Below are 57,671 nucleotides of genomic sequence, written 5' to 3'. Positions count from 1 at the left end.
TGATATAGACTTTACTTTGTCGAGCATTAAAAACTTACGAATTAATACCGTTAATGGTGAGGCCGAAGTGCATATTAAAGAGCTGTTAAAGGGCGCAGATGTTCGTTTTGAATCGGTAAGTGGCGATGGTGAATTTTACTTTGCGGCAGATGTATCGGCTAAGTTTGAAATTGAAGCGCATGCGAATGGCAAAATAATTAATAAAGTGACTAGCGATAAAGTCAGTAAAGCTAAATATGGCCCAGCCAGTAGTTTAAAATTTAGTATTAATGGCGGTAATGCTAACGTTGAAATGAATACAATTAGCGGGCGACTCGAACTACATACTAAATAACATTCGCTACTGGCTATGATTACAAAAAGCAGGAAAAGATTTCCTGCTTTTCTATTTGCACAGCCCCTGCAAGTAGATAGAATAGGCACCATTGTATTTTAGTACTGTGAAGTCATGGCCAAACGAGATAAGCAAGTCGATACCCTTAAAGTTCCTCCCCATTCAATAGAAGCAGAACAATCTGTTTTAGGTGGCTTAATGCTTGATAACCAAGCATTTGACCGCGTAGCAGAGCTTGTTGTATCACAGGATTTTTATACCCGCACGCATAAGCTTATTTTTGAAGCGATGACAACGCTTGCTGAAATTGGCGATCCGATCGATTTAATTACTATTTCAGAGAGCCTAGAAAAAAATAATAAATTAGCAGGAATTGGTGGTTTTGCTTATTTAGCTGAAATAGCCAAAAACACCCCAAGTGCTGCTAATATTGACGCTTACGCAAGTATTGTGCGCGAACGTGCTGTGGTACGTGAAATGATTGGTGTAGCAAATGAAATTGCCGAAGCAGGTTTTAATACCGAAGGGCGCACCAGCCACGATTTGCTCGACTTTGCTGAGAGCAAAGTATTTAAAATTGCTGAGCAACGTACAAAAAACAATGAAGGCCCGCAAAGCATTCATAGCATACTTGAAAAAACAGTTGATAAAATAGAAGAGCTTTATCAATCACCGCAAGACGGTGTAACAGGTGTGAGTACCGGCTATGCCGACCTTGATAAAATGACCACAGGTTTGCAACCATCTGACTTAATTATAGTTGCGGCACGTCCATCTATGGGTAAAACCACTTTTGCGATGAACCTTGCAGAACATGCTGCAATGACCCAAGACAAGCCGGTATTAATTTACTCACTAGAGATGCCCTCAGAACAAATTATGATGAGGATGTTGGCGTCTCTTGGGCGTATTAACCAAACTAAAGTGCGTACTGGTCAGTTAGATGATGACGATTGGGCACGACTTTCATCAACCATGGGGTTGTTGATGGAAAAAGGCAAAATGTACGTTGATGATGCCTCGGGCTTAACACCTACTGATGTACGCTCTCGTGCACGACGTATTGCCCGCGATCATGGTGGTATTAGTATGATCATGGTCGATTACTTGCAATTAATGCGAGTACCTAGCCTTGCTGATAACCGAACGCTTGAAATTGCCGAAATTTCACGTTCACTTAAAGCATTAGCAAAAGAGCTAAAATGTCCGGTTGTTGCGCTTTCGCAGCTTAACCGTACGCTTGAGCAACGTGCCGATAAACGTCCAATTAACTCAGATTTACGTGAGTCTGGCTCTATTGAGCAAGATGCCGATTTAATCATGTTTATTTATCGTGATGAAGTGTACAACGAAGACAGTACCGATAAAGGTATTGCCGAAATAATCATAGGTAAGCAACGTAACGGTCCTATTGGTAAAGTACGTTTAACCTTCCAAGGTCAATTTTCTCGCTTTGATAATTATGCGGGGCCAGCAGTAGATGACGATTATTAATGCGCCTAGCGATAGCCGAAATTAACTTAACAGCACTTGCGCATAATCTTGCGCAAGTTAAGAGCTTTGCGCCTAATAGCAAAGTAATGGCAGTGCTAAAAGCCAATGCCTACGGGCATGGCTTAGTAACCATAGCGCAGCACTTAAACGATGCCGATGCATTTGCTGTGGCACGTATAGATGAAGCGCTGGCACTGCGTGCTGGCGGTTTAACTAAGCCAATTGTATTGTTAGAAGGCTTTTTTGATGAAGCCGACTTACCCATTTTATTAGCTAATAATTTTCAAACCATTATTCATGACGAAAACCAATTAGCGGCACTGGAAAATGCGCAGCTTGAGGCTCCTATAAACTGCTGGTTAAAAATAAATACCGGCATGCATCGATTAGGTATTGCACCAGATCAATTTGATGAGTTTTATAATCGCTTACAAAAAACAGCCAATGCGAATAATACGGTTAATTTAATGACCCATTTTTCGTGCGCGGATGATGTTGATAGCAGTAAAACAATGCAACAAATAGCATTGTTTAATCGCTTGGCAGAAAACGTTGAGCAGGCACATTGTTTATCAAATTCTGCCGGTATTTTAGCTTGGCCAAGTGGCCACGGTGATTGGGTACGCCCAGGGTTAATGCTTTATGGTGTATCGCCTATGGCAAATACCACAGGTAAAACGTATCAATTAGAGCCGGTTATGCGCTTAACCACAAAAGTAATTGCAGTGCGTAATGTAGCTGCCCATGAAGCGGTGGGTTACAGCGGGCGTTGGCAAAGTGATAAGCCGACCCAGTTAGCGGTTGTTGCTATGGGGTATGGTGATGGTTATCCGCGCCATGCGAGGGCGGGCACTCCGGTAATAATAAATAAGCAGCGTTATGGTATTGTAGGTAGCGTAGCTATGGATATGATCACCTTAGATATAGGCAATAATACACATAATATTAAAGTAGGCGACGAGGTAACTATGTGGGGGCCTGAGCTACCAGTAGAAGAAATAGCCCAGTGCGCCGATACTATACCTTACGAGTTATTGTGTAATATTACACCAAGGGTAAGCTATCAGTATCAGCGTTAAACTGCTGGTACTATTACTCTTTTATAAAGTAAATATCGCTAAAGCCCATACGGGCAAACTCTTGATCGCGAAAATTACGCACCGACGCTGAGCCTTTCGAAGTCATTTCGATTTGCTGTACCATAGATAAATAATTAGTAAGATCGATACCCTCAGCGGCGGCAATTGCCTGATACATGTCGTGGTATTTATCTTTAGCGAAATTAATTTCGCGCGGTTGGTTTTTAAATGTATAGGTTATTCTGCGTGCCATATTAAGCTCATTTCGATTGCGAATTAGGGTGATTTTACACTGTATTGAATCACCATTGAATGATTTTTTTAAAATGAAATAATAAAGAGATAAAAATGAAATTAACAGTAGAGATCAGCAAATACCCACTTCATCAAGACTATATCCCGTTTATAAAAGGCTTTATAGATCGCTTAAACGAGTACGATAATTTAAAAGTAATTACTAATACCTTATCAACGCAAATTTTTGGTGATTACGATTTAGTAATGCAAGTGTTAAGTACCGAAATTAAACGCTCGTATGAAGAGTTTGGTAAAGCTATTTTTGTATGTAAATTTCTATCTGGCGATTTGTCTCCACAATAACGGCTAATATGCATATTAGTAGTAACACGGAACCACACAATATGGATTTTTTAACACAAACCTTAAGCGGTTTTACAGCAATGTCGCATTGGGAGTATATTGCAGTGGGGCTGTCTATGGCTTATTTATTATTAGCAATAAAAGAGAGTTTATGGTGTTGGCCAGCCGCATTTTTTAGCACCCTTATTTATACTATTATGTATTGGAATGGCGCGTTATTAATGGAGTCGTTACTGCATTTTTATTATATGTATATGGCGGTGTTTGGTTGGCTAGTATGGCGTAAAGGCAAAACTAACAACGATAGTTTAAGTATTACCTCATGGTCAATGAATCGTCATATAATATTGATAATAGTGACCAGCATAGTTGCTCTTGCCATTGGTTACTTTATGAAAAATTACACCCATGCAGACTTTGCTTACCTTGATAGCTTTACAACCTGTTTTGCGGTAGTTACTACTTATTTAGTGGCAAAAAAAGTACTCGAAAATTGGCTGTATTGGATTGTAATAGATGCCGCGTCTATGTATTTATATTACGAAAAAGGCTACTACCCAACGCTCGCGCTCTTTATTTTTTACACCATAGTGGCTGCGTGGGGTTTTAAAACTTGGTACGAAGAGTACGAGCAAAAACAAGCTAAACCTATAGCGCAACTCTAGTATATGACAGTTAATAATCATTTTAATAAAAGTCAGTTAGTTAAAATATGCAGTGCGTTTATAGAGCCCAAAAGCATTGTTACATATGAACAACTGTTAAATGGTTTGAGCAACGATAATTTTTTAATACGTACACAGCAGCAAGCTTATTTATTAAAGCGTTATAAAGATCATTGGCCAAGTAATGCTTTGGTAGCTCAGCATGTTTTTAGTAATTACAACGTGTGCCCAGCGCCTATCTGGCTTGATGAGACAAATAAGTATGCTGCTTTTGACTATATTGAAGGGGAAACTGCCAGTTTTATTTCCTCTTCTTTAGTGAATAAGCTTGCGGTAGTGCACAACTACAGTGCGACAACAGAAGCTATGAATATTGCACAAGAGCTATTGTTTTATCAGCAATCTGAAATTTATAAACAATATCAACCGCACATTGAAATTGCATTAAATACAGTTGCAAACATGCCACTAAATGCCGGCTTTTGTCATAACGACTTAGTTAGAGAAAATATTATAGTAAATACAGCTGATATGTATTTAATTGATTTTGAATACGCTAAAAGCAACGATGTGTATTTTGACTTAGCAGCGTTGGCTGTTAGCTTTAAACTGAATGAAAAGCAGCAAACTGAGCTACTATATAACTATCAAAAACAGTACGATAAAAATCAAAAACCAGAAGGTGAGCAATTTTACTTTTCGATAAGTAAGCTCAATTGTTATAAATTATTTTTTTTAATGTTAAGTTTAGGCTGGTATGAGCAACGCGCTATAAACAGTAAAGAAGCTGAATTACGCGCGCAACTTAATGAGCTAATTGTAAGCGACTATTAAAGCCCACCAAAGCGCTCTGCTAGTAGTTTATATTTAGTAACCTCATCAGTATCAAACTGTGGGTCGCCGTTAGTGTCTTCAGATTTGCTCATTAATAAGCTTTCGCGGGCAAGGCGCTTAACACGCTCTGTTTTTACCCCTAAAAACTCAGCAACTTGCTCAGTAGACATTAAATTCATAGTTACTTCCTAAATAGAATTAAAGTGTATAGCTATAATACTAATTTAAATGTAACTGAAACGTTACTGTTATTTTTTTTAATATCAATAAATAATGACTTTTTAGTATGGCGTGAAATCTTTTATTTAAAAGTGTTTAAATAATGGTCATGTAAACGAATGACGCTAGCAATTACCCGTAGATGTCTTTATCATTACGCATGCCAAAGCATTGATATCGCGAGTTGATGTGGCGGCAACAAATGTGCTCTCGTGGTGAAATGGATATCACGTGGCCCTCCGGAGGCTGAGTTGTAGGTTCGATCCCTACCGAGAGCGCCATTTGCATTCCTCTAATACACTTGCTAACTTTTAGTATTATCCTTTTAAAAATATTCATTATGACTTATCTACCAATTAAATGTGGCGACTACGATCAGCTTGAGCTTTATTGTATGCGTGCAAATAAAGTGGCTATAACATTAGATACCCAAATTTTAGTGGGGGTTGCTAAAACCTTAGAGAGCATTAAAGGCGAAGGCGAGTTTTTAGTGCTGCAAGAGCCAATAAATAAAATAGTAAAAATACGGCTAGATAAAATTAAAACGATCACACTTGCATAGTTTTATAGCTATTTATCACTACTAAAAACTTTAAAAGTAGACATTTAAGGTTGAAAAATGCTATTTAGGGTATATATTCCTTAATTTTAGAAAAATCACATTTTTATGCTAATTACCTTGCCTATATCAGAGCTTATCCCCGGTATGTATGTTGATAGTGTTGTTAAGCAGCGTGAGAGCATAGACAGCATAAAAATTAAAACCAGTGGCTTGGTGAGAAATCCCTCTATTGTTAAGCGCCTAATTGTAGAAGGAGTACTTGAGCTTTTAATTGATTTCGAAAAAAGTGATGTGAGTGTACCTAGTAAATACAGGGATAAAGAAAAGTCACAAAGTAAATCGGAAGTGGCTAATGAGGTAAAGCCAGAAAAAGAGAAGTTAGCGATAACAGTTCAGCAAGAGTTTATTAAAGTAAATGTAGTTTATGAGCAACATAACCGTAAACTGCAAGCTATATATAGTGATTTAACATCGGGTTTAACACTAAATATAAACACACTAAAGGAAATAGTTGACGATATAGTTAGTTCAGTATTTCGCAATCAGCATGCATTGACCATCCTTACTCGCATTCAGGATAAACACAGTTACAATTGGCGACATATGATTAACTGTGCTATTTTTTCTGCCGTTTTCACTAAATATTTAGGATATAAGCAATCGATAGTGCAAGAGTTCGCTATGGGGGCTTTACTACATGATTTAGGCCAAGCAAAGTTACCGCAAGGGATTTTTTCAAAAAACACCACTGTATCTGGAAGTGAAACCATTGTAATTAAAAAGCATGTTGCACAAAGTTTAGGCCTAATTAAAGGAGAAAAAGGAATAACGTCATTAATGATGGACATGATAGTAAACCATCACGAACGGTTAGATGGTTCTGGCTACCCACGTGGTATAAGTGCTGATAAGCTAAGTCGTCCCGCTCGTATAATGGCAATTGTAGATGTATACGACGCGATAACAGCAGATAGGCCTCATCAAGATGGTGACGAGCCAATAAACGCGCTGCGTTATTTACTTGCTAATAAGCAGCTGTTTGATGCTGAATTAGTACAGCTATTTATTAAGTGCTTGGGAGTGCACCCGGTAGGCACTATTGTTAAACTGACCAATGAACGCCTAGCATTAGTACTAGAAGGAAATAACCTTAATCCAATTAAACCTAAGGTTAAGTTATTTTATAATGCGAAACATGGCCATCATGTTACGCCAAAAGATATTGATTTGAGTGAAGCTAGTCAAAAACTTAAAATTATTGCCAGCGTTAAGCCCCTTGATTATCAGATTAACTTGTCTCGTTTATTAAAAGAGCACTTACTTTTATAGCGTTAGTACATTTGCGTTTTTGGCTTTGTTTAGCCGAAATAAACGCACCTAAAAAGCAACTTGCCATTAATGTTAACCATAATAAAGTACCAAGCTCTACATGCAGCGCTAAACAGCAAAATGTTAGCGAGATTAATGCACAAGTAATAGCCGCCAACCAAAAGTGATTAACTGGATTGTCACACTGCCCAGCACGAGTACACGCACAATAGTTTGCTTTATAAAAACAAAATACACTTGCGCCACAAAAAATAAGCCCAGTCAAAATAAGTAAAATGCTCACCGTTTTCTCTCATCATCGTTTTATAGAGAGTGTAGATTGCAGCGCATTTCAAGTCAATCCAAATGAGAATCAATTACAATTAGAGCTTATGCTCTAATAGCACACTTCTAGTCCGATGAGTTTTAATAAGTTGTTAAATGGTCGTTAAAAAACGTGTTTTTTACTGTTTTTTGACGTGTTTGTAGAGTTTTTTATAAAAAATTAATGTAGTGTGATCAGGTTTGAAATCCTAATAACAACACACATAGCTACCCAAACAATAAGTTTGGTTAAGGAAACAACAATGAAATTTACTAAAACTCTAATCGCAGCGTCGCTGGTACTTGTTTCAGCAGATAGTTTTGCTGCAGCATTTCAGTTATCTGAGCAAAATGCCTCAGGACTCGGTCGTGCCTATGCAGGTGAAGCTTCAATCGCAGACGATGCGTCTGTAGTAGCTCGTAACCCAGCATTAATGACGTTGTTTAACGAGAAGCAACTTAGTGTTGCAGCTATGGCTGTCATTCCTGATGTGAGCCTTAAAGGCACAGGTAATGCTTACGGTTTGGATAACAGCGTACTAGATGATGACAGCATTGCACCAAGCGCGATTATTCCAGCAGGTTATTTCACTATGCCAGTAAACGATAAAGTATCGGTTGGTTTTGGTGCATTTTCTAACTTTGGCCTTGCCACTGAGTTTAACGATGATTACGCAGCTGGCCAAATTGCTGGTGAAACTGAAATTGTTACTGTAAACATGAACGCAAGTGTTGCTTATAAAGTATCTGAGCAGTTCAGTTTTGGTATTGGTTTAAATGCAATTTATGCAGAAGCGAAGATTATTCGTAAGTTTGGCGTAGTACCTCCTGTAGACCCTGCTATTGCATCTATTCCTGCAAGTGCTGATGCTGTTCACCTTGAAGGTGATGACATGGGTTACGGCTTAAACGTTGGTTTAATGTACCAATTAGATGAAAATAGCCGCTTTGGTTTTAATTACCGTACAGAAACAGATATTACTTTTGAAGGTGAGTACTCGAATGAACTACCTTCATTTATTCGTGGTGGGTTAAACGGTCAAGTTGAATTACCTGGCTCAGTTGAGATTACATTACCTGCAATTGCTGAATTTTCTGGTTCTCACCAGCTAGATGAAAAACTAGGCTTACACTACAGTGTACTATGGACCGGTTGGAGCAGCTTTGACTCATTAGAAGCGCAAGTTACTGCGCCTACAGGCGATAAGTTCAGTGCCTTCGAAAAAACAGAAGATTTCTCTGATGCAATGCGCTACTCAATTGGTACTGATTACCAGTACAGCGAAAACTTAATGCTTCGCGCTGGTTTTGCGTTTGATGAATCACCAGTATCACAACAGCATTTATCAGTTTCTATCCCTGATACAGACCGTTTCTGGTTCTCGTTCGGTGGTAACTACGCGATTGATCAAAACTCAAATGTTGATTTGGGTGTGAGTGTATTACGTGGTAAAACGCAAAAGTTCACTGAAAAAGTAGAAAGCGAAACGCTACCTCAGCAATGGTCTTTTGAATCAAAAGGTCATGCCGTACTTATTGGTGCTCAGTATAACTACACGTTCTAATTCTGCCTAGAGCCTAGACATAAAAAAGCCGCTTACTTCAAATGAAGTAAGCGGCTTTTTATACTTATAAATTAACTGTTTACGAATAGCATAAGCCATCCGTAACGGTTTAATTATAAGCTTTCTATTTTAACTTTTTGCTCTAGTAGCTTAGTTTTAGCATCGGTAAATTCAGCTAGCTTAGCATTTTCTTTAGCGAGTACCGCTTCAGGTGCATTGTTTACAAACTTTTCGTTAGCGAGTTTATTTTGCACTTGTGCTAGGCCTTTTTCGGCTTTTTCGAGTTGTTTATTAATACGTGAAAGCTCGGCTTCTACGTCAATTAAACCCGCCATTGGGATCATAATTTCAAGATTACCAACATAAGACGCTGCACACGCAGGCGCATCATCTTTATTTTCGAGCATGGTGAACTCTTCAATTTTTGCAAGTGATGCTAAAAATGAGTTGTTCTCCTCAATGCGGCGCACGTCGTCGCTCGAAGCATTTGCAAGTAATACGCTAAGCGGCTTGCTTGGGCTAATGTCCATTTCACCACGGATATTACGAATTGCTAAAATGAATTGCTTCACCCACTCTAAATCGTCCATTGCTTGTGTATCAACATTGGCTTGATTATAAACAGGGAAGCCCTGAACCATAATACTGGTACCCGCTGTTTCAAGGCCAGCAAGTGGAGCAACACGTTGCCAAATCGTTTCAGTGATGTAAGGCATCATTGGGTGCATTAAGCGTAATAAGCTTTCAAGTACGGTAATAAGGGTATGACGTGTACCGCGCTGCTGTGCTTCATTGCCTTTAAATAATACCGGCTTAGTCAGCTCTAAGTACCAATCACAGAACTGGTTCCAGGTGAATTCGTACAGCGTGTTCGCCGCTAAATCAAAACGGTAGTTATCAAGATGCTCGGTGTAGGTTTTAACCGTTGCTTCATATTGGCCTAATATCCAACGATCGGCTAACGACAACTCTTTTTGTGCATCGGTTGCAAAACCACAGTCTTGCTCTTCTGTGTTCATTAATACGTAACGACTCGCGTTCCATAGTTTGTTACAGAAGTTACGGTAGCCTTCAAGGCGGTTCATGTCCCAGTTAATATCGCGACCGGTAGAGGCCATTGCTGCAAGCGTAAAGCGAAGGGCATCGGTGCCGTGTGCTTCAATGCCGCCAGCGAATACTTTGCGGGTATCTTTTTCGATTTTAGCCGCTAATTTTGGCTGCATCATGTTACCAGTACGCTTTTGTACTAACTCTTCAAGTTCAATGCCGTCAATCATGTCCAGTGGGTCAAGTACGTTACCTTTTGACTTAGACATTTTATCACCGTTGTCGTCACGTATTAAACCAGTTACATACACGGTTTTAAACGGCACTTGTGGTTTACCATTTTCGTCTTTTATAAAGTGCAGCGTCATCATGATCATACGCGCAACCCAGAAGAAAATAATATCAAAACCAGTTACCAGCACGTCAGACGGGTGGAAGGTTTTTAAATCATCAGTGTTTGCAGGCCAACCTTGAGTTGAGAACGTCCAAAGCGCTGATGAGAACCAGGTATCAAGTACGTCTTCGTCTTGGCTTAGTGTTACGCTGTCTGCAATGTTATTTTCGCGGCGTACTTCAGCTTCATCGCGACCAACAAATACGTTGCCTTCGCTGTCGTACCAAGCTGGAATGCGGTGGCCCCACCAAAGCTGGCGTGAAATACACCAATCTTGTACGTCGTTCATCCACGAAAAGTACATGTTTTCGTATTGTTTAGGTACAAATTGAATGTCGCCGTTTTTAACCGCTTCTTTAGCCGGCTCTGCAAGAGGTGCAACACGTACATACCATTGGTCGGTAAGCAGTGGCTCAATTACCACACCCGAGCGGTCGCCGTAAGGAACGGTTAAACCATGATCTTCAATTTTTTCAAGTAAGCCGAGTTCTTCAAATTCAGCTACAATCGCTTTACGCGCAGCAAAACGGTCAAGCCCGTGTAGGCGCTCAGGAATTGGTGCATCAAACTCAAGTTCTTTGCCATCAAAGCTGTAGGTTTCGCCTTGAGTAAGAATAGCGGCGTCTTTATCGAAAATGTTGATCATCGGCATTTTGTGACGCTTGCCTACTTCGTTATCGTTAAAGTCGTGCGCTGGGGTTATTTTTACACAGCCCGTGCCTTTATCTTTATCGGCATGTTCATCGGCTACAATTTTAATCCGGCGATTAACAATGGGTAATAAAATCTCTTTACCAATTAAATCTATGTAGCGTTCGTCATCAGGGTTTACTGCAACGCCCGAGTCGCCCAACATAGTTTCTGGGCGGGTTGTTGCTACTACTATGTAGTCTTTACCATCTTGAGTTTTAACACCGTCGGCTAGTGGGTAACGTAAGTTCCACATGTGGCCTTGCTTGTCTTTGTTTTCAACTTCAAGATCAGAAATAGCTGTGTGTAATTTAGGATCCCAGTTTACTAGGCGTTTGCCACGGTAAATTAGGTTTTCTTTGTGAAGGCGTACAAACACTTCTTTAACGGCTTCAGATAGGCCATCGTCCATGGTAAAGCGTTCACGATCCCAATCAACCGATGCGCCAAGACGACGAAGTTGTTTAGTGATTGTGCCGCCAGATTCTTTTTTCCATTCCCAGATTTTATTAATAAAATCTTCGCGACCTAAATCGTGGCGTGTTTTGCCTTCCTCAGCATGCAGCTTACGCTCAACCAACATTTGCGTTGCAATACCTGCGTGGTCAGTACCTACTTGCCATAATGTGTTGTTACCTTGCATACGTTTAAAGCGCGTTAAGGTATCCATTATGGTGTCTTGGAAAGCGTGGCCCATGTGTAAGCTACCAGTGACATTTGGCGGCGGGATCATAATTGAATACGGGACGCCTTGGCCAGATGGTTTAAAGTAGCCTTTTTCTTCCCAGCCTTGGTATAGAGACTGTTCAATATCTTGCGGATTGTAGGTTTTATCCATTACACAGAACCTTAAATAAGTACTTAAATTAGTTGGTTAGCTATTTTACTAAAAGTGTTTTTAGTTATTAATATCTTGCGTGGTGATGTTGGCACCGAGTTGGCGTAGCTTTTTAAAACGCTCGCGAGCTGCTTGTTTAGCAACGGCTTCTACGGGTACAAAATCAAAAACTTGGTTAAAGCGGCGAATAAAATCCGGTAAGTTATTAGCCAAGTTAATTAAAACTTTACGATTGCCAACAGGGGGCGTAGTACCAATTTCTACCGGTGCGCCGCCTTTTGGGCCTTCACCTTGTAGGTTATGAGGTACAAAACTGTCGGGATCAAATGCCCAAAGTGTTTCATCAATGGCAAAGGCGGTATTTTCGTTATCTACACAAATAAATACACGTTGGCCAAGCCGATACTGATCTGCGGCAATTTGAGCCGCCAAAGCAAAATGATCATCAGGCTTAGCCAGCGACTCATCTTGTTGCTTTAGAACGAAAAATTGGGCGTTCATGTTCATTGTATCGGGGTTTCCCATGACATTGAATGTGTAGCTAGTTAATACACATAAATTAAGAGGCTGATTTTGCCATATAACGGGTTTTGCTTCAATTAATACCCAAATAAATAAGGCGCCAAACGGCGCCTTAATAAGTAGCTAAGCGGTATGCTTAATCTTGAGCGGCTTCATTTACGCCGGCTCTGTTTAATAAATATTGAGTAAGCATAGGAACAGGACGGCCTGTTGCGCCTTTTTTAGCGCCACTGCGCCATGCCGTGCCTGCAATATCTAAATGTGCCCAGTTGTACTTTTTAGTAAACTTAGATAAAAAACACGCTGCGGTAATAGTACCAGCTGCACGGCCCCCTAAGTTAGTAAAGTCGGCAAATGGGCTCTCTAGTTGATCTTGATAGTCGTCCCATAGCGGTAGTTGCCATGCACGGTCGCCACTTTGCTCCGATGCTTTTAACAACTCATGCGCAAGCGGATTATGGTTAGAGAGTAAACCGGTTGCATGTGCGCCTAGTGCTACAATACAAGCACCTGTTAATGTGGCTACATCAATAACGGTTTCTGGCTCAAAACGCTCTACATAGGTTAGTGCATCACATAATACTAAGCGCCCTTCGGCATCAGTATTTAATACTTCAACGGTTTGTCCCGACATAGTGGTTAAAATGTCACCTGGGCGATATGCATTTGGCCCCGGCATATTTTCGCAGCCGGCTAAAATACCAATCACGTTAATAGGTAACTGCATTTGTGCCAGTGCACGCATTGCACCAATAACACCTGCAGCACCGCCCATGTCGTATTTCATTTCGTCCATGCCTTCGCCAGGTTTTAATGAAATACCGCCCGAATCGAAGGTTAAGCCTTTACCAACTAATACGATAGGAGCTTGCTCATCTGCGCCGCCTTTGTAGTTAATTACCGACATAACCGATTCGTTCACACTACCGCGACCAACAGCTAAGTAAGAGTTCATACCTAGCTCAGCCATTTGCTCTTCGCCGATTAGATCAACAGTAATGTTGTCAAAATTAGTTGCTAGCTGTTGTGCTTGCTCGCCTAAATACGCAGGGTTACAAATATTAGGTGGCATATTTGCTACGTCTTTACATAGCTTACTACCGGCAGCAATAGCTAAACCATGCTCAATAGCGCTTTCGCCTATAGTTAGCTCGCGACGCGTTGGAACATTAAACACCATTTTACGCAGTGGACGACGTGGGTCTACTGTTTTACTTTTTAGTTGATTAAAGGTGTATAAACAATCTTGGGTGGTTTCTACTGCTTGGCGCACTTTCCAGTAGGTATCGCGACCTTTAACGTGTTGCTCTGTTAAAAAGCATACCGCTTCCATAGAGCCGGTGTCGTTTAAGGTATTAATTGTTTTAGAAATAATTTGTTTATATTGCTTATCGTCAAGCTCGCGCTCTTTACCACACCCTACAAGCAATATGCGCTCGCTTAAGATGTTTGGTACATGATGCAATAATAAAACTTGGCCCGGCTTTCCTTCTAGGTCACCTCGGCGAAGTAAATTTGAGATATAACCATCACTGATTTTATCGAGTTGTTCACCAATGGGGGATAACCGACGAGGCTCGTATACACCAACTACAATACATGCGCTACGTTGTTTTTCTGGGCTACCACTTTTTACGTTAAATTCCATTGTCACTCCTGATTTTGAGTCATCTTTAGAAGCTAAGCAGAAACTAAAAATATTTTTAGTCTTATATACCTAAATTATTTAGGTGTAGCTCTAATCTTAGCTGATTTTGCCCGACTCTTACTGTGTAATTGAACTTTATCTGCTTAAGGGTCACTAATGCAACATTATATCGTGTTGTTAGGTAGGATAATTAATTTTCATGGCTTATAATATTAGATCTATGCTCGGCAAGGCTGAGTAAAATCATGACTAACTATAAACGTTCACTATTGCAGTGACACACCATGTTTAACAGGGGCGACTATTGCTTATTTTTCGTTATTTGACTGCTGAGGTTTTAAAATCGCAGGTCGCCGTATTTTTAACTTTGATGACCATTTTTTTGTCGCAAAAGTTAGTTAGTATTTTAGGCGATGCCTCTGAGGGCAGTATTCCTGCTAAATTGGTGCTATCGATGATTGCACTTAAATTGCCGCAGTTAGCCTCGTTAATTTTACCGTTGAGTATATTTTTAGGCATAATTTTGGCCTACAGCCGTATCTACGCCGATAGCGAAATGACCGTGCTTAAAGCCTGTGGTGTAAGTGAATGGTATGTGGTTAGAGTGACGCTTATATCAAGTGTGGGGTTGGCTATTTTAGCCGCTGCGCTCACTATGCATGTTGCCCCTTGGGCAAGCGAGCAAGAGTACCAATTAAAAGAGCAAGCTAAAGCCGATGCGGGATTATCTGCATTAAGGGCAGGTCGCTTTCAGCAAACCGGTAACGAAAAAGCCGTGGTGTTTATTCATAACATTGAAAACGGTGGAAAAGAGCTTAATAAAGTATTTGTAGCGCAACTCCCCGATAGCGAAAAAGACAACCTTGCACGCCTAGTTTATGCAGAGCAAGGAGTTGTAATTGAAGCGCAAAATGGCGAGCAACAACTCGTTCTTAGCGACGGAAAACGCTATGAAACTGATGGCTTAACGCCTGCGCTCAATTTAACCGAGTTTGACGGTTATAGTGTACAAATACGAGAGCAAGAAATAGAGCACCAACGCCGTAAATTAGAAGCAATTCCTACTAATCAATTGTTGGCACTTAATACTCCAGAGGCAACCGCGCAGTGGCAATGGCGTATTGCTATACCGCTTTCTATTCCACTGCTGACACTATTAGCAGTACCGTTAAGTGTGGTTAACCCACGCCAAGGTAAATTTGCTAAGTTAGTGCCGGCAATTAGCTTGTACTTAGGTTATTTTATTTTACTAAACGCTGCTAAATTTGCTGTTGAAGATGGCAAAATACCTCCCTCTATTGGCCTTTGGTGGATTCACTTAAGTGCCTTATTTATTGGCGGACTATTAATAATTAAAGGGCGACCACTTGGCGCTTGGCTTAAAGCGGTAATTACTAAGCGGGAGTTAGGCGCATGATGAAAACCCTTGATTGGTATTTAGGTCGCAGCATTTTACAAACCACCGGCTTTGCATTATTGGTACTGGTAGGCATTAGCACCTTAATTAAATTTATCGACCAGTTAAAGTCAGTTGGCCGTGGTAGTTACGACTTAATGACCGCGATGCTCTACACGCTTTACACAATACCGGGCGATTTAGTGGTGTTTTTTCCGATGGCCGCGCTCATTGGTGGCTTAACGGGGTTAGGAGCGCTTGCCTCAAACAGCGAGCTGGTGGTAATGCACGCTGCAGGTATGTCGCGCTTACAAATTATAAGCTCGGTAATGAAAACCGCCGTATTTATGGCGCTATGTATGATGGCATTAGGCGAGTGGGGAGTACCCGAGGCGCAATTACAAGCTAAAGAAATGCGTAACCAGGCAATTCATGGTGGCGATGTTTTTAATGCGCAAAAAGGCGTATGGGCAAAAGACGGCAATAACTTTATAAATATAGAAGATGTAGATCAAAATGGTAAATTAAATGGTGTACATATGTACCACTTTGATCAGTCGCTATCGCTTACACAAATAACGAAGGCAAAAGATGCGCTAAGTCGCGAAAACGGCTGGTTACTGCGCGGCGTCAATAAAGTAAAAATAAGTGATGAGCTTATTACCACAGAGCAAGTGCCTGAGGAGTTTTACCCATCACAACTTACTGCTGAAAAGCTGGGTGTGGTATCGGTTAAACCTGAGTCGCTGTCGTTTACTGGGTTATGGTCTTACTTAGACTATTTAGAGCAAAACGATCAAGATACCAGCACCTATGAACTCGCGCTTTGGCGCAAACTTATGCAGCCAATATCTATCGCTGTAATGTTGCTAGTTGCACTGTCGTTTATATTTGGCCCGTTGCGTACCGTCACTATGGGGGCACGTATTATAATGGGCGTAGTTACGGGTATAGTGTTTCATCTAACTAACGAAATATTTGGTCCTGTGGTTATGGTGTATCAAATACCTGCGTTTGTTGGCGCTGTAGTGCCTAGCATTATATTCACCGGTTTTGCTGCTTACTTAATGAATAAACGCGCATAAAACTAGTTATAAAAAGGTAGTTACAAAAATACCTTGAAACAAAAAAGCGTGGCTACTTTATAAAAGTGCCACGCTTTTTTGTGCTTATAAATTACAGTGTATTACTTTTAATTAATCAAGCTCACGGTAAATACGCTTGTTTTCTTCTTTGGTGAGTGCAATAACTTCGGTTTTAGAAAGGTAATCTTGCAAAGCTTTTTTATTTTTAAAATCAACCAATACCACTAAATTACCTAAACCAAGTAATGCACTAACACTGCGAATTATTGCTTGCGGCCAGCTAATAAGTTGCCCATCTAGAGTTTGTACTTTTAAGCGCCATGCGCGCATGCCAATGGTTTGCCCGCTTTTAGTCCAAAAATAAGCAAAAAAGAATACGTTTACTCCAACAAACAACGCGCTTCTAATACCAGAGAGTAACGTAGAGTCTTGTATTAAAGCAGCAGGATCGTCAGTTTTAACTATCATATCTAAAGACGTTAGTAGCTGAATGACTGCAAAGTAGAGTATGGCAGTAAGCATAGATAAAGAAATTACGACCAAGGCATCATAAATTAACGACGCCAAACGACGCCAAAAGCCAGCTCGTGGAAATTCATTCAACATAAATATACTCTCACTATTAATATGCGCGCTAGTTTAGCAAATAGACTGGTAAATACTACCTCTTCAGTAAGGCATTAAAGCGCTGCGCAGAGTTAAATGTTAATGGTTGCTTAATTGTTAAGCGGTTGATTGTACTTATGTCATAAAACGCTTGCCGCTACCTTTATTGATTGTATAATGCTTAGCATAGAGACGAAGGCAGTTTTATAAACCTAAGCTCTAAAGTGGTTTTTCTTTATCTTCTGGTATTTAGAAGGTTAAAGAAAAATTATGCCAGCGTGATGAAATTGGTATACATGGGGGATTCAAAATCCCCTGCCGAAAGGCGTGCCGGTTCGAGTCCGGCCGCTGGTACCACTTTTTATAGCCCCGATCAAATTGGTCGGGGTTTTTTTATGCCTACAGAAAAGTGCAAACGGACACAACCCGCCGTACTCGAGCGGCACGCGGGAGTGCCGCTGTTATAAGTTAAGGTCCGGCCGCTCAAATTTAAAATAAAAAAAGGCAAGCTATAAGGCTTGCCAAAGAGTGTAACTAATTAATCTGGTTTTGTATTAAATGCTTAGCCCTTAAGCTATTAACTTTTCAGCTAGATTTAATTCCATGATAGCTTTTAATAAGCGGTATAAGTTAATTGATGCGTCAATTTCTTCTTTACGGTTAGTTAAGCTTTCTATATTTAAGCCCAGCGGCACATTTAGGTGCGCACAGCTTTTAAGTATTAAGTCGAGATTTTCGCGGCAAATACGTACCGATTCGCTTAATGTATTCTCTGCATCAAGCATGCGCCATTTTGTAGCTTCTGGCACTGAGATCCCCAACCATTGCATAAACTCTAAGGTTTTTTCGCCGCCGCACGGAGTAAAAGTTAAAATAAGTCGCTTAGGCTCAAGCCCTTGTGCTTTACAACTACGTGCATAGCTAGTAATTAACTCTATTGTTGCTTGTGCGTCGTAAACCGCTTGCGAAATAAAGAACTTACAGCCTTGAGCGGTTTTTTCTATTAGTCGCTCGTGTTCATTACGTTTATTAGAATGACGCTCTGCAATAGTAACGCCGCCTAAAAAGAAGTCATCAGATTGCTCTGCCAGCGTTTTATACGCATCTGGTAGGCTTAGTTTTATATCGCCTATCGATGATGGGCTACCTACTAAAACAATATTTTTTAAATCGTAGTCGTTTTTAGTTTCACTTAGCCAATCTTTAAACTCGTTCGCACTGCGTTGCGCCACACTTTTATAGGTAATTACATCAAGGTGCGATAAGCCACGTAATAGGTTGCTGTATTCACGTGGATCGACAGTTTGCCTAAATGGAAACGGACGCGCTTGATTAGTACGGCTGCTTTCGTCTTGAATGTCGTAAATTATTACGCCGTCGTATTCAATTTCGTGTAGGCGACCCAATAGCTTTTCTGCAATGGTTTTTAGTTGCGCTTTATCGGTACCAATTTTTGGCGGCGTAGTACCAATAAGGTATACGCCTTGATTGCTATCTTCTATTTTCTCTTGAAGTGATAAAGCCATAATCCTCATTCCAGCTTAGTTTGTTACGATGGAATTAATATAGCAGCCATTTAGATGGCTAGATAGCTTTATTTAATGAAAGTTTTTCAATCGTAGTGAGGTTTATTCATACAAGCTCGTTACCAATTAGTAAATTTGATACAGTTGTTTACATAATAACAACGCTTTAGGCTCTTATTATTGGCGGCTTTGCGGCATAATCAGATGGTACTTTTTATTAAACTAGCTCAACGTTTAGCGATTAAAATTGATTGCTATAAAAGGAAAAACAATGAAATTTAAATTTTTAGCAACCAGTTTAGCGGTATCGCTGGCACTGTCGGGTTGCGCTATTGAACAAAATCAAACGAGCCAAGCAGTAACACAACAACAAACAAACACTACGGGCGAGGGCGTTTTTTCACAAGACTACTTACTAGAAGAGCTTGAAAATGGCTTGCGCGTTATGGTGGTTAAAACCGATTACCCTGATGTAGTCTCGTTGCAAATTCCTGTATCGGTAGGATCACGTAATGAAACGCAAGCGGGTAAAACGGGCTTTGCGCATTTTTTTGAACACATGATGTTTAAAGGCTCTGAAAAATTTCCTGAGGCTGTGTATTCAAGTATTTTAAAAAATTCTGGCGTTGATAACCGCGCTTACACCACCAACGATTACACTAACTATCATTTAAACTTTTCAAAGCAGCATCTTGATAAAGTACTTGAACTTGAAGCTGATATTTTTCAAAACTTAACCTATACCGAAGAGCAATTTAGAACCGAAGCGCAAACGGTAAAAGGCGAGTACTTAAAAAATAATGCCAGCCCAGTGCGTAAATTACTTAGCGCAGTACGCGAAGAGGCCTTTGAGCAACACACTTATAAACACACCACTATGGGCTTTTTTAAAGACATAGAAGCCATGCCTGATCAAATGGCTTATGGTAAAGAATTTTTTGCCAAATTTTATAAGCCCGAATATGTATCACTTGTAATTGTGGGTGATGTAGACCCAAAAGCCACTATGGCTATGGTTAAAAAACACTGGGGTGCGTGGAAAAAGGGTGACTATGTTGCCGACATTAAAGCAGAGCCAACACAGCAAGCGCCAAAGTATAGTCATCAACAAAACCCAGGCTTACCAGGGCATTGGTTATTAGTATCGTATAAAGGCACTGCGTGGGAGCCGGCTAAAAAAGACAGAGCTGCGCTTGATTTACTCTCGCAGCTTTATTTTTCAAACAACTCAGATTTATACCAAGAGCTAGTGGTAGATAAACAAATTGCCAGCCAAATGTTTAGCTATAACCCAGAAACCAAAGATCCGGGTTTACTGCATGTATTTGTAAAAGTAGAAAAAGCAGACGATTTAGCCAAAGTACGCGATGCAATCAATCGTACCTACGCTCAAGCGCGAACTGAGTTAGTAGATAGCCAAAAACTCAGCGACTTAAAATCTAACCTTAAATACAGCTTTATAAATGGTTTAGATTCGTCGCAAGCAATTGCTGCAACCCTTGCAAGCTATATGCATTTTGAGCGTGACCCTAGGGTAATAAACCAGCTATATAAAACCTCAGATGAAATAACAGCTGAAGATATTAAAGCAATTGCTAACAAGTATTTTGTTGATAATGCACGCACTACCGTGACTATGTCGGCACTTGATAAAGCGCCAAATTTTGAGCAAGAGGTTGATTTAAACGCACTGGTTGCAAAACTGGAGCAAGCACCTCAGGCTGCTGCATTTAAAGTGCTAGATAAAACTAACAGCTCGCCATTAATCGACGTTAACTTTTTATTCAATACCGGGGCTGCTGCTGACCCGCAAGGTAAAAAAGGCCTTGGCGCATTAACTGCAGCTATGCTGGCGCAAGGTGGCTCACAATCAACAAGCTATAAAGATATTAAACAAGCACTTTATCCGCTGGCAGGTAGCTTTGGTTATCAAATAGATAAAGAAATGCTGTCGTTTCAAGGGCGTATTCATAAAGATAACGCTGCTAAGTGGTATGCATTAGTGAGCGATCAGTTACTTAATCCCGGTTTTAGAGAAGATGACTTTAAGCGCCTTAAAAAAGAGCTAATTGACGGTATTAAATCGGGCTTAAAAGCATCTAACGATGAAGAACTAGGTAAAGAAGTACTCTACAGCGCGCTTTACAAAGGCCATCCTTATGAAAGCTACAACTATGGTGATATTTCAGATTTAGAAGCACTTACGCTTGATGATGTTAAAACGTTTTATAACACAGAGCTTACGCAATCTAAGCTAACACTTGGCTTAATTGGTGCAGTACCGGAAAAGCTAAAAGCCACTATGTTAGCTGATTTAGCAGGCCTGCCTAAAGGCGAGCAAAGCCGTTTAAGTATTCCTGATGCGCCTGAGCTTAAAGGCCATCATGCTACTATTGTTGAAAAGAGTGCGCAGTCGACAGCGGTATCGTTTGGTTTTCCAATTGATACAATAAGAAGTAGTGAGGACTGGACTGCACTGTGGTTAGTGCGTTCTTACTTTGGTGAGCACCGTAGTTCTAACAGCTTTTTATATGAGCGTATTCGTGAAACCCGTGGCATGAACTACGGCGATTACGCGTACATTGAATACTTTCCGCGTGGTATGTTTCAAACTAAGCCTGATGCAAACCTAGGGCGCTCTGAGCAAATATTTCAAGTGTGGTTACGCCCACTTCGCTCTAATAACGATGCGCATTTTGCGACTCGTACCGCCTTGTTTGAGCTTGATAAGCTAATTAAAAATGGCATGAGTGAAGACGACTTTGAAGCCACACGTAACTTTTTAATTAACTTTGTGCCGCAAATGGTGGCAAGTCAAAACCGCCAATTAGGTTATGCACTTGATAGCGAGTTTTACAACACCGACAGCTTTGTAAGTTACGTAACTAACAAACTTAAAACGCTAACAGTAAAGGATGTAAACCGCGTTATTAAAGATAATCTACAAACCGATAATATCCATTATGTATTTATTACCGGTGACGGCGCTGATATGCAAAAGCGTTTAGCGCCTGAGCAAACATCGCCAATGGTTTATAATACCGATAAACCAGCAGAGCTTGTTGCAGAAGATAAAGTGATTGCCGATTACAAATTAGCTATTCCGGCAAAAAATATTGCAGTAATAGCAGTAGATAAAGTATTTAAGTAAGTTTAAACTTAAAAAAACTAAATGCTCCAACTGTTTTAAATAGTTGGGGCATTTTTGTTTTATAAAAATAGTTATATCTAATAACCACAACAAATAACTAAGGGATTAACACCTTAGTGACTAAATCCGTTAAACTTAGCAAAAGGCTCTTTTTGATCAACAAAGGCAGTAATATGCGACATGAAATTTGGCAACAGCTTCGCAGCGAAGCAAATGAAGTAGTAAAACGCGAACCTCTTTTAGCGAGCCATGTTTATTCGTGTATTTTGAACCATGAATGTTTAGGGGCGGCGCTGAGTTTTATTGTTGCTAATAAATTGGCAGATGCGGTGGTGTCGGCATTTACTATTCGTGAGCTATTTGATCAGTCGTTTGTAAGGTGTGAGCGTATGCTAACGCACGTTGCTCACGATATTAAAGCGGTAAAAGATCGTGACCCTGCAGCCGAAACTTACCTTACGGTAATATTAAATTTAAAAGGTTTCCATGCTATTCAGGCGCATCGTTTAGCTAATTGTTTGTGGACGCAAAACCGTAAAGAGTTGGCGCGCTTTATTCAAAGCCGTAGCTCAGAAGTATTTGGCGTTGATATTCATCCTGCTTGTAAAGTGGGTAAAGGAATAATGTTTGACCATGCAACCGGTATTGTTATTGGTGAAACGGCGGTAATTGAAGATAACGTATCAATACTGCAATCGGTTACTTTAGGTGGCACGGGCAATGAGCAAGGCGATCGTCACCCTAAAATTAGAGCCGGGGTACTTATTGGTGCTGGGGCTAAAATATTAGGCAATATTGAAGTGGGTGCGGGCGCGCGTATTGGCGCAGGCTCTGTTGTGCTAAGTAATGTACCGCCACACACTACAGCGGTAGGTGTACCGGCAAAAATTATTGGTCGCCCAGATTGCGAATGCCCTGCAAAAAGTATGAACCAAAACTTTTTAGCTAAACCTGAGCCTGAAAATGAATCGCATACTAGCTCTATGCTATAAAGTAATGAGCAATTTAAAATGCTAAACAAAAGTAACTTACTTGGCCTGTGCTGTTTTATTTTAGGCGTAGGATTAACCAGTGGTTACTTTTTGTTTTTACATTCTATGCCTATTCAAGCGCAACAAAGCCAGCCGTTTCCTTATAAAAGTATTGTTATAAAGCAAGCTAACGATGAGTCACTCAATAGTACTGACGAGCATGTTAACCCTGCCGATGGTAACTCCCAGGCTGAGAGTATTGCGCCATATACGCATAAAATTGCCACGCTTACCAATGAGCTTGAGCTTAAAACCAAACAACTAAAACGCGTTGAACAAGCGTTAAAATTAGCGCAACTAGATCAGCTTGATTTTGCTAAGCAGTTAGAAGAGAAGTTTATAGCTGAGGATGAAAATAGCCAGTGGAGCTACGAAGTAGAAACCGCGCTAACTGATTTTTTAATTACCAGTGATTTAAGTAATACCGCGCAACTAACTAGTTTAGAGTGCAAACAAACACTTTGTAAGTTTAGCCTAGTTGCCGATAAAACTAATCAGCAAGGACATGTGCAGTGGCGCGAGCTGAACGATAAATTAGCGCTAATGCCATGGTGGCAGCAATTTAAGCTCACTTCGTCAAATTCAACCGATGAACAGATAGATTTTATAGTGAGTACTAAAGAGTAAGACGCTGCTAACTTAGTACTTGCGAGTGTAGCGTGCCGTCAACCAGTTCAGTAATTAAAGTATCTCCGACTTTTACATCCGCTACCGATTTAACCACCTTTTGCTTATCTGTTTTTGTAATACTATAGCCTCGCGCTAATACATTAAGTGGACTTACTGAATCTAGGCGACTTGCCTGCAGTGCTAAGCTGTTATTAGCTTGCTGTAATTGCTGCTGTATTGCTTGGTTAAGCCGAGTTTGTAATTGCGCGAGTTGATGACTTGCTTGAGTGAGCTTTTTGTCGGGTGATTGGCGCATTAATCTAGGCGTTAAATTATTAAGGGTACGCTCTTGTTGATATAAACGATTACGCATAGCTTGTTGTAGCGCAATGCTTAGTTCATCCAAGCGCTGCGCTTTTTGATTTAACTGATTACGCGGATGGCATAAATTTAACCTGTGCTGTAGTTGTAATGCTTGAGCACGCTTTTCGCTCATATCGTGTTTAAACGCATTAGCAAGACGATTAACTAGCTGAGTTACTTTATTATGTAACTCTTGCGTATTAGGACTTACCAGCTCGGCTGCCGCAGAAGGCGTAGCTGCACGTACGTCGGCTACATAGTCGCTAATAGTGGTATCGATTTCGTGGCCTACCGCGCTCACAATAGGCAGTTGGCTATTAAATATAGCGCGTGCAAGTTGCTCATGGTTAAAACACCATAAATCTTCTAAAGAGCCGCCACCACGCCCCAAAATAAGCACGTCTACTTCGCTGCGAATATTAGCCAACTCTATTTGTTTAATTAACTGCAGATGTGCGTCTTTACCTTGCACCATAGCAGGGTAAATAATAACTTCTAACTGCGGTGCGCGGCGTTTTAGTACGGTTAAAATATCTTTTATGGCCGCGCCAGTTGCAGAGGTTATTACCCCGATACGGTTAATGTTTTGCGGTAGAGGTTTTTTATAAACCGAGCTAAATAGCCCCTCAGCGGCTAAACGCATTTTTAGGGCGTCAAACTCTTGCTTAAGTTGTCCTTCGCCAGCAGGTTCCATATGTTCAACAATAAGTTGATAGTCGCCGCGTGGTTCATAAAGTGAAACGCGCGCTTTTACCGTTACCTGCGCACCGTTAATGGGTCGGTAACTTTGGTTACGATTATTGCCGCGCCACATGGCTGCTTTTATTTGTGCTTTATCGTCTTTTAACGAAAAATACCAATGCCCAGATGCCGGAGTAATAAAGTTCGAAATTTCGCCAGTTAGTACCAGCGAGGCAAAGCCTTGCTCGAGTAGGGCGCGTATTTCTCTATTAAGGCGTGACACGGTGTAAACCGTTTGCAAAGGCTTCGAAAACATAAAAAACTACCAAAAACTATTTATAACCCTAGTTTATCATAAATATTTACAAAATATGATTTACTAGTGCTAGCAACGCTGTTAAAATTTGGCCGCAATTCCTTATCTTAGATCCACCATGTGAGAAGTTGCCAAAATGCTTAGAATCGCTAAAGAAGCTCTTACCTTTGATGACGTACTTTTAGTACCTGGTCATTCTACTGTTTTGCCACATACGGCAAATATTTCAACTCGCTTAACGCGTGGAATCAAACTTAACTTGCCGCTTGTTTCAGCATCTATGGATACTGTTACCGAAGCTCGTTTAGCTATTGCCCTTGCGCAAGAAGGTGGTCTTGGTTTTATTCATAAAAACATGACTATTGCAGAACAAGCGAAAAACGTTCGTAAAGTTAAAACCTATGAAGCGGGTATTGTTACTTATCCTATTACAGTAACTGCCGATTTAACCATTGCAGATGCACTTGAGCTGTCGCAAGAAAAAGGTTTTTCGGGCTTTCCAGTAACCGATAGCGATAACAATCTTGTTGGTATTGTAACAGGGCGTGATATGCGCTTTGAAACTAAGCTTGAACAGCCTGTTTCTACTGTTATGACTAAAAAAGACAAGCTAGTTACTGTAAACGAAGGTGCTGCGCGCGAAGAGATTTTAGGCTTAATGCACGAACACCGCATTGAAAAAATTCTTGTGGTTGATGATGCGTTTAAACTAAAGGGCATGATCACCGTAAAAGATTACCAAAAAGCACAAGAAAAACCAGATGCCTGTAAAGACGACCAAGGTCGTTTGCGTGTAGGTGCTGCTGTGAGTGTTGGCGCAGGTACTGATGAGCGTATTGCTGCATTAGTAGAAGCAGGTATTGACGTATTACTTATCGATACTTCGCACGGCCATTCTCAAGGTGTTATTGACCGCGTTGCGAAAACCCGCAAAGAATACCCAGACTTACAAATTATTGCTGGTAACGTAGCAACAGCAGAAGGCGCTGTTGCGCTTGCAGACGCTGGAGCCGATGCGGTTAAAGTAGGAATAGGCCCAGGTTCTATTTGTACTACGCGTATTGTTACGGGTTGTGGTGTGCCACAAATTACGGCTATTTCAGATGCTGTTGATGGCTTAAAAGGCCGCGATATTCCGGTAATTGCCGATGGCGGTATTCGTTTTTCTGGCGATATTGTAAAAGCACTTGTTGCTGGTGCATCGTGTGTAATGGTGGGCTCTTTGCTTGCTGGTACTGAAGAAGCACCTGGCGAAGTAGAGCTTTACCAAGGCCGTTACTACAAATCATACCGTGGTATGGGCTCGTTAGGCGCGATGGATCAAAAAGAAGGTTCATCAGATCGTTACTTCCAAAAGTCAAACGAAGCCGACAAGTTAGTACCAGAAGGTATTGAAGGTCGCGTAGCGTACAAAGGTCCTATTGCAACTATTATCCATCAGCAAGTGGGCGGCCTGCGCAGCGCAATGGGCTTAACTGGTTGTGCCACTATTGAAGAGCTAAACACCAAACCACAGTTTGTACGTGTTACTTCAGCTGGTATGGGTGAGTCGCATGTACATGACGTGCAAATCACTAAAGAAGCACCTAACTACCGTTTAGGCTAATCAGCCGTAATTACATCAATTTATGGGCTAGTTTTACTAGCCCTTTTTAAATAGCTACTCACTATATCAGTAGCATTATTTAGCATCTGACTTTACGAGATACTCCATGAGCAAAGACATTCACGATTCACGAATTCTCATTTTAGACTTTGGTTCACAATACACTCAATTAATTGCCCGTCGTGTGCGCGAAATTGGTGTTTACTGTGAACTGTGGGCATGGGATGTGACCGAAGAGCAAATTCGCGAGTTCAACCCACAAGGTATTATTCTCTCTGGTGGCCCAGAGTCGACAACACTTGAAAACAGCCCACGCGCTCCTGAATATGTATTTAATGCTGGTGTGCCAGTACTAGGTATTTGCTACGGCATGCAAACTATGGCAGCTCAGCTTGGCGGCAGTGTACACAGCTCTGATAAAAAAGAGTTTGGTTACGCCCAAGTAGAAAAAGTGGGTAATTGTGCGTTGTTTGATGCGATAGAAGATCATATCACCGACGGCGGCAATGGCGTACTAGATGTATGGATGAGCCATGGCGATAAAGTAATGGATATTCCACAAAGCTTTAAAACCACAGCTAAAACATCTACGTGTCCGCATGCGGCAATGTCGAACGAAGAAAAACGCTTTTACGGCGTACAGTTTCATCCAGAAGTAACGCACACACATCAAGGGCAGCGTTTATTAGAGCGTTTTGCTATTGATATTTGTGGTTGTGAAAAATTATGGACTGCAGCAAAAATTATCGATAATGCCATTGAGCGCATTAAAGAAACGGTTGGCGATGACGAAGTTATTTTAGGTCTTTCGGGCGGTGTTGATTCATCGGTTGTGGCTATGCTTATTCACCGTGCAATTGGCGAAAAGCTAACTTGTGTATTTGTTGATAACGGCCTACTTCGTTTAAACGAAGGCCAGCAAGTTATGGACATGTTTGGTAATAAGTTTGGCCTAAACATTGTTAAAGTTGAAGCCGAAGAGCAATTTTTAAATGACCTTGCTGGTAAGTCAGACCCAGAAGATAAGCGTAAAGCCATTGGCCACACGTTTATTAATGTATTTGATGAGCAAGCTAAAAAGCTTAAAAATGCAAAATGGTTAGCGCAAGGTACAATTTATCCAGACGTAATTGAATCTGCGGCATCTGCCACCGGTAAAGCACACGTAATTAAATCGCACCACAATGTGGGCGGATTACCAGATGACATGAAAATGGGCTTAGTAGAGCCATTACGTGAGTTATTTAAGGATGAAGTACGTAAAATTGGTTTAGAGCTAGGTTTACCGTACGACATGCTTTACCGTCACCCATTCCCTGGACCAGGTTTAGGTGTGCGTGTACTTGGCGAAATTAAAAAAGAATACTGTGATTTACTGCGTCGCGCCGATGCTATTTTCATCGAAGAGCTTCACAAAGCAGAGCTTTACCATAAAGTAAGCCAAGCGTTCACTGTGTTTTTACCGGTTAAATCGGTAGGGGTTATGGGTGATGCGCGTAAATACGATTGGGTTGTATCACTGCGCTGCGTGGAAACTATCGACTTTATGACCGCGCGCTGGTCACATTTACCATATGAATTTTTAGGTGTGGTTTCAAACCGTATCATTAATGAAATTGATGGTATTTCGCGTGTTGTTTACGATATTTCGGGTAAACCACCTGCAACTATTGAGTGGGAATAATCGCGCGTTAGCTACTAGCTAGTATTAGCAGTATATAAAAATAAAGCCCATGATTTCATGGGCTTTTTTGTTGCTAATATTACTTTAAGTATTTTTAGATGACTTTATAAAGAACGACATAATTAACCCGCTAATCGCAAGTACAATTCCCAAAATAAACGCTGTTTGTACACCCGCTGTTAATGAGCTACTTACTGCAGAGGGCGCTGATGGATCGGCCACGTTTTCCAAAAAACTATTTTGAGAAGCCGACATGATTGTAATCGCCAAGGCGGTGCCAATTGAGCCAGATACTTGCAGTAAAGTGTTTATTAAAGCGGTCCCGTCAGCATATAGTTCTCTGGGGAGCTCATTTAAACCATTTGTTTGCGCAGGCATCATAATTAATGTTACGCCAATCATGAGAGATGAATGCAAAAAGATAACCATTGCAATAGAGGTTTCTGTGGTTACATTCGACAGATTCCATAGCGTAATAATCATAATAATAAAGCCAGGTGTAAGTAGCCACTTAGAGCCAAACTTATCAAATATACGCCCCGCGATCGGAGACAAAGCACCATTTATTATTCCACCTGGCATGAGCACAAGGCCAGCAGTAAGCGCAGTTAATCCAAGGCCAATTTGTAAATATAAAGGCAAAAGAATCATGGTTGATAAAATAATCATGAATGTGGCAGATACACTCAATAAACCTAAAGTATATTTTGGGTATTTTAAAGTACGTAAATCTAACATTGGTTTATCGAGTTTAAACTGTCTTAACGAAAATATAATAAGAGAGATTAGCGCAATTATAATGGTACTAATTACCAGTAAATTACCCCATCCTTTTTCACCTGCAATACTAAATCCATATACAATGCCACCAAACCCGACAGTCGATAACAAAATTGACAGTACATCTATTTTAGGCTTGCTCAAAACAGAAACGTTCTGCACATAAGCCAGCCCGTATACTAATGAAAAAACAAGAAACGGAATGAGTAACCAAAGAATCCAATTCCAGCTCAACAGCTCAATAATCAGCCCCGAAGTAGCTGGTCCAACAGCCGGTGCTGTCATCATAACAAGGCCAATTAACCCCATAATAGTGCCTCTTTTATGAACAGGGAAAATGATGAGGGCTGTATGGAACATTAAGGGAATTAATAAACCGGTTCCGATTGCCTGAATAATACGACCTAACAGCAAAACACTAAAAGAGGGGGCTATACCGGAAACTATCGCCCCAATAATCGAAAAAAGTAACGAAGCAACGAATAATTGCCGAGTACTAAACCATTGTATTAATAGTGCAGAAACGGGAATGAGGATCCCCATAGTCAGTAAGTAACCTGTTGTTATCCACTGCACGGTAGAGGAAACAACATCTAATTCACTCATTAAATTGCCAAGTGCCATATTTAAAGCCGTTTCGCTAAATAAGCCAATGAATCCGGCAATTAAAAAGGATATTAGAATAGGGACTGGTCTTATAACTGTTTTATCTTGTTCATATGCAATTGTAGACATTAAAACTCTCTTCGCTGATTAACTAAATTGACCTGTGTTGATTGATACTTTATTTACTTTTTAAATTTACTTTTTAATAAGCAATGAGGGAATTTGCTCTGCTATTGTTTCAAGCGGCTTGCCCGTTTTCATTGTTAAAGATAAGAGAATACCGCCCTCAGTTAGCGCATGAAAAACAGTAGCTAAACTTGTGGACTGTTGCTCTGTGTAGCCTGCTTCAAGAAACTTTTCAGTATAAATAGATTGCCAACTTTTAAAGGTCGCTTCACACGCCAAGCGAATAGGTTCACTAGTGGAATGTTTTTCTCCAGCAATAGTGCCAATTGGAGAGCCAAGAGGGGTTCCGCCTTGTCCAAACACTCTGGATAATTCATAAACATAAGCTTGAAAAGCATCAATTGGATTGGATACACCCGCAAAGTTTTTTTGAATATCTTCCATAACAAGTCTTTTAGTATTGTTAATTGCAGCAGTCGCCAACTGCTCTTTGCCTTTTGGAAAGTAGTAATACAAGGAGCCCTTAGGTACGCCACTTTCTTCAATTATGTCATTTAGGCCCACTCCGCAATATCCGCGCACTCTAAATAAGCGTGATGCCGTCTCAATTAGAACGTCTTTCGGCTTTACTTTTTCACTCATAACTAAAACACCTCAAATTATAACGACTGGTCTATTATTCCAATGGTAAGGAGGAACCGACTCTGTGTCAATGCTATCGGCTTTACATTTTATTTTGTGTAACCGGTAATATTATCACCAGCATGGCTCTAAAAATGCGCCAAAAGGCGATAGCCAAAGGGGGTCGGAATAGTAGTACGCTTCGTTGGTATCAATATGGTTTTAAGGTGATAATTTAGCTACAAGAGCAAGTTTAAAGGGAATAGCGAAGATTTAAGAGCATGCTAAAATTAGTAAGGCAGGGAGCTTGAGTTATTCAAATTGTAAAAACTATTTAAAAAGTATCTAAAAGCTGCCTAGAAACCATCAGCAAATTATCAGCAAGCTATCAGTAAGCTATCAGTAAGTTATTAGCAAACTATCTAAATTAGTGCCTAGTTTTATTGAACCACAACAAATAGTAGTATCAGCACAGTGAGATAAAGTAAGCGACAGCACTTTATTGCTATTATATTTTTATTCACAAAACGTAAAAATAATTAATTTAGTGCTCGGCTATTAATATTTGCCTGAGTCTAAGTAATTAAAAAATGAAGAATTAGCCTGCTAATTCGTCGTTTTGTTTATTTAAAAGGCAATCAAACCAAAAAGATGATTTTTTTCTTTACCTTTGGCCAAAGGTCTCTATAATTCGTCGGTATTGCAGGGGCGTAGTTCCAATTGGTAGAACAGCGGTCTCCAAAACCGACGGTTGGGAGTTCGAATCTCTCCGCCCCTGCCATTTCTTCTTTACATCGAATTTATTACTTCTTATATTACCTTACTTACTAATTTCATCGAGTCGTTATGCATTCACGTTACGCAGCTGTTTTTGGTATAGAAAACCTCGAATTAAATCAGCATTATCAAACGGTTAATAACCAACCAATAAATAATAAAGCAACTGACACTAAAGCAGACAGCGTCGCGCCTGAGTATATTTTGCTCACAAGCCAGTTATTTGCAGATATAAAACGTGCCATAGCCCCCATTACCATCAATAGTGTAATACAAGGCACGGCACTGCAATTACATGGCGATCAGTTAGCTTTAACAAATTCACAGCTCGGTACTGCCGATAAACGTGCTTTATGGGCTTTAATGAGTGACCATCTTGATAAACTTTAAATCAGTAGACGCAACCGCTATACCGCAATTAATGGCTATAGAAAACGCATGCCACAGCCATCCGTGGACGTTAAATACTATGAGTTCATGTATTGGTGGGCGCTATTTTAATTTAGCAGCGTTTAATGGCGATACCATGATAGGTTTTTATATTGGCGAAAAGGCAGGGCCCGACTTTACCTTGATGGATATATGCGTTGCCCCCAGCGAGCAAGGAAAAGGCATTGCAAAACAGCTACTGAACCAGTTTATTGAATATGGTGAGCAGCAAAATGCTGAAAATTTATTTTTAGAAGTACGCGAATCAAATACCCCCGCAATAAAGCTCTACGAAAATGCAGGCTTTATAGAAATGTCAGTGCGTAAAAACTATTACCCAAGCGACAATCCTGCTAAAAACGGATTTGAAGACGCTATTTTAATGGGCATGGCACTGGGCTTAAACTTTCAATAATATTTTGTAGTGAAGAGTTTGCAGTGATAACTGTATAAAGAATATTGTTGCAGTAAGCCGATAACTTATACCGGCTTACTTTGCTCACTAATAACCTGCTCAATAGCGTTAATTAAGTTAGCTGTTAATTCGTTTAACGCGGCTTTGCTATCGCTTTTTAAATGATCTTCTAAACGCGCAGCACAGTGATAAATATCATCAAAGTTAAAACACCCAGCACTGCCTTTTATATTATGTGCTAATGCGCGTAATGCGACTAAGTTACCCGAAAATTGTAAGCTTTTTATTTCAGCTAAATAAGTTGGCAGGTTAGCGACGTAATTTGCATTTATTTGTTGGAATTTTTCACTTTTGAGTATGACGTCCCATTTATTTTGATTGTCTTTTTCAAGGTGTAGGTAACTTACTAATACGCTTTCTAGGGCGTCTTTATCTATAGGTTTCGCCAGAGCCTTGTCGCTTCCTGCAGCAATATATGTGTCTACGTCATGGTTCATTACATTCGCAGTGAGTGCGATTATAGGGCCGTCGTATGCAGCATGGCGTAATATTTTAGTCGCTTCTAGGCCACCCATTACTGGCATTTGCATATCCATAATAATTAACTGATAGTCGTTTACTAGCGCCATTTCTACTGCTTCAGCGCCATTGCTTGCTATGTCGGGCTCTAATCCCCAAGTTTGCAGCAGCAGCTTTATTAATAATTGATTATCGGGGTTATCTTCGGCCACTAAAATATGTGCATCAAAATTATTACTAGCGAAGGAAAGCAGCGGATCTTTTTCTGGAATGAGTTGATTGGATTGCTCTAAAAACAGGTTATCGGCTAATGGCGTTTGTAAATTACAGGCTATGGTTATAGTAAAGCAGCTACCTACATCTAATTCGCTTTTAACGGTTATATCACCGCCAAGACGTTGTGCTAAATTTTTTGAAATACATAGCCCAAGCCCGGTGCCGCCAAAGCGACGGGTTGTGGTAGCGTCTGCTTGCTCAAAAGGAGTAAATAAGCGCTTAATTTGACTTTCAACCATACCAATTCCGCTATCTTGTATTACAAACATCAGCTCTTGGCTTGGTAGGTAATGAACCGTTATAGATACATGGCCTTGCTCGGTAAACTTAACTGCATTGCTGGCAATGTTGATCAGTATTTGTTTTAAGCGGGTTTCGTCGCTGTTTATAGTGTGTGGTAACGGGAGTTGATAATTAATACTAAGCTTTAGCTTTTTTTGTTGTGCCAGCGGTTCAATAATTGACTCAATGTCGTGCATTAAGCGCACTACATTTAGTGGAGCTTGCTCTACAGCAATTTTTTCGGCTTCAATTTTAGACAAATCTAAAATGTTATTTATTAACTCTAGTAAATGCTTAGAGTTGCGTAAAATGGTGCTTAAATGCTGTTTGTTGTTGGTGATTTTATCGTTATGTAAAAGCTGTTCGGTAAAGCCCATTATTGCCGTGAGTGGGGTACGAATTTCGTGGCTCATATTAGCCAAAAAGCGACTTTTAAGTTGATTTGCTTGCTCTGCTTGGCCAATCGCAAGCTCTAACTGGCTGTTCATGGTTTCTAGCGCTTTGGTACGGCTTTCTACTTTGTCTTCGAGGTGATGTTTATATTCTTCTAACTGCTCTTGATAATGCCTAATTTGATTAACCATGTGATTAAAGTCGTTAAACAATATGCCTACTTCATCATCGGTGTGCGCGGGCAGTGAAACACCTAAATCGCCATCACCTACACGGTGGCTAGCTGCACCTAATAGCTCAATAGGATTAAGTAATAAATTACGCACTACAATAAAAATAAGCATTGGCAGCGTAATAACCGAAATAATAACAATTAAGCCGGTAATTAAGCTAATAGCCTTACCCGACTGATACAAAACGGCTTTAGGAATAGTCGATACATAATAACCACCGCTCATTTGCACCGCAAAAATCATCCGCTCTATTTTATCTATACTCGAAAGCTCTATGGTTGATAAAGAGCCAATGTCGGCTAAGTTATGTACTTGGTTGAGCTCAAATTCACTAATGTATTGGCCACGAATATTATAATCGGAACTAAATAAAATTTTCCCCTCGTTACTAACGAGTAAGTTAAGAGTGTTGTTGTAAGGGGCTTCTAAAATACTGGTATTAAGAATAGAAGGATCAATATGCAGTACTATAAAACCAAGCTGTTGTGGGCGCTTAAGATAGTAGTCAATGCTATAAATACGCTGAATAAAATACAAGCTGGTGGTGCCATCTGCTTTTTGCATCATAAACTGCTGTTGGCTTAAATTACTTTGCTGTACTTTTTCAAAAAAAGGATACGATTTTGGCGCTATGCTTAAATTACTTGAGTAGTAGGCATCGCTTTTGCCATTTACCGACATTAAGTTAATGCTAATAATATCGGGATAGGCCTCGCTATAACTGGCAAACACATCCATTAACGCACCCAAGCGATAGGTGTAGCCACCATCGGCATGTAAATCGTTAGCTAAAAAATCGTTCAATACGGGTGAGGTGGATAATAGCTTAGCAGTGGATTGAAATGAGTCAATATAGTTAAATACTTTTTGTTGTTGTTGTTCAACAAACCGGCTCATAATTAAATCAGCTTGTTTTTGTGTTGAGTTGGTTACATTAGTTAGCGTAAAACCACCTAAAAATAACAGCGGAAGTATAACTAACGGCGTTATATACCATAATAACCTAATGCTTAACTTACTGGTTTTCATTACCAAACAACACATCCTCCATGTAATGTTAGTAATAATATGTTTTACAGCTATATTACTCAAGCTTAGCGTTTGTTTATTGTGCTGGTAATATTTATAACTAAGCACAATCTAGGACAATAATTGAGTAAATACGCGCTCTGGGAGAGTTAATAAAAAAAGAATCAGTTAATAACTAAGCATTGATTGTTTATAGAGTGAAGATCAGCGAAAATAGTCTTCAATTACGATTAACATAACGGATCGCGTGTGAGGAGCCAAATTGGGTTCTTCCTAGGGTGTGTTGAGCTTTCGGGGTTGAGCAATATTAGCTCTGAAACGTCAGCATACATAAATGTCCGTATTCAAACTAAAAGAACTTTTTTAATGGCAGAGCAAAATCTCCTCAGTGAAATTAATAAACGACGTACCTTCGCGATTATTTCGCATCCAGATGCGGGTAAAACCACCATCACCGAAAAAGTACTCTTATTCGGACAAGCTATCCAAAAAGCCGGTACAGTAAAAGGCCGTGGCTCTAACCAGCATGCTAAATCTGACTGGATGGACATGGAAAAAGAGCGTGGTATTTCTGTTACTACCTCAGTAATGCAGTTTCCGTATAAAAACGCCTTGGTTAACCTGCTCGACACACCTGGACACGAAGACTTCTCAGAAGATACGTACCGTACCCTAACAGCAGTCGATTCGTGCTTAATGGTTATTGATGCGGCCAAAGGTGTAGAAGACCGTACGCGTAAATTAATGGAAGTAACACGCCTGCGTACTACGCCAATTGTTACTTTTATGAATAAATGTGACCGTGATATACGCGACCCAATGGAGCTGCTTGACGAAGTTGAAACCGAGCTTAAAATAGCGTGTGCGCCTATTACTTGGCCAATTGGTAGCGGTAAAGGCTTTAAAGGCGTTTATCATATTCATAACGATGAAGCGGTTTTATATAAAACTGGCCAAGGTCATAAAATTCAAGACGTGCGCACCATTAAAGGGATAGATAACCCAGAACTGGTTGATGCTATTGGTGACGATCTTGCCGCGCAATTACGCGATGAGCTAGAGCTGGTTATTGGCGCATCCAATGAATTTGATTTAGAGCTGTTTTTAGCCGGCGAACTATCGCCAGTTTATTTTGGTACAGCACTAGGTAACTTTGGTGTTGACCATGTACTTGACGGCTTAACTAAATGGGCGCCAACGCCATTGCCACGTGAAACAGAAGACCGCCAAGTAGTTGCCACTGAAGAGAACTTTACTGGCTTTGTATTTAAAATTCAGGCCAATATGGACCCGAAACACCGCGACCGAATTGCCTTTATGCGCATAGTGTCGGGTAAATACAGCCAAGGCATGAAAATGAATCATGTGCGAATTGGCAAACAAGTAAGTATTTCTGATGCGGTTACGTTTATGGCTGGCGATCGTGAGCGCGCAGGTGATGCATTCGCTGGCGACATTATTGGTTTACATAACCACGGTACGATTCAAATAGGTGATACTTTTACCCAAGGTGAAAAGCTTAAGTTTAGTGGTATTCCTAACTTTGCACCGGAATTATTCCGCCGTATTCGTTTACGTGATCCGCTTAAGCAAAAGCAGTTATTAAAAGGCTTAGTACAACTTTCAGAAGAGGGTGCTGTACAGGTATTTAGACCGCTAATAAACAACGATTTAATTGTAGGCGCAGTAGGTGTACTTCAGTTTGATGTGGTTGTAGCGCGCTTAAAAGCAGAATATAACGTAGATGCAATTTACGAAGGTGTTAACGTAAATACAGCCCGCTGGGTAAGTAGCGACGACGTTAAAAAGTTTGAAGACTTTAAGCGCAAATGTGAAAGCAACCTAGCCTTAGATGGCGGCGATAATTTAACTTACATAGCGCCAAGCCGTGTAAACCTTAATTTATCAGTAGAGCGCTATCCAGAAGTCACCTTTAGCCATACACGCGAAAACTAAAGCCAGCTTAGTAAAATTTTAAAAGCCTGCTTTGGCGGGCTTATTAAGGTAAAAAATATGAACATTCGTACTATTTTAGTAGAAAAAGCCATTGCCGCTATGACAGCTGTAGGCTTACCAGCAGATACTAACCCAGCAGTTACACAAAGTACTCGTCCACAATTTGGTGACTACCAAATTAATGCTGCCATGGGCGCGGCTAAAAAAATGAAAAGCAACCCACGAGAGCTTGCGCAAAAAATTATTGATAACCTAGATGTAAGCGATATTGCCGAAAAAACTGAAATTGCCGGCCCAGGGTTTATAAATATTCATTTAAAGCCTGAATTTTTAGCACAAAGCGTTAAAGCGGCGAACAGTGATGCAAAATTAGCGGTTAATGAACACGCTAATCCACAAAAAGTGGTTGTTGATTACTCATCGCCAAACCTTGCTAAAGAAATGCACGTAGGCCATTTACGCTCAACCATTATTGGTGATGCTATTGTGCGTGCGCTTGAATTTAGAGGCGACAGCGTTGTGCGTCAAAATCACATGGGTGATTGGGGCACACAATTTGGTATGTTGATTGCGCATTTAGAAGATCAAATTAGCCAAGGCGTAGATTTAGATACAGTAGCACTTGCCGATTTAGAAACCTTTTACCGCGACGCTAAAAAACGTTTTGACGATGAAGAAGGCTTTGCCGACAAAGCACGTAATTATGTAGTTAAATTACAAGGCGGTGACGCGCATTGTGAAAAACTGTGGAAGCTTTTTATTGCCACTTCAGTTAAGCACTCTGAAGAAGTATATAAGCGCTTAAATGTAACGCTTACACAAGCTGATATTATGGCTGAAAGCGCATACAACGCTGAGCTAAATGACATTATTAGTTTATTAAAAGATAAAAATATTGCCGTGGAGTCGCAAGGCGCACAGGTTGTATTTTTAGATGAACTAGCAAACAAAGATGGCGAACCATCGGCATTTATTGTACAAAAATCGGGTGGCGGCTTTTTATATGCAACTACAGATTTAGCCGCATGTGATTACCGCTCAAATAAGTTGGGTGCCGATCGTATCTTAATTTTTGTTGATGCGCGCCAAAGCCTGCACTTTAACCAAGTAGAGCTTACAGCACGTAAAGCTGGTTTTTTACGCGATGAAACTAGCTATGAGTTTTGCCCGTTTGGCACCATGATGGGCGCCGACAACAAACCATTTAAAACCCGTACCGGTGGCACAGTTAAACTTGCCGATTTACTCGAAGAGTCGATTAATCGCGCAGCAATAAAATTAGCCGAGCGTGAATCTGATTTATCAGAGCAAGAGCGCAGCGAAATTGCCCGCAAAGTAGGTATTGGCGCAGTTAAATATGCCGACCTTTCTAAGCACCGCACCAGTGATTATATTTTCAACTGGGACAGCATGCTAAGCTTTGAAGGCGCAACAGCACCTTACTTACAATATGCCTATACGCGTATACGCAGTATTTTTCGTAAATCAGGCGTTGATGCAGCTACACTAAATTCAAACGTTACTATCGTAGAGCCGCAAGAAAAAGCGCTAGCGCTTAAGTTACTGCAGCTTGAAGAAGTACTTGATTTAATGATCACTGAAGCCACACCACACGTACTATGTGGTTACTTATATGAACTAGCAAGCTTATATATGACGTTCTACGAAGCCTGCCCAGTACTTAAAGAAGGCGTAGAGCCAAACGTACGTGATAGCCGTTTAGTGTTATGTAATTTGGTTTCAAAAACGTTAGAGACGGGATTAGACTTACTAGGCATTGAAGTCATGGAGCAAATGTAATCACCGTCGTATTTTAACCTAATACTGCGTTATCCAATCCGACTTACCCTAATCACATACAAACCGTATGCTCATAGGGATAAGCCGGATTGGACGCCTTGTCTTAGGCTAAACTACTTAGGTGAACTGTCTGCTGCGTGTAGTTCGCTTTAGCTGCGTTGATAAAACTATTTAGCCTAAGTCACATACAAACCGTATGCTCCTTGGCATAAATAGTTTTACCGCCTTGCTAGCACTCCTACACTTGCAGATGTAACGCTTTACACCGAGGTTGGGTTGAGTGAAACGAAACCCAACGATACACCTGATACTCTGTATTTATTGTTATCGCATAAACTTGAGACTCTGTGTTTATTGCTATCGCATACACTAAAAATTTTGTGTTTACCGGTATCGAATATACCTAAAGCTTGATGTTTGTTGTTACTAGCATCACTATTTAAGCTCGTTACTCTAAGCTCTTTTCTAACGCTTTATTTAAAGGATTTATTATGAAACTCGAAGATATCCGTCGTGAATACCTGCAAAACGCGTTAAGCGAAGATAACTTGCTTGATGATCCGTTTAAACAGTTTGAAACCTGGCTTGAGCACGCTGTAGCAAGTAATTTACCTGATCCAACCGCTATGGTAGTGGCGACAGTTGATGATACCGGGCAGCCTTCGCAGCGCATTGTATTGCTTAAGCATTTAGATAATGATGGTTTTGTGTTTTTTACTAATACAGGTTCGCGCAAAGCGCAGGAGCTTAAAGGTAATAATAAAATATCGCTGTACTTTCCTTGGCACCCTATGGAACGCCAAGTAATTGTGTATGGCGAGGCTAAACCTTTACCTACTTCTGCGGTGGCTAGGTACTTTTTATCTCGCCCTAAAGAAAGCCAGCTAGCAGCGTGGGCATCAGCACAAAGTCGCCCAGTTTCATCGCGTAAAGTGTTGATGGAAACCTTTGCCAATATGAAAAACAAGTTTGCTAAAGGTGAAATTCCTTTACCTGACTTTTGGGGTGGCTATTGTGTTGTACCGCAAAAAATTGAGTTTTGGCAAGGTGGGGCACACCGCCTGCACGACCGCTTTATGTATCAGCGCCAAGCAGACAACAGCTGGCAAATTACACGCTTAAATCCTTAATAAATCGATGAGTAAGTAACAATGCAATTTATTGACTCTCATTGCCACCTCGACTTTACAGAGTTTGACTCAAACCGCGAGTCACTCATTAGCGAGTGTGTAGCAAAGGGAGTTGAGCAGTTTGTGGTGCCCGGTATTAGTTTGGCCCAATCGCGTGCATTACTTGAATTTAAAACTAACTTTGCAGGCGTAAAAATAGCTGCAGGACTGCATCCTTACTTTTTAAATCAGCATCAAGAGTCCCATATAGAGCTACTATTTACATTTGCTACGGCCAATAAAAACCAGCTGGTGGCAATTGGCGAATGCGGTCTAGATCGAAGTATTGAAAACCTCTCCAAACAAACCTTTTTATTTGAACAACAAATAGCACTGGCTAATCAGCTAGGATTACCGTTAATTGTGCATCATAGGCAAAGCCATGATTTAATAGCGCAGTCGTTTAAGCGTTGTAAGCCTAAGTATGGGGGGGTTATTCATGCGTTTTCGGGATCACTTCAACAAGCTCAATATTATATTAAGCAAGGTTTTAAGCTCGGTGTAGGCGGTGTTATTAGCTACCCGCGAGCGGTTAAAACGCGCGATGTAATTGCCAATATAAATACATTGCACCTAGTGCTTGAAACCGACTCGCCATCAATGCCGCTATGTGGTTATCAAGGGGAGATCAATACGCCGCTGCAAATAGTGCGGGTATTTGATGTATTGTGTGAATTAAAGCCCAAACAACACAAAGAGCAACTAGCTACAGAGCTTTACGACTCATGCTGTGATGTTTTTTGTATATAACGATTAACCTGCCATATTTTTAAGCCACGGCCAAGTTGCCAAGTAAAAATACATGCAATTACCAACATTAATAATACTTGGCGACCTAAGTCATGAAAATGATTGTGGCTAGATGTAACCGCCGCACGGGTTAAGTAAGTAATAGATACAAAACCAACAGGTCTGTCGTCGTCACTTACCACGGGCTCTATAAACGGTGTTTTAAGTTTACTTATACCTGGCGTTGACTCAAGAATTTGCCCATAAACTTTATGAGATTGCCAGTTATCACTATTAGCTATGAGTATGCCTTGCTGGTCGTAAATTGTGGCTGAAAGTACAAATTCATCTTTGCTTATGTTATTACATAGTGCATTAAGTTGCGGTTTGTTTTTTTCAATTAACGGGGTTTTAGCATTTAATGCCATAAATTTGGTGAGCGATTTTGCCGTACTATCGGCACTGTCATAAAGTAATTGATGGCTTTGAAAACTACTATTAACGCCCACCCAGCCCAGCAAAATTAAGCAGGCAGTAGCAAGCAATAAACGCACTAAGCGTTTTTTTTGTGAGGCAGTGATAGGGTTTTTAAGATGGTTATTTTTCATAGTCACCGTATATACTACTGACAGCATTTTGATTTGATGTTACAAATGCTATACCCAAGTTGTTTGGGTATACTATAACCTTAAACCCCACCTGATGGCGAATTTAGCGCAAGTAATATATTTAACATTTTGTAAGTAGCTATCAGGATAACAAAAAAATTCACGGAGAATCCATGTCGCAAACGAACATGGCACAGCCTGGTGCTGAGCAACCATTAACGCAGTTAGTATTAAATAAATGGTTTAGCTATCAGGATGAGGTGTTTTTACCGTTAAAAAACCTACCTAATAAACACCAAGGTTTATTTAGTATTGCCTTTGCTGGCAATTTTAGTATTACCCATATTAAAGCCATAATAGATTTTTTTGCGAAGCATAATCAAACCGTTACAGGGCTTTGCCAGTATCAGCCCGACTTAAGTTTACCAGCGGCACTGTGTTTTTATATTAAGCAAGCAGAGCTGCCGATTAACCCGCTAGTCTTACAACAATTTTCCAGCACACTTGATTTTCAGCTAGTGCAAATAGCTTGCCCACCCAACTTGTATGAGCCAGGTTTACTGGTAATGGATATGGATTCAACCGCTATTACTATTGAGTGCATAGATGAAATTGCACGCTTAGCTAACGTATACGATGAGGTTGCTTCGGTAACAGCACTGGCAATGGCTGGTAAGCTTGATTTTAGTGAAAGCCTAAATCAGCGCGTCGCTAAACTTACCGGAATTGAAAAAAGCTTAATAGATGAGTTAAAAAATAATTTACCTTTAATGCCGGGTATTAAAATGCTTTGCCAAATACTTAAACAGCATCAGTGGCACTTAGCCATTGCGTCGGGTGGTTTCGTACCCTTTGCAGAGCAAGTACAAGCGTTAATCAATTTAGATGAAGTACATGCTAATGTGCTTGAATTTAAAGATAATAAGCTCACAGGTAAAGTATTAGGCACAATTGTAGATGCACAGCAAAAAGCCGTTATTTTAGAGTCATTACAGCAACAGTTAGGGTTAATAAAGTCGCAAACAGTGGCGATTGGCGATGGGGCTAACGATTTAAAAATGATGGCAACAGCAGGGCTAGGTGTAGCAGTACATGGTAAAGCAAAAGTGGTTGAGCAAGCCCAAGCAGCTATTTGCCAAGGCTCGTTATTACAATTACTGTATATGCTAGCTATACCATTAAATAGTGAGGCTATTGTTTAACGCAGACGGTTTAGCCACAGTAGTTTACGTCTATTCATTTGCTCAACCAGCTGTTGGTTGAGCCCTAGTTGCCTTAAAGCTTCATCAGTTATGTCTACAGCATCACCTACACCTGCGACTGACCATAGTACACTCTCTAAGTCTTTCGCTTTATGTAAAGCATACTGACTTACATACATCAATTCGTTTGATAAATAGTCAGTGTCAGGTCGCCCTGTGCGCGATATATATAAACGAATAATAAATATAAGTTCTGATGCAATACCGTTACTTACCTGCTCATGACAATCATTATAATCATCGCCTACAATACAGTAGCTAGTTATTGATTCTTTAATATCGTTTTTACGAGGATCAAAGTTAATTGCTAGAGTGAACTCAAGAGGAGGATCTTGGCGGCTGCGCTCTTTTATGAGTGGTGTGATCACATTTATAACTTGCTCAGGAGTGATGATACTCGATAGATCTGTTCTACTACCCAGTAAACCAAAGCTTTGTAGTATGGTATGTAGCGGGCTTGGATATAGCCCCAAACCAATAGCGCCAGCTTTAAAATGTGCCCCTTCTTTATGCAAATAAAATGGAAACTGGCAAACACTTTTAGTAACCATGTTTCTAAGTGCGGTAGATAGACCCTGTACTTTTGGTGCTTCTTCAGCAATGGTAAGTTTATTTTTATTACTATCAATTAATTGGGTGAAAAATGTAACGCCAGTATGAGTTAAATCATTACCAGTATTTGCTTTTAAATTAATGAGAGTAAACGATTTATTGATAGCTATAACTTCGTATTTTAAATTACTAAGTTGATATTTTTTGGTTATTTTTTGCAAATCAGGAAATGATATTGAAACAATATCTCCGCTTTTAAAGTTAACCGGCAGGCTACTCTCTAGCTGTAACCCCATTGCAGAAAAATCACAAGTTTTAGCTTGTAATACAGTGTTATTACTCTTGATTAATACATCTGTTTTATATAAATATCGCTCTGAAGCTCGAAGGTTTACATACTCCAAAGGCACAATATTTAAGTAAGGGACATGTTTAAGCTTAGTGTGGCCAAAGTGCTTTAACTGATTGATTGAAGCAGTATCGTAACTTAGTTTTCTATACAAAGAGTTCTCAGCGCTATTAGTAATCGCGGTAAGTATAACCATATATTTTACATTTTTTACTATTCCTTCCACCCGAGGCGATGGCGGCTTATTCAATTTTTCTATGTTTTTACCTGCAGTGTTAGGTAAAGATAAAGGGATGAACGAGTCTTGAGGATGACTGGGCATAAGCTGAAGCTTAAAACATTGCCAGCTATCTTTTTGGCTACCAAACCCTAAAAATAGATTTCTTAATTCAGGTTTCTTCTCTAGCTCAGTGCGGGTAGCAGAGTAGTAGTAAACTTTTCCCGCTACAGCATGAGTAAAAGTATATAAATAATCCTCTCTTACTGCGCTAAGGCTATTTGTTAGAATTTGACTAATACGCTGATGATTAAGTAAGCTGTATAAGCTCGAGTTCTGGCGTTCATCAGAGAAGTAACGTTGAATGAAAACGTTATTTTCGGTTGTTAAGCTAATACTAGGGTAGTATTGTTGGTTTTTTTCAGTTAAAAACACATATAAAGAGGTAACACGAGGAATATAATATTGCTCATAACCTTTTGAAATAACAGCATCTAACGTATTGTCTAAATTAACTTTATAGCGGCGTTTATTGCCATTAATAAAGTTAACTAAAAAGCTATCGAAGCCGCGATTATTTTCAACAAAAGTACGTTTTAGGCGCACATAATTAAACTCTTTTAGTGTGCCTTCTACGGCAACAACTTCGTATTGAATACCGTTTTTTAAACCGAGTTCAAAATCTTGTTCTAAACCAATTAAATGAATTGTAATTAACTGCTCTTTTTTTAATTTATATTGTTTAGCTAATTTTATTTTGCAACCACTAAGAGATATATCAGAAGTGGTTGCAGATATTTTTTTTGTGTCATCAAACCCAATAGTAATTTTAATTGAGTAATTCATACGCTCTTCAGAGCGGCTTTCATAAGATGCAAACTTTATAACATCAGTATATATTTTGCTGTCTATGTCTGTTTGTAATTGAGTACTTGCTACATCAGGAGCTTGTTCTTTTAAAAAGCGCTGAGTGCTTTGTGCACTCATTACGGCCTCATACACTGCTAGCGTATAATCACCATACTGATTTACTCCTTCCTCAAATACCTTTATGGCAATTTCATCCATAAAGTGGTGTCTACCGTTGTATTCATAAGGCTTTACTTGCCCTATAACTAAACCGCGTAAATCAATAAAACGATCGACAGGTTGTGATAAACGCGACATTTCCATTTTCACTAGAAACTGTTCTGGTTTTGTTAATTCTGCTGTTTTAGTTTTGAAAATCAAATTAAATTTAGGGTTACCTAAATATTGTTTTAATTCAGTTATAAGATCTTCGTACTTGAGCAGTGTGTCTTCAGTCATTTATAAAACCATCACTATCTATTTAAAAAAGTAGGTATACTATTAAATCCATTTATTAGGAAACTCGATAAATGTCGTATCACGTTGTTATTATAGCTATTTGAGCAACTTAATTTAGCATTTTTTATTTTGTGTTAAATGTCAATTTGTTGGCAATAAGTTACTTTAACTGTTTTAAGCAAAAAGTATGCCCTAAAACAGGGGGTAAAAGAAAGCTGCATTTGCATATAGTGGTTGTGGTACTGAGCTTCCTTGCTATTAAGGCGTGTCTGTTAGGCGAAAGTTTAAAATGGTAAAATAAGCACTTAACATTAAGTATTTTTAAAATTAAAGAATAGTAGGTAAAGTTATAAATGGCTAAAGCGGCAAAAGTAGAGTTTGTTTGTACCGAATGTGGCATGAACTACCAACGTTGGCAAGGTCAATGCCGCTGTGGTGCATGGAACACATTAGCAGAATTTAAACCGTCAGCAGGGCAAAGTAAAAAAGCATCGGCACGCGTAAGTGTAGGTGGTTATGCTGGGGGGATTGGTGGCGGTTCTAAAAAAATTAATGATATTGCTACCGCAGAAACTGAAAAACAGTTAACTGAAATTGGCGAGCTCGATCGTGTTTTAAGTGGCGGTGTAACAACGGGGTCAGTTAATATAATCTCTGGCGATCCAGGGGCTGGTAAAACAACCTTGTTATCTGATTTAGTGGCACGAATGTCACAACGCATGCCCTCACTTTACTGTACCGCAGAAGAATCTTTATCGCAGTTTAAAAACAGAGTGAATCGTTTAAAGTTAAATTATAACCCTGATGCGCTTTATTTACTTTCCGAAACCAGTGTTGAAACCATCATTGAAGAACTCGATAAAAATAAAATTAAGTTTGCAGTAATAGACTCCATTCAAGCAGTGGTCACCGACACAGCTAACGGTAGCCCAGGCTCGCCTTCGCAAGTGAAAAGTGCCGCGCAAGCACTTACGCAATACTGTAAGCAAAATGATGTCACTATGTTCATTATTGCCCATGTAAATAAAAACAACGAAATAGCTGGTCCGCAAACGCTGGTGCATATAGTTGACGCTCTATTGCATATAGATACTAACGATGGGCAAATTCGTACCTTACGAGCAAATAAAAACCGCTTTGGTGATATAGATACAGTCGGTATTTTTAGAATGTGCGAACGCGGTATGCTCAGCGTTGATAACCCCAGCGAAATATTTTTATCAGGCTCAACTACAGATTCACCTGGCTCTGCAATTACGTGTATTCGTAAAGGTAATCGTAATTTATTACTCGAAATTCAATGTTTAACCACTGAGATTGAGGCGGAATTTCCGCAGCGTGTTTGCGTTGGTTTAAACATGAACCGAATAAAAATGCTCACCGGCATACTGCGTAAGCACACAAAAACTAAAATATTTCATGATACGTTTTTTAATATAGTGGGTGGCTTAAAAATTGATGAATCAGAAACCTGTATAGATTTAGCGTTGGTTGCTGCGCTACTTAGCAGCTTAAATGATTTTGTGGTGCCACGTACTACTTGTATTATGGGAGAGCTGAGCTTAAATGGCGACGTACGCCCAATAGACAGTGGAGTACCGCGCGTTAAAGAAGCTGCGCAGCATGGCTTTACGGAAATATTTATTCCATTTCGTAATTACCATAAATCAATGGAAGGGCTGGGCGCTAAGATCACCCCGATAAAAACAGTACATGAGTTACTTAGTTTAATTAATTAGCAAAAACGCTTATCGGTGATGTTCTGTAATGTTACTCTTGAGCTGAAACAATTTATATAAAGACTTAAATAAGGAAATAACATGAAAAAGTTAGTTATAGCTGCAGCAATTGTAGCTGCCGGTGTTGGTGGCGTAAGTTATGCAAATCACGTAGCCACAAAAGAAGTACGTGCAGAAATAGATAAGCAACTAGCACTAGTGAGCGAGCAAACCGGCGCTACATTTAAGTATGCAGACTTATCGGCTAGTGTTATTTCCAATAGTGTAGAAATTAGCAATATGGAAGTTATTAGTTCTGAAGGCGATAATGTTGCCAGTATTCAAAGCATTGAAGTGACAGGTTACGAAACCGATAAAATTTCACCACACACTACATTTGATGTAAAAAGCTTTCAATTTAATAAAGACTTTGTGGCTCAATTACCAGCCGATACAAATACTATGTTAGCGTCGGCCAGTTACGATTTACATTCATCACTTGATTACGATGAAAAATCGGGCGACAGCGATGTTGTAGTTAAGTTAGATGCAAAAGACATTGTTAGCTTTAATATGAATATGGGTCTGGCAAACACACAAGCACTTATGGATGCATCGCTTGCGATCAGTAAAGCGCAGCAAGCAGCGGGCAGCGAACCTTTAACTTATGAGCAAGAATTACAGCAGCAAACGCTAATAATGCAAGCTATGAGTAAGTTAGAGCCGCGCAGTGTTAACTTTGAACTTAATAACCAAGGCGAGCTTAAAGCATTGCTAGAAAGCGAGCTTATTAAGCAAGGTATGAGTGTTGAGCAAATGCAAATGATGGTTGAGCAGCAGCTACAGCAAGCGCCAGTAACCGAAGAAATTGCAGAAGCGATTAGCGGCTTTGTTAAAGGCTTAAATTCATTTAGCGTGTCGGCAAAACTACCTGAAGGCAAAACTATGATGGAAGTTAACCAACAAATAATGATGCTAATAGGCCAGCCTGAAAAGCTTGTAGAGTACATTAATCTAGAAGTTAAAGGCGACTAAAAGTAGCTATAGCAATCGCGATATCAGTTAAAAATGATAGCACGACGTACATAATTAAAGCGCGAGTTTAACTCGCGCTTTTTTATGCCTAATTATAATTACTGTATTTATTTAAAGCACTCTAGTAGATCGGTTAAGCGAAAGCGCCACCCGACAAACAAGTGATAGCTTAGTGCAGAATACGTGCTCTTATCGTGCCTTCAACAGCGCTTAGCTCTTTAAGGGCAACTTCTGAGTGGTCGGTATCTACATCAATAACTACATAACCAATTGATTCATCAGTTTGTAGGTACTGCGCGGCAATGTTAATACCGTGCTGTGCAAACGCTTGGTTTATTTGTGTTAATACGCCAGGGCGGTTGTGATGTACATGCAGTAAGCGACTACGATTAGCAAGCTCTGGTAGTGAAACCTCAGGGAAGTTAACAGCAGTAATAGTTGAGCCGTTATCTGAGTATTTAGCTAATTTTCCAGCTACTTCAATACCAATGTTTTCTTGCGCTTCTTGAGTTGAGCCACCAATGTGCGGCGTTAAAATAACATTGTCGAAATTACGCAGTGGCGATACAAACTCTTCATCGTTAGATTTAGGCTCAACCGGGAATACATCGATTGCTGCGCCGCTGAGTTTTTTGTCGGTAAGCGCTTCTGCCAATGCATCAATATCAACTACAGTACCGCGAGACGCATTAATTAAAATAGCGCCTTGTTTCATAACCGCAAGTTCGGCAGTGCCAATAAGGTTTTTAGTTTGTGGGGTTTCAGGTACATGCAAAGTAATAATATCAGAGCGTTGTAATAATTGAGTCAGGTTATGTACTTGCTTAGCGTTGCCAAGTGATAACTTATCTTCAATATCGTAAAACTCCACGTTCATACCAATATTTTCGGCCATAATACCTAACTGGGTACCAATGTGGCCATAGCCAATAATACCCAGTGTTTTACCACGCGCTTCAAACGAGCCGTTTGCGGTTTTTAACCAGCCGCCACGATGTGCAGCAGCATTACGCTGAGGAATACCGCGTAATAGCAACAGTATTTCACCAAGTACAAGCTCTGCAACCGAGCGGGTGTTAGAAAATGGTGCGTTAAATACTGCAATACCACGTTCGCGCGCCGCATTTAAGTCAACCTGGTTGGTGCCAATACAAAAACAGCCAACCGCAACGAGCTTTTCAGCTGCTTCTAACACAGCTTGGTTAATATGAGTACGAGAACGAAGCCCCACAAAGTGTACGTCTTTAATACGTTCTTTTAGCTCGTCCTCAGGTAAGGATGTTTTAACATAGTCGATGTTGCTATAACCGTTACGTTTTAGCGTTTCAACAGCGCTTTGGTGAACACCTTCAAGCAAAAGAATTTTAATTTTGTCTTTTGCCAACGATACCTTACTCATAACCTCATCCTATTTAATTTGTGGCCCATTTTCAGTGCCGATAATCACTTTATCAGCGCCACGCTCTGCGAATAGGCCGTTGGTAACTACGCCAACAATTTGATTAATTTGTGTTTCAAGTTGTTTAGCTTGGGTAATTTTTAAATTATGTACATCTAAAATAACGTTACCGTTATCGGTAACTACACCTTGGCGATACACAGGATCACCACCAAGTTTTAATAATTCGCGTGCTACGTAACTGCGTGCCATGGGTATAACTTCAACCGGCAGTGGAAAACCCCCCAAGGTTGCTACTAATTTGGTGTCATCTACAATGCACACAAATTGTTTAGCTACCGCTGCTACTATTTTTTCACGAGTAAGGGCTGCACCGCCGCCTTTAATCATTTCGTTATGGGCGTTAATTTCATCAGCGCCGTCAACGTATACATCTAAAACATCAACGTCATTAAGTTCAAATACTTCAATGCCTAGCGCTTTTAAACGAGCTGTTGAGGCTTCTGAACTAGAAACCGCACCTTTAATAGTGTCTTTTATTGAGCCTAGTGCATCAATAAAGTGATTAACCGTTGAGCCTGTACCTACGCCTACAATAGTGTTCTCTTTTACAAACTCTAACGCTGCCCAAGCAGCTGCTTTTTTTAATTCGTCTTGTGTCATTGTTTTATGCTCATTTATGTCAAAAATTTCTGCTGGTATAAAAAGTAACGCTTTACCAACAGTAGGTTTTATTTGGGGTGATAATTGTTTTAAGTGGCACATCCCATGATTCTATGGGTAAAGCTGTTACTTTTTGGCATTCATGTGCTAAACCAATAAGTTGCGGCTTTTGCCAGTGTTGCTGGTGTAGCCGCGCCAATGTCCGATCGTAAAACCCACCCCCCATTCCTAAGCGATTACCTTGGTTATCAAATGCCACTAATGGCATAAGTAGGTAATCAAGCTCTGGTAACGGGCATATTTGAGTACAATTGAGCTTAGGTTCCAAGATACCATAGCGGTTTGCCTTCATGGGTGAGTTTTTTTCATAACGCTGAAATAGTAAATTAGCTCCGTTAAAGGGGTGGATTACAGGTAGGTAAAGGGTGTGCCCTTTATCCCATAATTCATTAATTAACAATGAGGTATCTAACTCGCCGTCGTTACTAAAATAAATGGCAATATGCTCTTTTTTAGTGTTTTTTTTGCCATTTAAGTATTGAATAAAATTCATTTTTAGCGATTGGGCGGCAATTAATTGTTGGTTACTTGATAAATTATTACGCAGTTCGCGGACAGACGCTCTTATTGTTGCACGTTTATTGCTCACTTTAGGATTTCACCCCGTAATTAAAAAGAGAATAAGTTAGGGACGGTTAAATATATTGCTAATAAAATAAGCAAAGTAACCACAGTTGCTATGAGTGAATATAACAACACATTACTGCGTTTTTGCAGTGGTGTGAGCAACTCATCATCAAGCATAAGATCATCGTCTTGCCACTCTATGTGTTCATCGGTAATTGCTGTGGCTTCAACCTCGGGTAGGCGCTGTTCAAGCTCGTCTAGTTTTTCTTCAAGGCGAATTAAGCTACTGGTAATGTAATCAAGCGCATCAAAAATTCTGTCATCGCGCTGGCTACTCGTTGCACTTGCCAGTTGAGTATTTTGATTTGGGTTGGTAACAGCCTGCAGCTTACTTTTAATACCTAAGCTGGCAAGTAGTTTGGCTTGCTTTAGGGCTTTGTCTTTATTGCTTGGCACAAATAGCGGTTTACCATTAAAAAAAAGCGACACTTTTTCATCTGATGTTTTTAATTTAGTAGCAAGCATGGCAGTAACAGCTTTGCTGTCAACGCCCTCAGCGAGTCCTACAAAGGTAACACGAAAGTTGTCGGCCATTTTTAATTCCCTAAGCTTTTATAGTAAAACGAGTATATACCGAAAGTGCAAAACAATTCGAGAGTGATTTATGTTTCACGGCTTGAATAATAAGCTTTAGATATAAAAACGACCCTTAAAAGGGCCGTTTATATTTTTAATAGTATGTTGGCTTAAAGGCCAGCAGCAGCGCGAAGTGCTTCTGCTTTATCAGTACGCTCCCAAGGGAACTCTTCACGACCAAAGTGGCCGTAAGCCGCCGTTGGAAGGTAGATAGGGCGCTCTAAATCAAGCATTTTAATTAAACCGTAAGGGCGCAAGTCAAAGTGCTCACGAATAAGCTCAATTAAACGGCTTTCTTCTAGTTTGCTGGTACCAAAGGTTTCTACGCTTATAGACGTAGGCTCTGCAATACCAATAGCGTACGATACTTGTAGCTCACACTTATCAGCAAGGCCAGCAGCAACAATGTTTTTAGCAACATAACGTGCAGCATAGGCAGCACTACGGTCAACTTTTGATGGATCTTTACCAGAGAAAGCACCGCCACCGTGACGAGCCATGCCGCCGTAGGTATCTACAATGATTTTACGACCGGTTAAGCCACAATCGCCCATTGGCCCGCCAATTACAAAGCGACCTGTTGGGTTAATAAAAAACTTAGTCGCGCTAGTAATTAGCTCAGCAGGAAGTACCGGCTTGATGATAGTTTCCATCACCGCTTCGATTAAATCTTTTTGTGAAATATCTTCGCTGTGCTGCGTAGAAAGTACAACAGCATCAATACCTACTGGCTTGCCGTTTTCGTATGCAAATGTAACTTGTGATTTTGCATCTGGGCGTAACCAGTTAAGCTCGCCGCTTTTACGAACCTGTGCTTGGCGCTGCACTAAACGGTGTGAGTAGGTAATAGGAGCAGGCATTAGTACTTCAGTTTCGTTACATGCGTAACCAAACATTAAGCCTTGATCGCCAGCGCCTTGCTCTTCTGGGCTAGTACGGTCAACACCTTGGTTAATGTCAGGAGACTGTTTACCAATAGTGTTTAAAATTGCACATGAATCTGCATCAAAACCCATATCTGAATTAGTGTAGCCAATGTCGCGAATTGTTTTACGTGTAATTTCTTCGATATCAACCCATGCGCTAGTAGTGATTTCACCACCAACCATAACCATACCGGTTTTTACGTAAGTTTCACACGCAACTCGGGCATGAGAATCTTGCTCAAGGATAGCATCAAGTACCGCATCAGAGATTTGATCGGCGATTTTATCCGGATGACCTTCAGAAACAGATTCAGAAGTAAATAAATGTTTTGCCATTGTATTTCTGCTCACAAATATTGCGCTTCACAAACGTCGGTATTAGCGCTTAAAAATTAAGGGGCGTATTTTATCGAAAACAAAACACCTTGCATAGTGTTTTTACGCCTAGACGTCTAAATAAAATATTTAATAACTTTTCGGTCTCAAAAAATATTCATAATGACCTATTATTATGGGTTTTTAATTGCACACCGCCCCTACAATAAGTAAGAATGGACTATACACTAGTCGCCAAGTTATACGGCGGCATAATCGAATACATAAATACCCGCGCAAAAATATATTAAGGTAGGAGAATTCATGCCATCTCGCAAAGAACTTGCAAATGCTATTCGTGTCTTGTCAATGGACGCAGTACAAAAGGCCAAATCTGGTCATCCTGGAGCCCCTATGGGCATGGCAGATATCGCAGAAGTATTATGGCGCGATTATCTAAAACATAACCCAACAAACCCAGAGTGGGCTGACCGAGATCGCTTTATATTATCGAACGGCCACGGTTCAATGCTTATTTATTCTTTATTACATTTAACTGGTTATGATTTACCGTTAGACGAAATTAAAAACTTCCGTCAAATGCATTCAAAAACACCTGGTCACCCAGAGTACGGTTATGCACCAGGAATCGAAACTACTACGGGCCCATTAGGTCAAGGGATCACTAACGCAGTAGGTATGGCAATTGCCGAAAAAGCGCTAGCTGCACAGTTTAACCGTGAAGGTCACGATATTGTTGATCACTTTACCTATGCATTTATGGGCGACGGCTGCTTAATGGAAGGTATTTCTCATGAAGCAGGTTCACTTGCAGGCACATTAGGCCTAGGTAAACTTGTTGCATTTTGGGATGACAACGGCATTTCAATCGATGGCGAAGTAGAAGGTTGGTTTACCGATGATACGCCAGCTCGCTTTAAAGCATACGGTTGGCATGTAATTAGCGGTGTTGATGGCCACGACAGCGATGCTATAAGTGCTGCAATCGCAGAAGCTAAAAGTGTTACCGATAAGCCATCACTAATTTGTTGTAAAACAATTATTGGTTACGGCTCACCTAATAAGTCGGGTAGCCACGACTGCCATGGTGCACCACTAGGTGAGGACGAAATTAAAGCGTCTCGCGAATTTTTAGGTTGGACTGGCGATGCATTCGAAATCCCTGCAGACATTTATGCACAATGGGATAGCAAAGAAAAAGGCCAACAGCTTGAATCAAGCTGGGACGAAAAATTTGCAGCATACGCAAAAGCATACCCAGAGCTAGCGTCAGAATACAAGCGTCGTATTAACAACGAACTGCCAGGCGATTGGGCTGCAAAATCTCAAGCGTACATTGAAGAGCTGCAAGCAAACCCTGCAAACCCTGCATCGCGTAAAGCGTCGCAAAATGCATTAAACGCATTTGGCCCGATATTACCAGAGTTTATGGGTGGCTCTGCCGATTTAGCTGGCTCAAACCTAACAATTTGGGATGGCTCTAAAGGCTTAACACGCGACGATGCAAGCGGTAACTACATTTATTACGGTGTACGTGAGTTTGGTATGTCGGCAATTATGAATGGTATTGCGCTGCATAAAGGCTTTATTCCTTACGGTGCTACGTTCTTAATGTTTGTTGAATATGCAAAAAATGCCGTACGTATGGCTGCATTAATGAAGCAACCAAGCATTTTTGTATACACGCACGATTCAATTGGTTTAGGTGAAGATGGTCCAACTCACCAACCAGTAGAGCAAATTGCAAGCATGCGTTTAACGCCTAACTTATACAACTGGCGTCCATGTGACCAAGTGGAGTCGGCAATTGCATGGCAACAAGCTATTGAGCGTAAAGACGGTCCTACATCACTAATCTTTACTCGCCAAGGTTTAGAGCAACAAGCACGTAACGCACAGCAACTGAGCGACGTTAAAAAGGGTGGTTACATCCTTAGCTGCGACGGCAATCCAGAGCTTATTTTCATTGCAACGGGTTCTGAAGTGCAACTAGCACAAGATTCTGCAAGCGAACTACGCAAGCAAGGTAAAAAGGTACGTGTTGTATCTATGCCGTGTACTGATGTTTTTGAAACGCAAAGCGCAGCATACAAAGAAAGCGTATTGCCAGCATCTGTTTCACGCCGCGTAGCAGTAGAAGCAGGTATTGCTGATTACTGGTACAAGTACGTTGGCCTAAATGGCGCAGTGGTAGGTATGACTACCTTTGGTGAGTCAGCGCCTGCAGGTGAGCTGTTTGAGCACTTTGGCTTTACTGTTGAGAACATAGTAAACAAAGCAAACGAACTTTTTTAATCGCCTTTGATTAAATAAAGTAAGCAATTGAAAAACCCGCATATGTTGCGGGTTTTTTTATGCACGAATATGAAACAACTTCACTTAAAGCAATACTGCTTTCCTTGCAAGAAAGTAAGCTATCAGGCAAGGTAGTGCGATAAAATTTATAAATAAAAATCTTAAATTATTAGCAGGAGCTAAATATGTCAAAGTTCGAAAATGTTAGTGTAATTAAAAAAGCCAATGTGTATTTTGATGGCAAAGTGTCAAGCCGAACTGTTTTATTAGGCAGTGGTGAAGCAAAAACATTAGGCTTTATGCAACCAGGTGAGTTTGTGTTCGACACTAACCAAAAAGAATGTATGGAATTATTAGCAGGGCAGTGGGATATTTTATTGCCAGGTGAAAGCGAGTGGAAAACATTTAATGCGGGCGAATCATTTAATGTTGATGCAAACGTAAGCTTTAAGGTAAAAGTAAGCGATTTTGCTGATTATTGCTGTTCATACATAGATTAATAGCACAAATACAACGCGGTTAGTATGTTATTTAACCGCTTAAAGAGCCCGTATAATGCGGGCTTTTGCATGTTTAATGCTCAGTGAGTGATCTAAATCAGCTTTACTAACAAATATTTGCTTAAATAGTTACATTTCTCCTTGTGTTAATTCATATTGCCCCCAATACTAACTATGAAGTAACACATAAAAGGATATAAAATGAAAATTAATCTTACAGGTCACCATGTTGACGTTACTGATTCAATTAGAGAACACGTAAACGAAAAGTTTTCAAAAATAGCGAATCACTTTCCATCTTTGATCGCGCTCGACATTATTCTTTCTAAAGTTCACAACAAGCTTCAAGCGGAAATTAGCACTATTTACGAAGGTGCACGTATATCGGTTAAGGGCGAAAACGAAGTGCTGTATCCAGCAATTAGTAGTGCCGCAAAAAAACTAGATACGTCACTAAAACATCGCAAAGGGCAAATTAAAGCTAATTTGCATGAAAAACCAGAAATAACAACCCCAGAAATTGCACACGAAATCATCCAAGAGATGGATCTTCGTTAACGTTTTTAGAGTTTAGGCCCTAACTTTTAGGGCCTAAAACCATTATTTATTAGCTTCGTTTTACCCCCTCATTTATTAATACTTTTCAGCTTTCATTTTGCGTTAAAACTCTGTAATTTATTCATTATTATAAATAAACAGTAAGTACACACATGCGCTCTGTAGTATCAAATTGGCAAACTCGCTTAAATGCATTGGGGCCGGGAATTCTAATGGCAACCGCTGCAATTGGTGGTTCACATTTAGTGGCATCAACCCAAGCGGGAGCCATATTTGGCTGGCAATTATTTTGGCTTATTTTAGTAGTAAACGTTTTAAAGTACCCATTTTTTCGCTTTGGCATGGAGTACACACTCGCTACCAAAAATAGCCTAGTAGAGGGTTATAAAAGCAAAGGGCCATTTTATTTTTACAGCTTCATTGTCCTAAATGTTGTTGCTGCTATCGTTAATACCGCAGGCGTATTATTACTCACCGCAAGCTTGTTGCATTACGCACTACCTATCACAATAGAAATAACACTGCTGTGTTGGATTTTACTTGGCGTGTGCTTAACCATACTTTTGCTAGGGCACTTTAAAGCGCTAGATAACGTGGCAAAAGGCATTATGGGGCTACTTACATTAGCAACATTAATAGCACTTGCTATTGCCTTTAGTAATGGCCCAATGGCACCTGCTGACTATGTAGGCCCTTCGCCGTATGAGTTAGCCATGCTTAGCTTTATGGTGGCACTAATGGGCTGGATGCCCGCCCCCATTGAAATATCCGCACTTAGCTCACTGTGGTTAAAAGAAAAACAAGCACAACAAACAATATCTAAACGCGAAGGCTTATTCGACTTTAACGTGGGTTACTGGTTAACCGCAGGCTTAGCGCTGGTGTTTTTTAGCTTAGGTGTATTAGTGCAATACGGGCAAAGCAGTAATATAGAACTCGGTGGGGTCGCTTTTGCCAAACAGCTTATTGATATGTACGCACTTACCATTGGTGAGTGGGCAAGGCCGCTAGTATCAGCCATCGCTTTTTTATGTATGTTTGGCACCACATTAACGGTACTTGATGGTTATGCGCGTACTTTAAACGAATCGCATAAATTACTTGGTTTTAAGCAATCAAAACACAGCTTAAATACATGGCTAATACTGCAAGCACTTGCTGGTATGGCGGTTATTTTATTTTTTGAATCAGCCTTAGGTCCTATGCTTACCTTTGCCATGACACTGTCATTTGTAACCACTCCTATATTTGCATGGCTAAACTTTAGCCTAGTGCGCTCCGAGCCCAGCATTAAACACGGCGTACTACTTAAAAGTTTAAGCTGGTTAGGGCTACTGTACTTAGTCGGTTTTTCTGTGGCATTTATAGTGTGGATGATGATGTGATTTTAGGTGCGAGGCGAAGGACCCATAGTAAAACGAGCAATCACTGAATACTTGATTTGGTGGGGTTGCAAAGTTGGCAGGCCACTTGCTGTTGCTAAGCACGTAATTAATAAGTTGTAGGCTAATAAATTTAGCCTGCAATCTTGAAGTCTCTGATTAGAAGCTAAATACCCATAATTAGCAGCGTTGATAGTCAGCTTAGAGCGATAAGCAGACGGTCGGTTAAACTCGTTTTTGGACAAAAGCGTTTTAGAGACTAAGGACATCTTAAAATATAAGAGGTAAACGAATTAAGTAAACTTGCATTAGAAGACTTGGCTGTACAGAAAAAGCTTGAAGTATTAGCGCTAATTGAAAAACTTGGAAGTGTCAGTGCAGCCTCACGTCAAAGTGGCGTATCGCGAGATACTATTCACCGTCACCTAAAGCTGGTTAAGTAAGGAGGGCCTGATACTTTAAAACGTCAAGAAACTCCAAACCTGCGACATAAAAATTGTGTAGATCAATCGATAAAGGATGCGGTTGTGGAATTCTCAATTGAGTATTCACATCTTGGCCAAAACAGAGAGTCTCAATTAAGCTGACTAAGGCACTTGGTGTTAATATTACTAGAATGTGGCTTAGAAATAACGTGAATACCACCGCATTGGGAGTTGAAAGATCGCAAGTGTCAAAAGGAGCCGCACAAACTCTAGCCTGTTAACTCACTGGCTGGCATAATATTTATGTTAAAGTTACTCGGTAATTAGACCTTCATAATCTCTAGGTAAACATACGAATACAGTTTATTTACTCTACATTTTTTCGTTGAGTACCAAACCATTCTTTTAACTCTACAGCATATGTTTGATGTGATTTTGTGTAAACTTGTTGAGACAACATTGAGATATTGTGTCTAGTCAGCTCTTTCTCCATTTCAACTTGTGCTTTTCGCATAACGGCTTGAATCCCACACATCCCTTTACATGCCCAACTTGGCA

Annotated in this window: 49 protein-coding genes and 3 tRNA genes (2 of these 52 running past the window's edge); 32 read left to right on the top strand and 20 right to left on the bottom strand. The window is 40.3% G+C overall.

Annotation, left to right across the window (positions count from 1 at the left end; translation table 11 throughout):
- The 3 genes from CIK86_RS10085 to alr form a co-directional block, all read left to right on the top strand.
- On the top strand, positions 1–334 hold the final stretch of the coding sequence (locus CIK86_RS10085; RefSeq protein WP_086997795.1) for a DUF4097 family beta strand repeat-containing protein. It extends 605 nt beyond the left edge of the window; only the last 334 of its 939 coding nucleotides appear in the window; its start codon lies off the left edge, out of view; its stop codon occupies positions 332–334.
- Between the two features lie 114 nt (positions 335–448).
- Positions 449–1,828 (top strand): replicative DNA helicase, encoded by a 1,380-nt coding sequence (gene dnaB, locus CIK86_RS10080; RefSeq protein ID WP_041454554.1) that lies wholly within the window; start codon positions 449–451, stop codon positions 1,826–1,828.
- Entirely contained in the window at positions 1,828–2,907 is a 1,080-nt protein-coding gene (gene alr, locus CIK86_RS10075) for an alanine racemase (protein ID WP_086997797.1), read from the top strand. Before dnaB ends, alr begins: the two co-directional genes overlap by 1 nt.
- A gap of 13 nt (positions 2,908–2,920) precedes the next feature.
- Here the strand turns inward: alr and CIK86_RS10070 are convergent, their stop codons facing one another.
- On the bottom strand, positions 2,921–3,160 hold the full coding sequence (locus CIK86_RS10070; protein WP_011329083.1) for a DUF2960 domain-containing protein: 240 nt from the start codon (positions 3,158–3,160) through the stop codon (positions 2,921–2,923).
- A gap of 95 nt (positions 3,161–3,255) precedes the next feature.
- Between CIK86_RS10070 and CIK86_RS10065 the strand changes: the two genes are divergently transcribed.
- Genes CIK86_RS10065 through CIK86_RS10055 form a run of 3 tightly spaced genes read left to right on the top strand, consistent with a single transcriptional unit; the run spans position 3,256 to position 5,006 of the window.
- On the top strand, positions 3,256–3,507 hold the full coding sequence (locus CIK86_RS10065) for a hypothetical protein (protein ID WP_011329082.1): 252 nt from the start codon (positions 3,256–3,258) through the stop codon (positions 3,505–3,507).
- A gap of 41 nt (positions 3,508–3,548) precedes the next feature.
- A complete protein-coding gene (gene pnuC, locus CIK86_RS10060; protein ID WP_041454551.1) occupies positions 3,549–4,172 on the top strand; it encodes a nicotinamide riboside transporter PnuC in 624 nt (207 codons plus the stop codon).
- A 3-nt stretch (positions 4,173–4,175) separates the two neighbouring features.
- Positions 4,176–5,006, top strand: a complete 831-nt coding sequence (locus tag CIK86_RS10055; RefSeq protein WP_086997800.1) for a phosphotransferase — start codon at positions 4,176–4,178, stop codon at positions 5,004–5,006.
- Here CIK86_RS10055 and CIK86_RS10050 read toward each other — a convergent pair.
- Complete coding sequence (locus CIK86_RS10050) at positions 5,003–5,185, bottom strand: helix-turn-helix domain-containing protein (RefSeq protein WP_086997802.1); 183 nt, start codon at positions 5,183–5,185, stop codon at positions 5,003–5,005. The two genes, CIK86_RS10055 and CIK86_RS10050, sit on opposite strands and share 4 nt — an antisense overlap.
- A 246-nt stretch (positions 5,186–5,431) precedes the next feature.
- Between CIK86_RS10050 and CIK86_RS10045 the strand changes: the two genes are divergently transcribed.
- The 3 genes from CIK86_RS10045 (at position 5,432) to CIK86_RS10035 (ending at position 7,116) form a co-directional block, all read left to right on the top strand.
- A tRNA-Arg gene (locus CIK86_RS10045) sits at positions 5,432–5,506 on the top strand.
- A gap of 59 nt (positions 5,507–5,565) precedes the next feature.
- Entirely contained in the window at positions 5,566–5,787 is a 222-nt protein-coding gene (locus tag CIK86_RS10040) for a Rho-binding antiterminator (protein WP_086997805.1), read from the top strand.
- 105 nt (positions 5,788–5,892) lie between these two features.
- Positions 5,893–7,116 (top strand): HD domain-containing phosphohydrolase, encoded by a 1,224-nt coding sequence (locus tag CIK86_RS10035; RefSeq protein ID WP_086997808.1) that lies wholly within the window; start codon positions 5,893–5,895, stop codon positions 7,114–7,116.
- On the opposite strand, the gene CIK86_RS10030 is transcribed toward CIK86_RS10035, so the two are convergent.
- Positions 7,076–7,399: a hypothetical protein gene (locus tag CIK86_RS10030; RefSeq protein ID WP_086997811.1), complete on the bottom strand. Its 324-nt coding sequence runs from the start codon at positions 7,397–7,399 to the stop codon at positions 7,076–7,078. The genes CIK86_RS10035 and CIK86_RS10030 overlap by 41 nt on opposite strands.
- 283 nt (positions 7,400–7,682) lie before the next feature.
- On the opposite strand from CIK86_RS10030, the gene CIK86_RS10025 reads away from it, so the two are divergent.
- Positions 7,683–8,984, top strand: a complete 1,302-nt coding sequence (locus CIK86_RS10025) for an outer membrane protein transport protein (protein WP_086997814.1) — start codon at positions 7,683–7,685, stop codon at positions 8,982–8,984.
- Positions 8,985–9,097: 113 nt separating this feature from the next.
- Here CIK86_RS10025 and CIK86_RS10020 read toward each other — a convergent pair whose 3' ends face one another.
- From CIK86_RS10020 to pepA, 3 genes are all read right to left on the bottom strand, one after another.
- Positions 9,098–11,953, bottom strand: coding sequence for a valine--tRNA ligase (locus CIK86_RS10020; RefSeq protein WP_086997817.1), 2,856 nt, complete (start codon positions 11,951–11,953; stop codon positions 9,098–9,100).
- A gap of 60 nt (positions 11,954–12,013) precedes the next feature.
- A complete protein-coding gene (locus CIK86_RS10015) occupies positions 12,014–12,460 on the bottom strand; it encodes a DNA polymerase III subunit chi (RefSeq protein WP_058374054.1) in 447 nt (148 codons plus the stop codon).
- A gap of 151 nt (positions 12,461–12,611) precedes the next feature.
- Positions 12,612–14,123, bottom strand: a complete 1,512-nt coding sequence (pepA, locus tag CIK86_RS10010; protein ID WP_086997821.1) for a leucyl aminopeptidase — start codon at positions 14,121–14,123, stop codon at positions 12,612–12,614.
- Between the two features lie 304 nt (positions 14,124–14,427).
- On the opposite strand from pepA, the gene lptF reads away from it, so the two are divergent.
- Both lptF and lptG read left to right on the top strand, forming a co-directional pair.
- Complete coding sequence (gene lptF, locus CIK86_RS10005; protein WP_011329072.1) at positions 14,428–15,540, top strand: LPS export ABC transporter permease LptF; 1,113 nt, start codon at positions 14,428–14,430, stop codon at positions 15,538–15,540.
- On the top strand, positions 15,537–16,604 hold the full coding sequence (lptG, locus tag CIK86_RS10000) for an LPS export ABC transporter permease LptG (RefSeq protein WP_086997825.1): 1,068 nt from the start codon (positions 15,537–15,539) through the stop codon (positions 16,602–16,604). Before lptF ends, lptG begins: the two co-directional genes overlap by 4 nt.
- Positions 16,605–16,715: 111 nt before the next feature.
- On the opposite strand, the gene CIK86_RS09995 is transcribed toward lptG, so the two are convergent.
- Positions 16,716–17,210 carry an RDD family protein gene (locus CIK86_RS09995; RefSeq protein ID WP_011329070.1) on the bottom strand — a complete coding sequence of 165 codons (495 nt, stop codon included), beginning with the start codon at positions 17,208–17,210 and terminating at the stop codon, positions 16,716–16,718.
- 272 nt (positions 17,211–17,482) lie between these two features.
- Between CIK86_RS09995 and CIK86_RS09990 the strand changes: the two genes are divergently transcribed.
- A tRNA-Leu gene (locus CIK86_RS09990) sits at positions 17,483–17,567 on the top strand.
- A 212-nt stretch (positions 17,568–17,779) separates the two neighbouring features.
- On the opposite strand, the gene CIK86_RS09985 is transcribed toward CIK86_RS09990, so the two are convergent.
- Complete coding sequence (locus CIK86_RS09985) at positions 17,780–18,736, bottom strand: hypothetical protein (protein WP_086997828.1); 957 nt, start codon at positions 18,734–18,736, stop codon at positions 17,780–17,782.
- Positions 18,737–19,007: 271 nt separating this feature from the next.
- Here CIK86_RS09985 and CIK86_RS09980 point away from each other — a divergent pair, with 271 nt between their 5' ends.
- The 3 genes from CIK86_RS09980 (at position 19,008) to CIK86_RS09970 (ending at position 23,545) form a co-directional block, all read left to right on the top strand.
- The gene (locus CIK86_RS09980) at positions 19,008–21,887 is read left to right on the top strand and encodes a M16 family metallopeptidase (protein ID WP_086997831.1); all 2,880 of its coding nucleotides are present in this window, start codon (positions 19,008–19,010) and stop codon (positions 21,885–21,887) included.
- Positions 21,888–22,060: 173 nt separating this feature from the next.
- Positions 22,061–22,879 (top strand): serine O-acetyltransferase, encoded by an 819-nt coding sequence (gene cysE, locus CIK86_RS09975; protein ID WP_011327343.1) that lies wholly within the window; start codon positions 22,061–22,063, stop codon positions 22,877–22,879.
- Between the two features lie 18 nt (positions 22,880–22,897).
- Positions 22,898–23,545 (top strand): hypothetical protein, encoded by a 648-nt coding sequence (locus tag CIK86_RS09970; protein WP_086997834.1) that lies wholly within the window; start codon positions 22,898–22,900, stop codon positions 23,543–23,545.
- Positions 23,546–23,552: 7 nt separating this feature from the next.
- Here CIK86_RS09970 and xseA read toward each other — a convergent pair whose 3' ends face one another.
- On the bottom strand, positions 23,553–24,887 hold the full coding sequence (gene xseA, locus CIK86_RS09965; protein ID WP_086997837.1) for an exodeoxyribonuclease VII large subunit: 1,335 nt from the start codon (positions 24,885–24,887) through the stop codon (positions 23,553–23,555).
- 136 nt (positions 24,888–25,023) lie between these two features.
- On the opposite strand from xseA, the gene guaB reads away from it, so the two are divergent.
- Both guaB and guaA read left to right on the top strand, forming a co-directional pair.
- The gene (guaB, locus tag CIK86_RS09960) at positions 25,024–26,493 is read left to right on the top strand and encodes an IMP dehydrogenase (RefSeq protein WP_011327346.1); all 1,470 of its coding nucleotides are present in this window, start codon (positions 25,024–25,026) and stop codon (positions 26,491–26,493) included.
- 106 nt (positions 26,494–26,599) lie between these two features.
- Positions 26,600–28,177 (top strand): glutamine-hydrolyzing GMP synthase, encoded by a 1,578-nt coding sequence (gene guaA / locus CIK86_RS09955; RefSeq protein WP_086997841.1) that lies wholly within the window; start codon positions 26,600–26,602, stop codon positions 28,175–28,177.
- Positions 28,178–28,261: 84 nt separating this feature from the next.
- Here the strand turns inward: guaA and CIK86_RS09950 are convergent, their stop codons facing one another.
- Both CIK86_RS09950 and CIK86_RS09945 read right to left on the bottom strand, forming a co-directional pair.
- Positions 28,262–29,692 carry an MDR family MFS transporter gene (locus tag CIK86_RS09950; RefSeq protein ID WP_011327348.1) on the bottom strand — a complete coding sequence of 477 codons (1,431 nt, stop codon included), beginning with the start codon at positions 29,690–29,692 and terminating at the stop codon, positions 28,262–28,264.
- Between the two features lie 66 nt (positions 29,693–29,758).
- Positions 29,759–30,331: a TetR/AcrR family transcriptional regulator gene (locus CIK86_RS09945; protein ID WP_086997844.1), complete on the bottom strand. Its 573-nt coding sequence runs from the start codon at positions 30,329–30,331 to the stop codon at positions 29,759–29,761.
- A gap of 683 nt (positions 30,332–31,014) precedes the next feature.
- Between CIK86_RS09945 and CIK86_RS09940 the strand changes: the two genes are divergently transcribed.
- The 3 genes from CIK86_RS09940 (at position 31,015) to rimI (ending at position 31,931) form a co-directional block, all read left to right on the top strand.
- Positions 31,015–31,091, top strand: a tRNA-Trp gene (locus tag CIK86_RS09940).
- Positions 31,092–31,156: 65 nt separating this feature from the next.
- Positions 31,157–31,477, top strand: coding sequence for a hypothetical protein (locus CIK86_RS09935; RefSeq protein WP_086997847.1), 321 nt, complete (start codon positions 31,157–31,159; stop codon positions 31,475–31,477).
- A complete protein-coding gene (gene rimI / locus CIK86_RS09930) occupies positions 31,464–31,931 on the top strand; it encodes a ribosomal protein S18-alanine N-acetyltransferase (protein ID WP_086997850.1) in 468 nt (155 codons plus the stop codon). The genes CIK86_RS09935 and rimI overlap by 14 nt, the downstream gene beginning before the upstream one ends.
- A 65-nt stretch (positions 31,932–31,996) precedes the next feature.
- On the opposite strand, the gene CIK86_RS09925 is transcribed toward rimI, so the two are convergent.
- The gene (locus tag CIK86_RS09925) at positions 31,997–34,663 is read right to left on the bottom strand and encodes an ATP-binding protein (protein WP_086997853.1); all 2,667 of its coding nucleotides are present in this window, start codon (positions 34,661–34,663) and stop codon (positions 31,997–31,999) included.
- Positions 34,664–35,029: 366 nt separating this feature from the next.
- Here CIK86_RS09925 and prfC point away from each other — a divergent pair, with 366 nt between their 5' ends.
- From prfC to CIK86_RS09905, 4 genes are all read left to right on the top strand, one after another.
- On the top strand, positions 35,030–36,619 hold the full coding sequence (gene prfC / locus CIK86_RS09920; protein ID WP_011327353.1) for a peptide chain release factor 3: 1,590 nt from the start codon (positions 35,030–35,032) through the stop codon (positions 36,617–36,619).
- A 57-nt stretch (positions 36,620–36,676) separates the two neighbouring features.
- A complete protein-coding gene (argS, locus tag CIK86_RS09915; protein WP_086997856.1) occupies positions 36,677–38,419 on the top strand; it encodes an arginine--tRNA ligase in 1,743 nt (580 codons plus the stop codon).
- Positions 38,420–38,910: 491 nt separating this feature from the next.
- Complete coding sequence (gene pdxH, locus CIK86_RS09910; RefSeq protein WP_086997859.1) at positions 38,911–39,549, top strand: pyridoxamine 5'-phosphate oxidase; 639 nt, start codon at positions 38,911–38,913, stop codon at positions 39,547–39,549.
- Positions 39,550–39,570: 21 nt separating this feature from the next.
- Positions 39,571–40,338 (top strand): TatD family hydrolase, encoded by a 768-nt coding sequence (locus CIK86_RS09905; RefSeq protein WP_086997862.1) that lies wholly within the window; start codon positions 39,571–39,573, stop codon positions 40,336–40,338.
- Here the strand turns inward: CIK86_RS09905 and CIK86_RS09900 are convergent.
- On the bottom strand, positions 40,305–40,925 hold the full coding sequence (locus CIK86_RS09900) for an AhpA/YtjB family protein (RefSeq protein ID WP_086997865.1): 621 nt from the start codon (positions 40,923–40,925) through the stop codon (positions 40,305–40,307). The two genes, CIK86_RS09905 and CIK86_RS09900, sit on opposite strands and share 34 nt — an antisense overlap.
- 173 nt (positions 40,926–41,098) lie before the next feature.
- On the opposite strand from CIK86_RS09900, the gene serB reads away from it, so the two are divergent.
- Positions 41,099–42,127: a phosphoserine phosphatase SerB gene (gene serB, locus CIK86_RS09895; protein WP_086997868.1), complete on the top strand. Its 1,029-nt coding sequence runs from the start codon at positions 41,099–41,101 to the stop codon at positions 42,125–42,127.
- Here the strand turns inward: serB and CIK86_RS09890 are convergent.
- Positions 42,124–44,613, bottom strand: a complete 2,490-nt coding sequence (locus CIK86_RS09890; RefSeq protein WP_086997871.1) for a PilZ domain-containing protein — start codon at positions 44,611–44,613, stop codon at positions 42,124–42,126. The two genes, serB and CIK86_RS09890, sit on opposite strands and share 4 nt — an antisense overlap.
- Before the next feature lie 353 nt (positions 44,614–44,966).
- Between CIK86_RS09890 and radA the strand changes: the two genes are divergently transcribed.
- Together radA and CIK86_RS09880 are read left to right on the top strand one after the other, a co-directional pair.
- Entirely contained in the window at positions 44,967–46,352 is a 1,386-nt protein-coding gene (radA, locus tag CIK86_RS09885; protein ID WP_011327360.1) for a DNA repair protein RadA, read from the top strand.
- An 81-nt stretch (positions 46,353–46,433) separates the two neighbouring features.
- Positions 46,434–47,366 carry a hypothetical protein gene (locus tag CIK86_RS09880; RefSeq protein WP_086997874.1) on the top strand — a complete coding sequence of 311 codons (933 nt, stop codon included), beginning with the start codon at positions 46,434–46,436 and terminating at the stop codon, positions 47,364–47,366.
- Between the two features lie 169 nt (positions 47,367–47,535).
- Here the strand turns inward: CIK86_RS09880 and serA are convergent, their stop codons facing one another.
- The 5 genes from serA to metK form a co-directional block, all read right to left on the bottom strand.
- The gene (gene serA / locus CIK86_RS09875; protein WP_086997877.1) at positions 47,536–48,765 is read right to left on the bottom strand and encodes a phosphoglycerate dehydrogenase; all 1,230 of its coding nucleotides are present in this window, start codon (positions 48,763–48,765) and stop codon (positions 47,536–47,538) included.
- A 9-nt stretch (positions 48,766–48,774) separates the two neighbouring features.
- The gene (gene rpiA / locus CIK86_RS09870) at positions 48,775–49,428 is read right to left on the bottom strand and encodes a ribose-5-phosphate isomerase RpiA (protein ID WP_086997927.1); all 654 of its coding nucleotides are present in this window, start codon (positions 49,426–49,428) and stop codon (positions 48,775–48,777) included.
- Positions 49,429–49,480: 52 nt separating this feature from the next.
- A complete protein-coding gene (locus CIK86_RS09865) occupies positions 49,481–50,077 on the bottom strand; it encodes a 5-formyltetrahydrofolate cyclo-ligase (protein ID WP_011327365.1) in 597 nt (198 codons plus the stop codon).
- A 20-nt stretch (positions 50,078–50,097) separates the two neighbouring features.
- Entirely contained in the window at positions 50,098–50,649 is a 552-nt protein-coding gene (locus tag CIK86_RS09860) for a hypothetical protein (protein ID WP_086997880.1), read from the bottom strand.
- Positions 50,650–50,801: 152 nt separating this feature from the next.
- Positions 50,802–51,953, bottom strand: a complete 1,152-nt coding sequence (gene metK, locus CIK86_RS09855) for a methionine adenosyltransferase (RefSeq protein ID WP_011327367.1) — start codon at positions 51,951–51,953, stop codon at positions 50,802–50,804.
- A gap of 303 nt (positions 51,954–52,256) precedes the next feature.
- Between metK and tkt the strand changes: the two genes are divergently transcribed.
- From tkt to CIK86_RS09835, 4 genes are all read left to right on the top strand, one after another.
- Entirely contained in the window at positions 52,257–54,248 is a 1,992-nt protein-coding gene (tkt, locus tag CIK86_RS09850) for a transketolase (protein WP_086997883.1), read from the top strand.
- A gap of 185 nt (positions 54,249–54,433) precedes the next feature.
- Positions 54,434–54,748 carry a pyrimidine/purine nucleoside phosphorylase gene (locus CIK86_RS09845; RefSeq protein ID WP_086997886.1) on the top strand — a complete coding sequence of 105 codons (315 nt, stop codon included), beginning with the start codon at positions 54,434–54,436 and terminating at the stop codon, positions 54,746–54,748.
- A 201-nt stretch (positions 54,749–54,949) separates the two neighbouring features.
- Positions 54,950–55,306: a ribosome-associated translation inhibitor RaiA gene (raiA, locus tag CIK86_RS09840; RefSeq protein WP_011327370.1), complete on the top strand. Its 357-nt coding sequence runs from the start codon at positions 54,950–54,952 to the stop codon at positions 55,304–55,306.
- Between the two features lie 152 nt (positions 55,307–55,458).
- Entirely contained in the window at positions 55,459–56,691 is a 1,233-nt protein-coding gene (locus tag CIK86_RS09835; RefSeq protein ID WP_086997889.1) for a divalent metal cation transporter, read from the top strand.
- 789 nt (positions 56,692–57,480) lie between these two features.
- Here CIK86_RS09835 and CIK86_RS09825 read toward each other — a convergent pair.
- A protein-coding gene (locus CIK86_RS09825; protein ID WP_086997892.1) for an Rrf2 family transcriptional regulator crosses the window boundary here: on the bottom strand, positions 57,481–57,671 show its 3' end. Its footprint extends 322 nt past the window's final position; 191 of the gene's 513 nt are visible here — the last part of the coding sequence; its start codon lies beyond the right edge, outside the window — the gene reads right to left on this strand; its stop codon occupies positions 57,481–57,483.

Source organism: Pseudoalteromonas sp. JB197 (genome assembly GCF_002332205.1).
In the GTDB taxonomy this organism is placed as follows: Bacteria; Pseudomonadota; Gammaproteobacteria; order Enterobacterales; family Alteromonadaceae; genus Pseudoalteromonas; species Pseudoalteromonas nigrifaciens.
This window is presented reverse-complemented; position numbering and strand designations above follow the sequence as displayed.

Excerpts from the sequence above, each read along its gene's own strand:
- dnaB (WP_041454554.1), top strand. The coding sequence starts at position 449 with ATGGCCAAACGAGATAAGCAAGTCGATACCCTTAAAGTTCCTCCCCAT.
- alr (WP_086997797.1), top strand. The coding sequence starts at position 1,828 with ATGCGCCTAGCGATAGCCGAAATTAACTTAACAGCACTTGCGCATAAT.
- CIK86_RS10070 (WP_011329083.1), bottom strand. The coding sequence starts at position 3,160 with ATGGCACGCAGAATAACCTATACATTTAAAAACCAACCGCGCGAAATT.
- CIK86_RS10065 (WP_011329082.1), top strand. The coding sequence starts at position 3,256 with ATGAAATTAACAGTAGAGATCAGCAAATACCCACTTCATCAAGACTAT.
- pnuC (WP_041454551.1), top strand. The coding sequence starts at position 3,549 with ATGGATTTTTTAACACAAACCTTAAGCGGTTTTACAGCAATGTCGCAT.
- CIK86_RS10055 (WP_086997800.1), top strand. The coding sequence starts at position 4,176 with ATGACAGTTAATAATCATTTTAATAAAAGTCAGTTAGTTAAAATATGC.
- CIK86_RS10050 (WP_086997802.1), bottom strand. The coding sequence starts at position 5,185 with ATGAATTTAATGTCTACTGAGCAAGTTGCTGAGTTTTTAGGGGTAAAA.
- CIK86_RS10040 (WP_086997805.1), top strand. The coding sequence starts at position 5,566 with ATGACTTATCTACCAATTAAATGTGGCGACTACGATCAGCTTGAGCTT.
- CIK86_RS10035 (WP_086997808.1), top strand. The coding sequence starts at position 5,893 with ATGCTAATTACCTTGCCTATATCAGAGCTTATCCCCGGTATGTATGTT.
- CIK86_RS10025 (WP_086997814.1), top strand. The coding sequence starts at position 7,683 with ATGAAATTTACTAAAACTCTAATCGCAGCGTCGCTGGTACTTGTTTCA.
- CIK86_RS10020 (WP_086997817.1), bottom strand. The coding sequence starts at position 11,953 with ATGGATAAAACCTACAATCCGCAAGATATTGAACAGTCTCTATACCAA.
- CIK86_RS10015 (WP_058374054.1), bottom strand. The coding sequence starts at position 12,460 with ATGAACATGAACGCCCAATTTTTCGTTCTAAAGCAACAAGATGAGTCG.
- pepA (WP_086997821.1), bottom strand. The coding sequence starts at position 14,123 with ATGGAATTTAACGTAAAAAGTGGTAGCCCAGAAAAACAACGTAGCGCA.
- lptG (WP_086997825.1), top strand. The coding sequence starts at position 15,537 with ATGATGAAAACCCTTGATTGGTATTTAGGTCGCAGCATTTTACAAACC.
- CIK86_RS09995 (WP_011329070.1), bottom strand. The coding sequence starts at position 17,210 with ATGTTGAATGAATTTCCACGAGCTGGCTTTTGGCGTCGTTTGGCGTCG.
- CIK86_RS09985 (WP_086997828.1), bottom strand. The coding sequence starts at position 18,736 with ATGGCTTTATCACTTCAAGAGAAAATAGAAGATAGCAATCAAGGCGTA.
- CIK86_RS09980 (WP_086997831.1), top strand. The coding sequence starts at position 19,008 with ATGAAATTTAAATTTTTAGCAACCAGTTTAGCGGTATCGCTGGCACTG.
- cysE (WP_011327343.1), top strand. The coding sequence starts at position 22,061 with ATGCGACATGAAATTTGGCAACAGCTTCGCAGCGAAGCAAATGAAGTA.
- CIK86_RS09970 (WP_086997834.1), top strand. The coding sequence starts at position 22,898 with ATGCTAAACAAAAGTAACTTACTTGGCCTGTGCTGTTTTATTTTAGGC.
- xseA (WP_086997837.1), bottom strand. The coding sequence starts at position 24,887 with ATGTTTTCGAAGCCTTTGCAAACGGTTTACACCGTGTCACGCCTTAAT.
- guaB (WP_011327346.1), top strand. The coding sequence starts at position 25,024 with ATGCTTAGAATCGCTAAAGAAGCTCTTACCTTTGATGACGTACTTTTA.
- guaA (WP_086997841.1), top strand. The coding sequence starts at position 26,600 with ATGAGCAAAGACATTCACGATTCACGAATTCTCATTTTAGACTTTGGT.
- CIK86_RS09950 (WP_011327348.1), bottom strand. The coding sequence starts at position 29,692 with ATGTCTACAATTGCATATGAACAAGATAAAACAGTTATAAGACCAGTC.
- CIK86_RS09945 (WP_086997844.1), bottom strand. The coding sequence starts at position 30,331 with ATGAGTGAAAAAGTAAAGCCGAAAGACGTTCTAATTGAGACGGCATCA.
- CIK86_RS09935 (WP_086997847.1), top strand. The coding sequence starts at position 31,157 with ATGCATTCACGTTACGCAGCTGTTTTTGGTATAGAAAACCTCGAATTA.
- CIK86_RS09925 (WP_086997853.1), bottom strand. The coding sequence starts at position 34,663 with ATGAAAACCAGTAAGTTAAGCATTAGGTTATTATGGTATATAACGCCG.
- prfC (WP_011327353.1), top strand. The coding sequence starts at position 35,030 with ATGGCAGAGCAAAATCTCCTCAGTGAAATTAATAAACGACGTACCTTC.
- argS (WP_086997856.1), top strand. The coding sequence starts at position 36,677 with ATGAACATTCGTACTATTTTAGTAGAAAAAGCCATTGCCGCTATGACA.
- pdxH (WP_086997859.1), top strand. The coding sequence starts at position 38,911 with ATGAAACTCGAAGATATCCGTCGTGAATACCTGCAAAACGCGTTAAGC.
- CIK86_RS09905 (WP_086997862.1), top strand. The coding sequence starts at position 39,571 with ATGCAATTTATTGACTCTCATTGCCACCTCGACTTTACAGAGTTTGAC.
- CIK86_RS09900 (WP_086997865.1), bottom strand. The coding sequence starts at position 40,925 with ATGAAAAATAACCATCTTAAAAACCCTATCACTGCCTCACAAAAAAAA.
- serB (WP_086997868.1), top strand. The coding sequence starts at position 41,099 with ATGTCGCAAACGAACATGGCACAGCCTGGTGCTGAGCAACCATTAACG.
- CIK86_RS09890 (WP_086997871.1), bottom strand. The coding sequence starts at position 44,613 with ATGACTGAAGACACACTGCTCAAGTACGAAGATCTTATAACTGAATTA.
- radA (WP_011327360.1), top strand. The coding sequence starts at position 44,967 with ATGGCTAAAGCGGCAAAAGTAGAGTTTGTTTGTACCGAATGTGGCATG.
- CIK86_RS09880 (WP_086997874.1), top strand. The coding sequence starts at position 46,434 with ATGAAAAAGTTAGTTATAGCTGCAGCAATTGTAGCTGCCGGTGTTGGT.
- serA (WP_086997877.1), bottom strand. The coding sequence starts at position 48,765 with ATGAGTAAGGTATCGTTGGCAAAAGACAAAATTAAAATTCTTTTGCTT.
- rpiA (WP_086997927.1), bottom strand. The coding sequence starts at position 49,428 with ATGACACAAGACGAATTAAAAAAAGCAGCTGCTTGGGCAGCGTTAGAG.
- CIK86_RS09860 (WP_086997880.1), bottom strand. The coding sequence starts at position 50,649 with ATGGCCGACAACTTTCGTGTTACCTTTGTAGGACTCGCTGAGGGCGTT.
- metK (WP_011327367.1), bottom strand. The coding sequence starts at position 51,953 with ATGGCAAAACATTTATTTACTTCTGAATCTGTTTCTGAAGGTCATCCG.
- tkt (WP_086997883.1), top strand. The coding sequence starts at position 52,257 with ATGCCATCTCGCAAAGAACTTGCAAATGCTATTCGTGTCTTGTCAATG.
- CIK86_RS09845 (WP_086997886.1), top strand. The coding sequence starts at position 54,434 with ATGTCAAAGTTCGAAAATGTTAGTGTAATTAAAAAAGCCAATGTGTAT.
- raiA (WP_011327370.1), top strand. The coding sequence starts at position 54,950 with ATGAAAATTAATCTTACAGGTCACCATGTTGACGTTACTGATTCAATT.
- CIK86_RS09835 (WP_086997889.1), top strand. The coding sequence starts at position 55,459 with ATGCGCTCTGTAGTATCAAATTGGCAAACTCGCTTAAATGCATTGGGG.